The following is a 52140-nucleotide window of genomic DNA, read 5'->3' on the forward strand; positions in this document are numbered from 1 at the left end:
GGGGGACAGCAGGTGGGACATGGAGGGGGACAGGGGGACGCGCCTCCAGCACCTGGGCCAGGGCCAGCCGGAAGCCCTCGGCCAGGCCCGCGCCGTGCGCCTCGGCGCGGATGCGGGCATCGCGCTCCACGGCCAGGGCAGCGCGCAGGGCGTCGTTCTCGACGCGGGGGCACCCGCAGGGCGTAGGCGAGGCCTCCGGCGCCGTTGCGGGCTGCTCTTCGGCGTCCTGTGGGGCCTGACGGGCCAACCGCGGGGGCGGCAGCACCTGCGCGGCAAAGGACTCGGGGACAATGTCGCCGCCCCGGAGCCGCTGGTAGCCTGGAGCCACGGGTGCGGTGGTTTCGGGAATCATCAGGGCACTCCAGCGTCGGACGAGGTGGTGACGTGCGGCGCGAGCGCGCAGCACACGGGAGGCACTGGCCGGTTGCGGCAGTCGGCACGCCAGGGGTAGCCGTGCTGGCAGGTGGGCCACGGCCCCGGGTGGGCGGCGCGCGCGGCCTGGCCGGCGGCGGTGGCGCCATGCGGTGCCCAGCGGCCTTCCTCGGTGATTACGTCACCAAGCTGCACAGCGCCGCACTCAGCGCACCGGGTTGCACGCATTCGCTGGCAGGCGCTCACAGGGCGCCTCCCATCAGCGCGAGCATCGGCGGCTCCTGTTGCTCGGACGCCGCCTCCGGAGGCAACTCCTCCGGGTACTCACGCAGGAGGCGCACCCAGCGCGTCTTGGCCCCCAACGAGGGCGTCTCGCGGGGCCTCGCCGGGCAGTTCCATGCTCTGGACGCGACGGCCTCACGCACGCCCCACCAGCCGGCCGCACGGAGGCTCGCGCCGCTCTCCTCGTCCAGGGTGTAGGTGAGGACCGCGAAGTAGCCCAGTGCGTGGGCAGCACGGGCCGCGGCGGCGTACAACATGCTGCACGCGTTCCACGTGCCATCCGTGGCGAGGCGGGTCACCTCGACGACGCGCCGGTGGTCGAGACCACGCGCGACGGGGCGGCCGACCATCGCGACGCCGACGAGGCACGCGCGGCTTTCGTCCCAGACGGCATGGCTCCAGCGGTGACCGATGGACGGCGCGTGGTGCCGGTGGTGCGCGGCAACGAATGCCTGCGCCTGCGCCAGCGTGACAACTACGAGCCGCAGAGGGTGGTAGCGGTTGCTCATGGGCGCCCCGCCTTCTGCGCGCAGGTGTGTGGCGGGCATCCGGGGGCCGTGCAGCGGAACACCTTGCACGTCGGGCAAGGCTCCATGGCCCGGCGGCAGGAGCACTTCCGGATGCACTTCGCGCGGAGCCCCGGCGCGGGCTCCCGGACCAGCGCCTTCTCGCCGCGAGCGTGGTACTCCGCCCAGCGCGCCGCATCTGCGGCCTGGACGGTGGCGTACCCCGCGTGCACCGCGGCGAGGACGTCCGCGGGCAGCTCCCAGCAGTGCCCCACCTGACCGGGCTCGCAAGGCACCAGCTCCGGCAGGCGCACCACGTCCATCAGCCACAAACCCACCGGGCCGACGTACCAGCGCGATTCGCGGGGAGCCTGGTCCTCGTAGGACACCGAGGCCACCCGCCCCACCGCGAGAACCGCGTTGGATGGCACGTCCTCCGGGGAGAACGGGCGAATCCCGCCGTAGACGTCCATCCACTGGGCAATGCCCGCGTCGTACTCACCCGCGCACACCGCCACGTGGGCGCCTACGACGGTCGCCGCGGGCGGCACGGCGAGGTTGAGCACGGGCGCCGTGCCCAGCTCCACGCTGCGCGCGAGGGGCTGGGGCACCGTAACGGCGAGCAGTGGCGCGCGCGTGATGCAGGCGGTGCTCATGCCGCCTCCAGTACCTGGGCCTCGGCGCCCATGTTCGCGCGGACAACGGCCTCAGCGACCTCGGGGCACACGCTGTTGCCGATGAGTCTCACCTTCGCGGCCTTGCTCGTGGCCGCGCTCAGGTCGTAGCCCTCGGCGAAGCGGCCAAACTGGGCACGAAGGAGTTCCTCCGGCTCCAGCATGCGCATGCCGATGTCGACAATCTGGTGCTGGACGCCGGCGACCATCACCAGGCCCATCCGCGCCAGGGCGGTGATGGTGCGCATGGGCCGGTCCACACGCTGCCCCGTCGAGCCCTCGCCGTAGTAGGTGGTCAAGAAGGCCCGGACCTCGGCGACGTGGTTGCCCCCGGCCACGATGGTCGGCATCGGCGTCCGCACGTCCCAGCCCGCTGACTCCCCCTGCACCTTCAGGAGCGTGGCTGCGGCGAGCGAGTGGTGGTCCGTGGCGGTGATGGTGTCCATCGGCCGTCCGTCGAAGGGCACGCCCACGACGCCGCCGTAGTGCTTCGCGAGGAAGGACGTCACCAGCGCGTGTTTCTGGCCGTCCGCCACCACTGTCCCGAGCGGCTCGTGCAGGTCCAGGTAGCGCGCGCGCTGGCCAGGACGCTCGCCATAGCCCGTCTGCACGAGGGTGGGTGCGACGAGCGCGTGCCCGCGCCGAGCTGCCGTCACCGTGGACAGCGGCGCGTCGATGGGCTCGCCGCGGTCCGCCTGGCCGCCGTGGTTCACCTTGACGATGGACGGAACCACCAGCGCCCGGTCGTTCTTCGCGGTGATGGTGCCCACCGGGGCGCCCACAGGCGTCGGAGGCGTCTGCCCTGCCCTGCCTCCACAGCCGACAATGAACGGCTCCGGGTTCTCCAGGACGAAGCGGCGCAGGCCCTCCGCGATGCGCCAGAGCGTCTTCTCCGCAAGGGGGCGCTTGCGCTCGAAGATGCTGGGGCACGGGAGGCTCCAGTCGATGCACTCCGCCGCCGTCCGCAACGGCAGACGGCCAGGCCCGTGTGTCGGCTCCGGCCAGCGGATGGGCTGCCCGTCGCACCGGGCCACCAGGAAGAGGCGGCGGCGCTTCGTGGGGGCCCCGTACTGGCTGGCGTCCAGGACGCGGAAGTCCACTTGGTACCCCAGAATCTGGAGGGCCCCCAGCCACTGGTCGAACGTCTCGCCCATGCGCGCCTTGTCGGGGCGCCCGTCCGGCCCCAGCGGCCCCCAGGTGCGGAACTCGCTGACGTTCTCCAGGAAGATGCAGCGCGGCCGCACCTTCCGCGCCCAGTCCACCACCACCCACGCCAGGGAGCGGATGTTCTTCTCCCGCGGGGTGCCACCCTTCGCGACTGAAAAGTGGGTGCAGTCGGGAGAGGCCCAGAGCAGTCCAACCGGGTGACCGCGGGTAGCCTCGCGCGGTTCCACCTCCCAGACGTCGGTGACGTAGTGGCGCGCGTGGGGGAAGTTCTTTCGATGCGCGGCGATGGCCGTCTCATCGTGGTTGATGGCGACATGGACTCGGTGACCGGCGGCCTCGATGCCCTTGTCCGCCCCACCGAACCCCGCGAACAGGACGACGTTCTTCTCTCGCTTGCTGCGCTTCATGGAAGGCTCCGGTCGGAGGTGGCAACGAGCGTCGCGATGACGGCGAGGACGACGGCGCCGAACGCCGCGCAGGCGACGTCCTGGAGTTGCTGCTCGCTCAGCCGGGGCAGCACGAGCCCGGCGGCGGTGGCGCCCACGGCGAGGGCGCCGAGGGCGATGGCGGAGGCGCGCGGGTTCACCACCGGCCCTCCGAGAGCCGCGCAACCTTCGCGCGCTCGTCAGCGAGCTTCTTCGTCCAGATGCGCGCGAACGCGGTGCCGTCGCCGTGGTGGTTGGCGTCCAGCGCATCAGCCGCATCACCAAGCAGCTTCGTGCTGGGCTTCTTCACGACGTGGCCACAGGCCGCACAGGTGATGCGGACCTCCGGCTCCTCGCTGGAGTAGGAACTGCATTCGCAGTCGGGGCAGTCGTGGACGGGAGGGCGCTCGACATCGCGTGGGTAGAGGGCGCGCTGCTCGCACTTCGGGCACTCGGGGTACTCAGCCACGGAGCACCTCCAGAGCCGCCGATGCCTGGAACGCAGCCAGAAAGGCGGCCTTCGCAGCCTCGTGCTTCGCAGCCTCGTGAGCGCGAGCTTCGCGCCACAGGCGCCGGCAGCGCGGGTGCTGGCACGTGGCGACGGGCCGCTCATTCACCTCGCCGTGCACGTGCTTGCGGCTGCGCAGCCGCCAGCAAACGGCGCAGCGCACCTTCACCGCATCCCCGGCGACGGTGTCCCAGCGGTCGCCAGGCGTGGCCTCGTAGAGACGCCAGCGCAGCAGGCCCCGTTCTGCATCCGGGCACCGAGACACGAGCGCGGACACCTGTCGGCGGCGCTCCTCCGGCGTGGGCAGGCCGTCACCCATTGGCCACCTCACGCGTGTGCATCTCCTGCGCGACGAGGAACTCCCCCTCTGGCGTCAGCCGCGGGGAACGGGCCTTCCCTGCCTTCAGGCGAAGCAGTCCGCGACGCTCAAGCCGGCGGAGGACGTCTGCGGCGGCGTTCACCGAGGACCACTGGAAGTGGTCGCACAGCTCCTGGAGGCTGGGGACCTCGTCGGCGGTTGCCTTGCGCTCGGCCAGGTACAGAAGGACCGCGCGCTGGAGGGCCGTGGGCCCCTTCACGGCAGGGCCGTGCTCCGGTGGGGGGCGTGGAGAGCATGCCGTGGCCGTCATGCCGCCTCCACGGTGATGCCGTAGGTGGACAGGTCGACGGGGCGACCGCGCCGGGCCCGCGCGCAGGAGAGGCGCGTCAGGGCCGCCGTAGCGTCCTCCTCCGCAACGTCCCGCGTCCGGGCGTACACCTCGACCGCGGGCAGGCCGTCAGCGCGCGCGGTCACCCGCCAGCCAATCCGACAGGGCTCGGTGGTGTAGACCAGGAGGCCCGGAAGCGACTCGCTCGGGCAGCTCATCGGCCGCCCCCGTCGTCGCCACCACGGGACTGGGCATCCAGCGCTGCGGACCCAACACCCAGGGCCGCCTCCGCGAGGCTCTCCACCTGGAGCGCGAAGCCCTGGAGCACCGCGCCGGGGACGACCGCCCGGTTGCCCAGATAGTCGCACTGGGTGCGGGCGATGCCGGCGATAGCCGCGAGCTGCTCGCGGAGCTGGTCCAACTGCGCCCGGAGGGCCTTGGTGGCATCCTCAACGGGCCTGTGGGGCAGACTGGCAGCCGGGGCCCCGCTCCCAACAACCTTGGCCGAGGTAGCGACCGGTGTTGGGGCGGTGTTGGGCGTCCCCTTCCGGAGTTCCCGACGACGGCGCCACTTAGCGCGCGAAGCGTCGAGATTCTGGGGGGTTACTGGTGCGCGCTCGGAGGGACTTGAACCCCCAACCCCCGGGTTCGAAGCCCGGTGCTCTATCCAGTTGAGCTACGAACGCAATTTCGAGGGCGGGTAAAGAAGGGCGGCCAACCGGGATCGAACCGGCAACCTCCGGAGTCACAGTCCGGCGCTCTAACCAGTTGAGCTATGGCCGCCGTTACAGCTTTACCGCGAACGGCGTTTGAAGCGGCGGCTTCCCTACCTTGGAAACCAGGACCCTGACAAGGCCCAAATGCTACTTACGGCCAGGTTGGCGCCCCAGGCAGGGCTCGAACCTGCGACCCCCGGCTTAGAAGGCCGGTGCTCTATCCAGCTGAGCTACTGGAGCTGGCCGGGCCGCCTGCTTCCGATGCTGCACTTCAAGTCGGGGCGAGAGGATTCGAACCTCCGACCCCCTGCGCCCAAGGCAGGTGCGCTACCAGGCTGCGCTACGCCCCGAGAAGTTCGGCATTGTTGAACCATCCCGAACGGACGCGCAAGGCCGACGTGACTGACGGCCTCGCATTCCGGACGGCTACAAGCCCAGCAGGTGGGGCTTCATCTTCTGGAAGGCCTTCCCCCGGTGGGAGATGGCCGCCTTCTCCTCCGGCGTCAGCTCCGCCAGGGCACGGTCGCCGCCCGGAAGGATGAAGACGGGGTCATAGCCGAAACCATGGCTTCCCTTCGGGGCGTGGCCGATACGACCATTGCACTGCCCCACCTCCACCTTCGCCTCCCCTCCTCCGGGCCCCACCAGCGCCAGTGCGCAGCGGAAGGACGCGGTGCGCTGCGCGTCGGGCACACCGGCCAGTTCGGTCAGCAGCTTCTCGTAACGGGCCCGGTCATCCCCCGGGGCATAGCGCGCGGACTGCACACCGGGCCTGCCGCCCAGCGCGTCCACGCACAGCCCAGAGTCATCCGCCAGGGTGAGCATCCCCGTGGCGTCCGCATAGGCGCGGGCCTTCTTCACGGCGTTCTCCTCGAACGTGGCGCCGTCCTCCACGGGCTCGGGCACGGGAGGCAGGTCCGCCAGGGACACCACCTCCACCGAGTCTCCGACGAGGCCGCGCAGCTCGCGCAGCTTGCCCTTGTTGGACGTGGCGAAGAGCAGCCGGGGCTTCACCGTCATCCCAGCACCTGCGCCTGCGCGGCGGTCAGCTTCTGGATGGCGGCCAGCCCGCCGTCCACCATGGCGTCCAGGGCCTTGCGGTCGAAGAGCTGGTGCTCCGCCGTCCCCTGCAGCTCCACCATGCGGCCGTCCGCGGTGGCCACCAGGTTCAGGTCCACATCCGCGGTGGAGTCCTCGTCGTAGTCCAGATCCACCCGGACCTCGCCCTTGACGATGCCCACGGACACGGCCGCCAACGGCGTGAGCTTGGGCAGCTTGGAGATGGTTCCGGCCTTCTGCAGCGAGCGCAGCGCCAGCACCAGCGCCACGTAGGCCCCGGTGATGGAAGCGGTGCGGGTGCCGCCGTCCGCCTGGAGCACGTCACAGTCCAGCGTCAGGGTGCGAGGCCCCAGGGTGGACAGGTCCACCGCGGCGCGCAGGGAGCGGCCGATGAGCCGCTGGATTTCCATGGTGCGGCCCGTCTGCTTGCCCTTGGCGGACTCACGCTGGTTCCGCGAGTGCGTGGCGCGCGGCAGCATGCCGTACTCCGCCGTCACCCAGCCGGAGCCCTTGCCCATCAGGTGCGGCGGAACGCGCTCCTCCGTGGAGCAGGTGACGAGCACCTTGGTGTGGCCGAACTCCACCTGGACCGAGCCCTCCGCGTAGCGGGAGACACCGGGGGTGAGGACGACGGGGCGAAGGTCCAGCGCACCACGTTGAAAGGAACGCACAGCAGGCTCCTGGGAAATGAGGACGAGCGTCCCCTTCTCTACCAGAGCCACGCCGCGCGGGTGTCGATTGCCTTGGCGCCGTTGCACTCAGGGCGACACGGGGCCAGCCACCTCGGTCCCCCGGGCGGCGTCCCGGCGGCGCGTCTCCTTGAGGAAGGCCAGCACGCCCTCGGTAATCGCCTCGGCCAGCTTCTCCTGGTACTCCGGCCGGGCCAGCCGAGGGCCCTCCACGGGATGGGAGATGTAGCCCACCTCCACGAGGACCGCCGGACACTCCACGCCGGAGAGGACGAAGAAGGGCGCCTGCTGCACGCCCCGGTTCACCGCGCGGGTGCCGCGCACGAGGCGCGGGTGGATGGCGTAGGCCAGGCGCGAGGAATCCGCGTGCGCCTCCGTGCGCGCCAGGTCCTGGAGAATGAAGGCCAGCGTGGAGTCCGTCCGCGTGGCGCGCGACATGGGCGCCTCCGCGTTCTCCCGGTCCGCCACGGCGAGCGCGGCGTCACCGGAGGCGCTGGCGGACAGAAAGTACGTCTCCACGCCCTCGGTGCGCGCGCGCATCCGCTTCGTGGGCATGGAGTTGGCGTGGATGGAGATGAAGAGGTCGGGCGCGTGGTCATTGGTCCACGCCACGCGCTCCGTCAGCGACACCAGCGTGTCGTGCTCGCGCGTCAGGAACACGTCGCCCCCCGCGGCCTCGAGCTTGTCCCGGAGGCGGAGCGAAATCTGGAGCGCGACGTCCTTCTCCCGCAGCTTGCCGGGACCCTTGGCGCCTTCCTTCGCGCCACCGTGTCCCGGGTCGATGATGATGCGCGCGGGACGCTCCGCCGCCCCGGCGATGATGGGGACCAGCCAGAGCAACGACAGGAGGCCGAGGAGGGGGCGGCGCGGCGACGGCATGCTGGGCCCCATGCTAGCGGAGCCCGGCCGCCAGAGCGAAATCCGGGCCTCAGCCCACCACGTCGATGCCCGGCTTCCCCGCCTGGACTTCACCAATCAGCGCCGCGTCCACGCCGGCCGCCTCCAGCGCCTTGAGCGCCTTGAGCGCCTGACGTGCGGGGACGCTGGCCAGGAGGCCGCCGTTGGTCTGCGCGTCCGCGAGTACCCACTGGATGCACTCGGGCAGTCCTTCGGGGAAGCGGACCTTCTTGTGGACGTGGGCGAGGTTCGACTTCGTGCCGCCGGGCACCACGCCGTCCTCCGCCAGCGCGGGGACCTCGGCGATGAGCGGGATGCGCTCCAGGTCCAGCGTTGCGCGCACCTTCGCCGCGGTCATCATCTCCAGCAGGTGCCCCAACAGGCCGTAGCCCGTCACGTCCGTGAGGGCGTTCACCTTGAACTTCCCGGAGGCGAACACCTCGCCGGCGGCCCGGTTGAGCGTCGTCATCACCCCCAGGGCCCGCTTCGTGAGCTGCTTGGACGCCACGCCCCGCTTGATGGCGGTGGTCGCGATGCCCGAGCCCAGGGGCTTGGTGAGAAAGAGCACGTCCCCCGGCTTCGCGCCCGCGTTGGTGAGCACCTTCTTCGGGTGCACCACGCCGGTGACGGCCATGCCGAACTTCGGCTCGGGGTCACGGATGCTGTGGCCGCCCAGGATGGGGATGCCGGCCTCGTCCGCCTTGGACTGGCCGCCCGCCAGGATTTTCGACAGCACCTTCAGCGGCAGCTCGTCCGGGAAGCACACCAGGTTGAGCGCGAAGAGGGGCCGCGCGCCCATGGCGTAGATGTCCGACAGCGCGTTCGCCGCGGCAATGGCCCCGAACTGGAACGGGTCGTCCACCACCGGTGGAAAGAAGTCCACCGTCTCCACCACCGCCATGCCGGGCGCCAGCCGGTACACGGCCGCGTCGTCATGGGTGGAGAACCCCACCAGCGCCTGGGGGCCCTTCGTGGACCTCAGCCCCCCCAGCACCTGCGCCAGGTCCGAGGCCCGCAGCTTCGCCGCGCAGCCCGCGCAGTGGCTCAGCTCGGTGAGGCGCTTCACCTTGTCCGTCTTCTTTTCCGCCATGCCCGCTCCCCACGCCTCGCCGTCCCGGCACGGGCCCCGGAAAGGGCCCGGCCCGTTCACCGCTCAGGCCGCTCGGATGTAGTCCCGCTTGAGCAGTTGCACCACGGCCTCGGCGGTGACGACGTCATCCGCATCCGCGTGGTCCATCACCGCGTTCAGGGTGCCGTAGTTGTGCACCAGCTGCAGCACGTCCAGCAGCTCCGGCGCCAGCTCCTTGAGCGGCGGCGTCAGCGGCGAGGCCAGCGCCAGCGAGGCATCCGCCGTCGGGAGGCTCGGCTGCAGGCGCTTGATTTCGTCCAACTGGCGGAGCGCGTCCATGAGGAGCGCCTCGGTGGACGAGTCCAGCTCCACCATGAACTCCTGGTTCTCCGCCGGGCGCAGCTCGAAGTCGCCCTCTTCCCAGGTGATGATGCGGTTGAAGCTCTTCTGCGGCCCCAGGTTGTGGTTCTCGCCGATGACGGCGTAGTACACGCGGCCCTGGCGCAGGTAGATGCGCCCTTCCTGGTCGCTGCGCTGCACCACCAGCACGCCGTTCTTCTTGGACGTGTGGAACAGCTGGAGCAGGTCCGGGAGGGGAATCTCCTCAATCTTCCCCGTCATGGAGCTGGCCTTGTTGGTGGTCCGCGCGGCCTGGGCCGCGGCGGCCTCCTCCAGCTTCAGCCGGGCGGTGCCCTCGTCCACGCTGGCGCCTTCGGCGCCCTGGTGCACGAGCTTGAGGATGGAGGTCCCGATGAGGATGCGGTCCCCTTCCTTCAGGCGGGACTGCTTCACCTTCTCACCGTTGACGAAGGTGCCGTTGGTGGAGCCCAGGTCCTCGATGGTGATGCTCCCATCGGAGAAGCTGATGCGCGCGTGCTTGCGGGAGACCATGTCCTCCACGAGCACCATGTCCAGCTCACTGGAGCGGCCGATGACGATCTGCTTGTCCGCCTTCAGCGGGAATTCGCCGCCCTGGTACTTCCCTGAGATGAACTTGAGGGCGTAGGTCTTTTGGGTGTCCATGGTCGTCAGCCAGCCTGCTCCGCCTTGCCGGGGTCCTTCACCAGATTGAGGTACATCTGCGCGCTCTTGTTACCGGGGCTGCGCACCAGCACGTCCTCCCAGACCTGCACCGCCTCCGCCCGCCGCCCGGCCGAGTACAGCGCGACTCCATACTGGATGTGTCCCGGAATGAAAGCCGGGTTCTGGGCGATGACCTGCTCGTATTCGATGAGGGCCGCCGCGTTGTCCCCCGCGTCGCGCAGGGCGTTGCCCAGCTTGAGGCGGATGTCCACGAACTGAGGACACAGCGCGAGCGCGCGCCGGTACTCCTCAATGGCCTTGGCCCACACGCCGCTGGAGGCGAAGACGTCGCCAATCTCGCCGTACATGTTGGCGATCTTCTTCTCCACGTAGGGGTCCAGCTCATCCGGGCCGGATTTCTGCTGAGAGAGGGCGGCCTGGTAGACCTCCTTCGCCTCGGCGTACTTCCCCATGTCGTTGTAGATGACGGCCAGGTTGAGCGCCGCCTCGGTATAGGCGGGGTTGAGCTTCAGCGCGGATTCGAACGCGCGCTGCGCCCGGGCGAACTGCCCCTGGTCGTGGTAGATGATGCCGAGCATGTTGAATACGTCCGCGAACGTCGGATTCTGCTCGACGATCTTCGCGAGGTATTGCTCGGCCTGCGCGTACTGCTTCTTCTCGAAGTAGCCGCGCCCGAGGGTCAGTAGCTGCTTGAGGGGCTCGTCCATGAATCGGCCCGCCAGGGCCCTGCCTCCGAGACGACCAGCCTACATGAGGCTGGGAGAAAACAAGAATTCATCACCACTGAGCGACAACGAGAGTTGCCGCTGGCCCCGGGTGTCCACCGGCCGCGCCGGCAGCGCCCCCTGCAGGCGCCAATGCTCCGTCACCACCGCATCGTCCCGCTCCAGCCGGACGTACCACGCTTCCACCTGGTAACCCCGCGCCCGAACCTGGCGCAATTGCTCCCACTCCGGCCCGCCCACTCCGGGCGTGCCCGGTCCCGCCAGCCGCCCCAGGGACTCCGCGTCCGCCGCCTGGAGCGCCCTGCGGCGGGACTCCAGGGCCGTCACCACCGCCTGGAGCCGGGGCGCCGCCGTCGTCTCCGGCACCCAGGATCCGTTTCGCACCACGAAAGGTACCCGCTCCACGCCCGCCGTGCCCACCCGGGTGTCGCCCACGGCGCCCTCGAAGTCGAGCGTGGCCTGCGCCTCCGCCCGCTGACCTCCGGGTGCCACGTTGACGGTGATGCGGGCGAAGCGGTGCTGCCGGGACGTCAGGGGCCCCGGCGCGCCGGGGACGGGCAGCGACAGGCCACTGGACTCCGTCGCCTTGAGCGCGGTGATGATTTCCAGCTCGGGGCCGGCCGCGGCGCCCAGGAAGCGTGGAACGAACAAGGCCAGGGTGGCGCCCAGCGCCAGGATGACGATGATGCCGCCACCGAAGCGGCTCCAGTCCTGGGTCGTTCTCACGAGCCCAGCATACGCTGGGCGCGCTCCGCGGCGGGCGTGCCTGGCAGCCGACGCAGCACCTGGCGCAGCGTGTCCTGCGCCTTCTGCGTGTCATTCAGTTTCACGTACGCGTCGTGCAGGTCGAAGAGGGCCTCCTCCTCGTACTCCGTGCCCGGGTAGCGGCGCAGCAGCCCTTCCAGGCGCTGGGCCACGGCCTTCCAGCGCTCACGCTTCTGGTAGAACTGGGCCGCGTACAGCTCGTGCGAGGCGAGCCGGCGCCGAGCGTCCTCCCGGTGCGTCTTCGCCTCCGCCACGTACTGAGACTGGGGGTACTGGCGCAGGAACTCCTCCATGGCCACCAGCGCGGAGCGGATTTCGCCCTGGTCCTTCTCGCGGGATGGAGGCAGGGCGAAGAACTCGGAGGGGTAGGCCCGCACGTGGGTCATCGCGGAGCGGAAGGCGGCGTAGTCCACCTTGGCGTGCGTGGGGTGGAGCTTGATGAAGGACTGGTACTGCTCCTTGGCCTCGGGGAAGGCGTCGCGCTCGAAGTCCACGTCGGCCAGCTTCAGCTCGGCCTCGCGGGCGGCCTCCTGGTACGGGAACTTCGTCCGGACGTACTCGAAGTACTTCTGGGCGCGGAAGAAATCCTTGTTCTCCAGGGCCTCGGAGCCGAGCCGCAGGTTTTCATCGGCGACGGCAGCATAGTCAGGCTCACCGGCCTGGCCCTGCGTGAGGGACGCACACCCGGTACCGAACAGCAGGAAGGCGGACAGAAAGGCGACGGCGGAACGCATCCCCACCACGCTATTCCTCCGGCCCCGAGGGGTCCAGCGAAGCTTCTCCGAGCAACTGGTAGATGACGTCCTCCGAGAAGCCCCGGCTGTCCAGGAGCCGTCCTGCGCGGGCCCGCTCCTTGGCCCCCAGCGGGCGGCCGAGCAGTCCCCGCTTCTCCAGCACTGCCCGCGCCGTGGCCAGCGCGTCAAAGGACACCGCGTCGCTCGCCTCGGAGATGGCCTGCTGGGCCGCCCCATTCTCCAGCCCGTGCGCCCGCAGCCGGTGGGCCACCGCCTCCGGCCCCAGCCGGCCTCGGCCCAGGAGCAGGGTGGCCCGCTCGCGCGCGAAGCGTTCGTCGTCCAGGTAGCCCCAAGCCTTCACGCGGGCGAGCGCGGCCTCGCACACCGCTTCGGTGAAGCCCTTCCGGGCCAGGGCCTGCTCCAGCTCGCGGCGACTGCGCCCGCGCATGGACAGGAGCTTCAGGCACGCGTCCGTGGCACGGCGAACAGCGTCGAGCCCTTCGTCCTCCGGATGCATGGCGGGATACCTAGCATGTGGTAACAGGCCCGGCCATGCACCCCGTACTCGCCCGCTTCCTCGCCGCCGATGCCGCTCGGGAGACGCTCCTCAAGCAGCAGTCGGGCGGAGACCTCTCTGTGGAAGAGCAGGCCTTCACCGACGCCGCCTCCGCGAACCCGAAGCACAAGTCCGTGCTGATGGGCGTGGGCGGCCGCACCCTGTCCACCGATGCCCAGGCTTCGCTGGTGCTGCTGGCGGCCCACGCCGCGGTCCGCGCGCTGGACCAGGACGCCACCCTGGCGGAGCCCACGAAGAAGGCCCGCGAGGCCCTGGCCGAGGAAGGCGCCAGTCCGGAGGAGACGGACGCGTTCCTGGCCTCCATCCTCCTGGAGGAGGCCTTCGGCTACGAGCAGGACGTGGACGCGTTCGACAGCGAATACGTGAAGGAGGCGCTGGGCGAAGTGCCCGCGCTGGCCGCGCTCACCAAGGAGGCGGTGGACGCGCTCTTCCTCACGTTCGTGAAGGCCGCCGCCAACGACGCGGAGCGGAAGGTGCGCGAGGGCATGGCCCGCGCCCTCTTCGACATCGCGTGGTCGGAAGGGCCCGCGCCCATCAACCCCGAGCACATGGAGGCCGTGCTCGACGCGGAGGTGGTGGACCGGCCCGAGGAGGAGCAGGAAGCCAAGGTGCAGGCGACCGCGCAGTTGCTCCAGGCGCTGTCCAAGGAGGGCCTCGTCGGCCCCATCCGCTTGTCCCGCCTGCGCGCCCTGCTGGGTGAGGACGACGCGTAGCAGCCGTGCCACGGACGCCCTGCCCTTTCCGGGCGGGCGCCGCGAACCGCTAGAAGCGCTCGATCTGGAAGTCGTCGTCCCCACCTGCCGCGGCGGGTGCCGCCGGGGCGGGCGCTGGCGGGCGCGCGGCGGGAGACGCCATGGGACGCCCCACCGGCGCGCCGGCCGGAGCCCCTGGACGCATGGCCTGCGGCGGCGGCACCCCCGGGCGCATCTGCTGGGCCGCCGGAGCCGCCGGACGCATGGGCTGCGCCATGGGCGCCGGAGCAGGCGCGGCCTGCGGCGCCGCGACAGCCGTGGGCGCCCCCTTCTGAGCGAAGGCGGACGAGCCAGGAATGGGCCGCGACTCCCCGGGCTTCGAATCGAAGTTGTCCCACTTGGAGTCGGACGTGCCGCTGATGCCGGAGAAGCGCAGCGCGAAGTCGTCCGGGTTGGTGGCCTGCCGATGGGCCTCCTCGTAGGTGACGAGCCCCTGCCGCACCAGGCTCATCAGCGACTGGTCGAAGGTCTGCATCCCGTACGTGTCCGTGCCCTGGGCAATGGCGTCGTGGATCTCCTTCGTGCGGTCCTTGTCTTCGATCATCTCGCGGACACGCGCCGTGACGCGCAGCACTTCCACGGCGGCCACGCGGCCCTTGCCGTCCGCGCGCGGCACCAGACGCTGGGACACCACGGCCTTGAGCACACTGGCCAACTGGAGGCGCACCTGCTTCTGCTGATGCGGCGGGAAGGCGGAGACGATGCGGTTGATGGTCTCCGTCGCGTCCAGCGTGTGCAGCGTGGACATCACCAGGTGGCCCGTCTCCGCGGCGTGGAGCGCCGTTTCGATGGTTTCGTGGTCACGCATTTCGCCCACGAGGATGACGTCCGGGTCCTGGCGCAGCGCGCTCTTGAGCGCCTGCGCGAAGGTCATCGTGTCCACGCCCACCTCGCGCTGGTTCACGATGGAGCGCTTGTCGCGAATGAGGAACTCGATGGGGTCCTCAATCGTCATGATGTGGCTGGTCTCGTTGGCGTTGATGTGGTCGATCATCGCCGCCAGCGTGGTGGACTTGCCGGAGCCCGTGGTGCCCGTCACCAGCACCAGGCCGCGCTCCTCACCGCAAATCTTGGCGAGAATCTGGGGCAGCAACAGGTCCTGGATGGTCATCACCTTGAAGGGGATGACACGCAGCACGGCGCCCACGGTGCCACGCTGCTGGAAGACGTTCACGCGGAAGCGCCCGAGCCCCGGCACGCCGTAGGCCAGGTCCACCTCGTTGCTCCCCTTGAACTTCTCCTTCTGGAACTCGTTCATGATGCCGAAGGCCATGCGCGCCACCTCCTCGGGAGGGAGGCGGCGGCCGTCCTTCAGCGGAACCAGCGAACCGTCCACGCGGAACATGGGCGGCAGGCCTGCCTTGAGATGAATGTCGGAGGCACCGCCGCGCAGGGCGATCTGGAGGATCTCGTTGAGTTCCATGAGCGGCGCAAATCCTACCAGACGCTCGCGCACGCATGCGATGGGGCGTGATGGACCCCGAAAACACATCGGCGGAGGCCCTCGGATGAGGACCCCCGCCGTGTGAGGACAACCCAGCTGCTGAGCGAGTGGCTTAGCGCTTGGAGAACTGGAACCGGCGACGCGCGCCCGGCTGGCCGTACTTCTTGCGCTCGACCGCGCGAGCATCGCGGGTGAGGAAGCCGGCCTTCTTCAGCGCCGGACGGAACTCCGGGTTGAAGGAGCACAGCGCACGGGCGATGCCGTGACGGATGGCGCCGGCCTGGCCGGAGAGACCGCCACCCTTGACGTTGACCGTCACGTCAACCTTGCCCTTCTGCTCGAGGATCTCGAGGGGCTGGTTGAGGACCATCTTGGACGTCTCACGGCCGAAGTACTCGTTCAGCTCGCGGCCGTTGATGGTGACGAGGCCAGTGCCAGGACGAATCCAGACGCGGGCGGTGGCCTCCTTGCGGCGGCCGGTGGCGTAGAAACCGAGCTCATGGTTGATGGGCATGGACGTTATCTCCCTTACGCCTCGACCTCGAACGCGGCAGGCTTCTGGGCCGCGTGCGGGTGCGTGTCACCTGCGTAGACCTTCAGCTTCGTCATCATCTGGCGGCCCAGCGCGTTGCGCGGAAGCATGCGCCGCACGGCGTTGATGATGATGTCCTCGGGGTGACGCTGGCGGAGCTTCTCCAGGTTGGTGATCTTCAGGGCGCCCGGGAAACCCGCATTCGGGTGCCGGTAGTACATCTTGTCCTGCTCCTTCGTGCCCGTCACCTTCACCTTTTCGGCGTTGATGACGACCACGTGGTCGCCCGTGTCAATCGACGGCGTGTAGATGGCCTTGTGCTTGCCCTTCAGCAGGGTGGCAATCTGGCTCGCCGCGCGGCCCAGCACCTTGTCGGACACGTCGATGACGTGCCACTGGCGCTTGATGTCCCCAGCCTTCGCGCTGTAGGTCTTCTGCGACATTTCGTGCACTCCAGACTTCTCGCGGCCGCCGTGTGCATTCCAGGGACCGCTGCTCGTGCTTAATCAACCGCGGGTCGACCGTGAAAACTTCACGGAGGCCCGGAAAGGCCGACCGTCCTAGTGGGTGTGGCGGATCAAGTCAAGGTCACACCGCACCAGACGTCCGGATTCCCCGATCACCCCCGCCAGGACGCCCCCTTCAGGAGGCGGGCACCTACCTGGCTGCCCCCCCAGACGGCCCGGTGCCACCCGGAGGCGTTCCCGGAATCGCGGGTTTCTTGAAGCGCTCCTTCAAGTTGGCGAAGAAGTTCTTCTCCTCCGTGGTGGGAGGTCCCTGACGCGGTGCATCCATCTCCACTATCTCAATCACCTCCGGCGGCAGGTCCTCCAGGAAGCGCGAGGGCGTGCGGGGCACCTCCTTGCCGCGCTTCACGCGGGTGGCCGCGCGGGTGAGGTAGAGAACCTCCTTGGCGCGGGTGATGCCCACGTAGCAGAGGCGCCGCTCCTCCTCGAGGTTCTGCGCCTCGCCCTGCATGCCTCCGTGGGGCATCAGGTCCTCCTCCATGCCGATGAAGAAGACGAGCCGGTACTCCAGGCCCTTGGAGGCGTGCACCGTCATCAGGGTGACGCGGCGATTGGCGCCCGGTACCTCCTCTTCCTCCTGCCGGGTGTCCAGGCTCAGGCGGTTGAGGTACGTCGGCAGGCTGGCCTTGGGGCCCTCGCGCTTCTCGAAGTTCTCCAGCGAGTTGAGCACGCCGTCCACGCCCTTGAGCTTCTTGTCCGCGGCGGTGGCGCTGGTGGCGTGGGCGCGGGTGGCCTCGCGAAAGCCAATCTCCTCCAGGAGCTTGCGCGTCACGTTGGCCAGCTGGCCGTGCTCATACGCGGCGCGGTAGCGCTCCACCAGGTCCACGAAGTCCATCACCCGGGCCCCGGCCCCGGGCGGCAGGTCCTCGTAGTCGGTGGCCTTCTTCATCACCGTCCACAGCGTGACGCCCTCGCCCCGCGCGTGGACGTTCAGGCGCTCCATCGTCACGTCGCCAATGCCGCGCGAGGGCACGTTGACGATGCGCAGGAGCGAGATTTCGTCCAGCTTGTTCACGATGACCTTGAAGTACGCGATGACGTCCTTCACCTCGCGCCGGTCGAAGAACTCGCTGCCGCCCACCACCTCGTAGCCGATGTTCTTCTCCCGCAGCGTCTCCTCGATGGGGCGGGACTGGCCGTTGGTCCGGTAGAGCACGGCGATGTCGTCCGCGGAGATGCCCAGGGCCATGTGCTTCTGGATTTCGTGCGCGACGAAGCGGGCCTCCTCTTCGTCATTGGGACACGTCACCACCTTCACCTTCGTGCCCCCCGTGCGGTCGGTCCACATCTGCTTGGCCTTGCGCTCGGGGTTCTTCGCGATGACGGCGTTGGCCGCGTCCAGGACCGTCTGGACGGAGCGGTAGTTCTGCTCCAACCGGACCTCCTTCCCTCCCGGGAAGAGGCGGTCGAAGTCGAGGATGTTGCGTACCTCCGCGCCGCGCCACGAATAGATGCACTGGTCGTCGTCGCCCACCGCGCACACGTTGCGGGAGCGGCCCGCCAGCAGCTTCAGCAGCTCCAGCTGCGCGGTGTTGGTGTCCTGGAACTCGTCCACCAGCAGGTAGCGGAAGCGCTTGGTGTACTTCTCGTAGAGGTCCGGGTGCTCGCGCAGGAGCCGCGCGGGCAGCAGCAGCAGGTCGTCGAAATCCACCGACCCCTGCGCCTTCAGCGACAGCTGATAGTCCGGGTACACCATGTGGGTGATGAGGTCGTAATCATCCCCAATCCCCTCCGGCTTGGGCTCCGGCGCCTTGCCGGAGTTCTTCGCCTTGGAGATGAGGTTGAGCACCTTGCGCGCGTCGAACGAGCGGTCGTCGATTTTGTGCTCGCGCATGGCGCGCCGGATGTTGGCCAACTGGTCGCCCATGTCGGCGATGGCGAACTTCTTGGGCCACCCCAGCCGGTGGATGTCCTCGCGGAGCATCTCCGCGCCAAAGGCGTGGAAGGTGCACACCAGCACGCCCTGCGCCCGAGGTCCCGCCATGTGGACCAGGCGCTCCTTCATCTCCGTGGCGGCCTTGTTGGTGAAGGTCACCGCCAGGATGTTGCGGGCCATGATGAGGCCCGGCCGCTCGTTGAGCAGGTGGACGATGCGGTGGGTGATGACGCGAGTCTTGCCGCTGCCTGCGCCTGCCAGCACGAGGAGCGGTCCCTCCAGGGTCACCACGGCCTCGCGCTGCGGAGGATTGAGCTTCGAGAGGTCCATTGCGCGCGGGGCGGGGATACCCTTTGATTCGTTCGTGCGCGACTCTTTTTTCCCCAGGCGCTCTGGCGCTCTTCTCGCACTCGTCCTGGGCACGGGATGCATTGGCGAGTCCGGCTCGTCCCCGGAGGTGACACCCGTGGTGTCGGCGGCGAGCGCGCCCTGCGTGTACTTCAAGCAACTGGCGCCCTTCCTTCCAGAACGGCTGGACGGCTTCACCGTGGCGCACACCCAAGGCTCCACCGGGAAGTACGGCGAGGTGTCCGTCTCCGAGGCCGAGCGGCTCTACACCCGAGGTGAGGGACGCGAGGTGAAGGTGCGCATCGTGGACACCACCATGGGCGAGCGCATTGGCAAGGCCATCCAGGAGGCCGCCGACCGCTCCCGGGGCAAGGCGGCCAGTGACCCGTCCGCCCCCATCCACCTGGACGACGCCGTGGGCTTCGTGCGGTACGACGCGGAGGAGTCCGTGGCCGAAGCGAACCTCCTTGTGGGGGGGCGCTACGTGGTTGCCGTCACCAGCCGGGGATTTCCGGGTACGGTGGAGGTGCGCCGGGTGGCGCGCGGCATCGACCTTGCGGGACTGGCTCGCCTGAGGCCCGGTCCGAACTGATGAAGGAGTGTCCCAGGTGGTGAAGGACAAAGGAACGCGGCCCGATAAGGCGGACCTGGTCGCGCAGGAGAAGGCGGCGCGGGAGCTGGTGTCCTCTCTGGGCAAGCGGGAGTTCCTGGAGCAGTTCCAGAAGCTGGCCAAGAGCTTCGCGTCCGACCCGGGCAACCCCGGCTCCTACGCGTGCGAGGGCTGTCAGCGCTGCGCCAACTGCATGTTCTGCAAGGACTGCGACAGCTGCTTCTCGTGCACGCACTGCACCCGGTGCGAGCTGTGCAACAACTGCTCGCACTGCGTGGACTGCAAGAGCTGCAACGCCTGCGCGTACTGCGTCCAGAGCGAGAACTGCTCCACCAGCGCGTACCTGGTGCTGTGCCGCAACCTGCAGGACTGCAACTACTGCTTCGGCTGCGTGGGCCTGGCGAAGAAGGACTTCCACATCCTCAACGTCCCCTTCCCACGAACGGAGTACTTCAAAATCGTGGGCCGGCTGCGCAAGGAGCTGGGGATTCCATAGGCCCCAGCCCCTCCCCTCGCTAGAGGGCGCGCACGTAGAGGGCCTTCAGGTACTCCGTCTCCGGCAGCCCGGCCAGCACCGGGTGGTCCAACCCCGCGCCCCGCCGCTCCAGAATCTGCACCAGCCGCTTCGCATCCGCGGCGGCCGCCAGCACCATCTCCTCGAAGGCGGCGCGGTCCAGCTTGCCGGAGCAGGAGCAGGTGACGAGCAACCCGTCCGGCTTGAGGCAGCGGAAGGCGCGCAGGTTCAGCTCGTGGTAGGCGCGCAGCGCGGTGGCCAGGCCCTCGCGGCGCTTGGCCAGTCCGGGCGGGTCCAACACCACGGTGTCGAAGCGGCGCCCGCTGGTGTCGAAGCGGCGCAGCACGTCGAAGGCGTTGGCGTTCTCCACGGTGACGTTGGCGCGGCCGTTGGCCTCGGCGTTGGCCTTGGCGCGCGCGGCGGCCTTCTCGTCCTGCTCCACCGCCAGCACGGACGTGCAGCTGCGCGCCAGCGAGAGCGCGAAGCCGCCGTGGTAGCTGAAGAGGTCCAGCGCGTCGCCGCGGGCCAGCTCGCCGGCCCGCAGGTGATTGTCCACCTGGTCCAGGAAGGCGCCCGTCTTCATGTCGCCCTGGAGGTCGACCTCGAAGCGGTTCTCCCCCTCGTGGTAGGTGAAGCGCGCGGCGCCCTCACCGTGCAGCAGGCGCGCCTCGCGGGGCAGGCCCTCGAAGTCACGGCCGGAGGCGTCGTCCCGGCACATGACGTGGGTGGCGCCGGTGAGCTCCACCAGCATCTTCGCCAGCATCTCCTTGCGCGCGTCCATGCCCTCGGAGAGCGTCTGGAGCGTGAGGCCCTTTCCGTAGCGGTCCACGAAGAGGCCCGGGAGCTGGTCCGCCTCGCCGTGCACCAGCCGCAGCCCGTCACGGCCGGACAGGTACGCCCGGCGCGCCAGGGCGGCCTCCAGGCGGCGGCGGAAGAAGGCGTCGTCCACCGGCTCCTCGGCGGGCCCCTTGCGCGTCAGCAGGCGCAGCGCCAGGGGCGAGCGGCGAGCGTAGAGCGCCTGGCCAATGGGATTGCCCTGGGAGTCCACCACCAGCACCACGGCGCCGGCGCCCTTCACGTCGGGCGGGGCGGCGATTTCGGTGCGGTACACCCAGGGATTGAAGTGCCGCAGCGAGCGCGCCCCCTTGGGGGTGACGCGCGCGACGGGCAGGGCTGCATGGGGGGGCATCAGGCTCACTCCAGGCCGCGAGCGGCCAGTTCTTCGTCGTCCTCGCCGCGAAGGTGCCCGATTTCGTGCAGCAACGTCACGCGGATCTGCTCGCGAAGTTCATCGGGCGTCCGGGCGGCGCGCGCCAGGTTGCGGCGGTAGAGCACCACGGAGCGGCACGGCACCTCGGAGCCGTCACAGGGCTCGGCCAGCGGCGGGCCCCGGAAGAGCCCCAGAATCGTGGGCGACAGCGGCGGCTGGTTGGCCAGCAGGTCCGCGTCCGCGGGCAGCTCCTCCGCCGTGACGGGCACGCCGTCCAAGTCCCCGCGCATGTCCTTGGGCAGCTCGGCGACGGCCCTCACCACCTCGGCGCGGAAGTCCTCCTCCGCGGGCAGCGGCGGCTCGGGAAAGTCGTCCGGCGCCAGCGTGCGCGCCTTGTCGAAGTGGCCCTGCGCCTGCTTCCACTTGCCCTCGCGCTCCAACAGGAGCCCCAGGTGGTGATGGGCGTGCGCGGCCCGCTCCGGGTCGTCCACGAGGCTGGTGAAGGCGGTGCGGGCCTCGCGGAAGCGGCACAGCTCGAAGAGGGCCAGGGCGCGCTCGTAGAGGGCCTCGCGGCTGCCGGGGTTGCGCGCGAGCACGATGGCCGAGTGCGCCAGCGAGGACTCCGCCTGTCCCAAATCATTGAAGGCCATGGCGGCCACCAGCGCGAGGTGCGGAATCAGCTCCGGAGGTGTGTTGGGCTGGGACAGGCCGCGCTCGGCGTAGAGGGCGCCCAGTTCGTCCCGCTCCCGGGTGGAGGACAGCTGCACGGCGTACAGGTGCGCCGAGCCCAGAAGCGCGGACGGGTCCCCCGGGTCGATGGCGAGCGCCCGCGCGTAGGCGAGCTGCGCCTCTGTCTCGCGGCCCAGGGCGGCCAGCGCCACGCCGCGTTCCGCGTGGGCGGCGGCCAGGTCCGGCTCCAGCGCGGCGGCCTGGGCGGCGCAGGACAGTGCTTCCTCGAAGCGGCCTTCCTCGAAGTAGCGACGCGACGCATCCAACGGGGCCGCGCCGTCCGAGCGGCACACGGCCAGCGGCTGCATCCGGTGAGTGGCGTCCTCCGGGGGCGGTGCGGGACGCACGCTGGCGGTGGGCGCCCCGGCGCCAGGCGCGCTGAGGGCAGGCACGGCCGGACAGGCCGCGTCCGGCGCTACAGGGGCCGGAGGGCCGCGCTTGCAGGCAGCGATGAGGAGACAGAAGGCGAGCAGACCGCGCCGCGACATGGGCCGCCAGGGTACGGCATCACCCCGTGGCCGGGAAGCCGAGACGTGCACGCCCGCTTGCTGACGCGGCCGGCCCCCCACCCGCCCCGCCCTGCACTAGGTTGCCCGTCCCATGAGCGAATTGATTCTGGCCTCCACGTCGAGCGCCCGGCGAGCCCTGATGGATGGACTGAGGCTCCCCTACCGCGCCGAGGCCCCCGGCGTGGACGAGGTCGTCGCCCCACACCTGTCGGTGACGGAGGCCGTGCGGGAGCTCGCGTCACGCAAGGCTCGCGCGGTGCATCAGCGGCACCCGGAGGACTGGGTGCTGGGCGCGGACCAGCTCGTCGAGGTGGCGGGCGAAGTCCTCTCCAAGCCCGTCGACCGGAACGCGGCGCGCGAGCAACTGCGCAAGCTGGTGGGCCACACCCACGCCATCCACACCGGGGTGTGCCTGGTGGGCCCCGGGGGCAAGGTGCTCGATGCAGTGGAGACGGCCCGGCTGACCTTCTACCCGGTGAAGGAGGAGGAGCTGGAGCGCTACCTCGACCTGAACGAATGGGAGGGCTGCTGCGGTAGCTACCGCGTAGAGGACGCCGGACAAGCCCTGTTGGAGCGGCTCGACGGCGACCGCTCCAACGTTCAGGGGCTGCCCATGGTGACGGTGGTACGACTGCTGCGGGAGGCGGGCTTCCGGTTCTTCTGAGCGCCGCTGACGCCCGCGCCGTCACGCGTCGGAGGACAGCTCCGCCAGAATCTCCGCGTAGGCGGCGCGCGCCTTGTCGGCCTGGTCCGCCTTGAAGCTCACCGCGGCCACCACCGGGTGCCCGCCGCCGCCGTAGCGCCCGGCGATGGCGGACAAATCGTGCCGCCGCAGCTCCGGCTTCCACGGGTTGGAGCCGATGGACACCTTGGCCCGCGAGGCGCCCTTCCCCACCCACAGCGTGTAGCGCGCGTCCGGGTAGAGGGCATAGGCGATGAACTTGTTGAGGCTGTCCACGCCCTCGTCCACCAGGTCGAAGAAGACGACGCCGCGCTCGTAGCGCGCCCGGGCACGCACCAGCTCGATGTTCGACTGGTGGCGCGCCAGCAGCGGCGCCAACGGCGTGGCGATGAGCGGTGAGGCGGCGATGTCCGCCAGCGACTCGGACTGCATGCGGCGGATGACCTCGGGGATGAGGCCCGGGTCCTTGTTGGCCTCCAACACCGTCATGATGCGCAGCGCGGGCTCCTCCAGCGCCACCGCCATCTGCGGCGAGGGGAACTGGGCCCCATCGATGATTTCCGCCCAGTGGATGAGCTCCGCCAGGGGCGACGCATCCCAGCCGAAGCGCTCCCCGGCCACGTCCGCCAGGTACTTCGTGCAACTCTTGCGGTGCGCGTCGTGGAATTTGCGCCCGCTGGTGTCCGCGCGGAAGTGCGCCTCGTCCCCCGGCTGCTGGAAGGCGGAGGCGTGGTGGTCGAACCACCAGGTAAGCCGCGCGTCCTGGCTGTAGCGGAAGTCGACGATGACATTCTCCTCGCCGGAGAACACGGCCGGGTCGATGCCCTCGGCGCCCGGCTTGTGGTTCAGACCGAGGTACCGGAAGGCCGCGTCCGGACGGATGCGCTCCCGGTAGAAGCGGGAGAACACGGCCGCGCTCGCGGCGCCGTCGAAGCAGCTGTCGTGAAAGAGGACCTGAACGTTCATGGCGATGAGCCCTTACTGCAACGCGAGTCCCGCGCCCACCGTCGTGAAGGCCACCTCGTCCGCGCCGCCACTCGCCTGGGCGGCCACCACCGCCAGCCCCACGAGCCGCCCGTCCGCCAGCACCCCGCACGCCAGCGTGCCTTCCGCGCCACCCGGCGTGCGCAGCGGATGCACGGTGGCCTTGCTCCCCAACGCCGGAGGCGCGGGAAGTGACAGCGCCTCACCCAGCGCACCGCCCAGCGCCTGGAACAACCCCTTGCACCCCACGGCCGCAGCCTTGCCCGTGCCGCGCTCCACCCAGAGCAGGCCATAACGCCCCCGCGCCGTGTCGCCGAAGCCTACGCCGCCGCCCTGCAGGGTGGACGCGGGCAGCACCAGGTGCGGTGCGAGCTGCTCGCGCGTCAGCTGTCCCCACCCCGGGGGCAGCTCCAGCCGATACCCCAGCTCGCTGCCCACCAGGGACTGACGCACACCCGCGCCCGACGTCCCCGCGATGGGAAGCGCCAGCAACCCCGCCGAAGCGACCGCCGCTCCCAGGCCCAAACCCAGCCCCAGGTAGCGCCGCATGGGCCCCGGCTCGCCCACCACCATGACCAACGCGAGCACCCCGAGGATGAAGTAGGCCACGTGGACGGGGGCCAGCGGTGCCTCACGCGCCAACCATCCCGTGGCCAGCAGCTGCACCACCACGCCCACCTGCGCCATCCCCTTCGCGGGGCCGCGGTTGAGCACCAGCACCAGTGCGAGCACCGCGCCCAGGCACACCAGGCCGTACGTCCACGTGGGGTCCTCCAGCGAGCCCAACAGGCCCGCGGCGCGGACGAACCAGGCCGCGGCGCTCGCCAGCAACACCCCCGCCGCAGGGCCCGGATGGGCGGACACCGCGCTGGTGACAAGGTCCCCGCCGAACACCGTGGCGTCGTCGTCCGCCTCCACCATGGGCCGGTCCAACCGCATCCGGCCAACCTTCTTGTGGGACTGGAGATGGTCGAACGGCTCCCCGCACGAGGGGCACGCTCTGGCACCGCGCGGAATGGGGCTGTGGCCGCAGTTCGGACAGAGAGTCTGGGGCATGCCCCCGGCGTATACCGCACTGGCCGCGCCGCCCACGAGGCCGCGACATTCGTGTCAGGATGTTCTGGCTTTCCGCCCGGAAAGACGGACTTCTGCGGGAAGGCTCGACTCTGACATCGAGGTCAGATTGGACCTAGGTGCCAAGAATTGTAAGCCACGTGACGAAACGGGGCCGTTGAACGAAACGTCGAGATTGCGCTCAGAGTGAACGAAAACGCTCGATGAAACGATCCATACCCGGGGAGCACCGTGAACCCAGCGAGCCAACTGTCTGCTTAACCCCGCTTTCTGCCTGGGAAATGAGGGGCATTGTCCCACCGGACAGGTAGTCAGGCGGCTGGCACCTCAACTGCATGTGTCAGACCCACGGTGTACTCACCCGCGTAGCACGGTGCGGTGGGAGGAACCCATGGGCAAGCGGACGACTCGTAGAAGTGGCGCGGTTCCCAGGCAGGGCCGGCGGGTGATGCCCGCGCTCCGGCGAACGGCCCAGCGGGCCCGGGCGGCCGCGGGCAAGGTCCACCTGACGGTGGGTGAGGTCATCGCGGCGGCCTTCGAGACCTCCGGCGGAGAGTTGGTGGATGTGCTGGCCCAGCTCACCTCGCCGCAAATGACCCGGGCGCTGGGGCGTCGCATCGTCGTGGAGGGCTGAGCCCTCCGCCCCTGTCCCGGCCGGCGTGGACGTCAGTCTCCCGCCATCAGGATGCCGGCGGTGTAGTGCTGCCGCGTGGGTTCTCCCGCGAGCAGCTTCTCGAAGTCTGCCGCGTTGTTCGGGTGCACCAGGAAGCTGCCGGAGCGTGTCTCCAGGCGCACAGGCGCGGCCAGCGACTGTGGCTCCTCGGCCACGGTGCCACCACCGCCCTCGTCCAGGCTGTGAGACGGCACGGTGGCGCAGGCGGTGAAGAGCAGGAAGCCAGGGACAAGAAAGCGCCTCATGCGGGTCCTCCGGTGGACGGACCCAGGGGTGGGCCCGCGCGCCCCTCCCTATGCCGCATCTCGCGCGGAGACAAGGCGCCGCGCGCCATCCCGGAAACGACGAAGGCCCGCGTCCCCCTGGGGAGACGCGGGCCTGGGACTTCACGCCGTCAACAGCCTGGGGCTACCGGGGCTGCCAGCGCGGGCGGTGGTCATCGCCGCGCGACGTCTGGAGGGTGTACTCCCCCAGCGGGTGGACGATGGGGTCACCCACCTTCGCGCCCGCCGCCGGGTCAATCTGCTGGACGTAGAGCTGCCCCGCCTGGATGTAGGCCACGTAGTGGCCATCCGGAGAGAACGACGGAAGCGTGGCGCCCTCGGCGAAGCTGACCTCATCCCCCACCGGGGCGCCGTCCGCCGGGTTGATGCGGCGCAGGAAGATGATGTTGCCCGGGTCGCCGGTGCAGGGCGAGGTGCCGGCGCCGCAGAGCTCCGGCTCACCCGTGGTGGGGTTGAAGAAGTAGGCGCGCACGTACGCCACCCAGCTGCCATCCCGCGCCCAGGTGGGGTTGGCGATGTAGGAATCCACCGAGCCACCCTCGACGGCCGCCGTGCTGAACTCGGCAATTGTCTGCACGGCGGCGCCGCTCACGGGGACGATGTAGAGCGCGGTGTTCAGCCCCACCGGCCGCGCGTCATCCGGACGGAGGAACAGGAGCTGGTCATTGACGCGGTTGTAGTGCGGCTGCTCCGCCGTGGGGCCCGCGATGGCCAGCGGCTTGGGCGCGCCGCCACCCACGGTGTCCGTGGAGATGCCGACGGTGGCGGTGCTGAACGCGAACGTGTTGCCATTGCGCCAGGCCGGGGAGGAACCCAACGCGGTGACCTGCTCCACCGTGCCGCCCTCTGCCGGAACGCGGGAGATGCCGGAGATGCTGTCGCCATCGCGGCGCACGTACAGGAGAGAATTACCCGGCTCCCACTCCAGGTAGAGGAAGCCCTCGGTGCTGCCCGTGGTGCCGTTGGCGAGCATCGTGGGCGCGCCCGCCACCAGCGGCACGTCGCGCGCCACCAGCTCACCGGCCATGTTCCCCGTCGAGGTGCCCGTCTCGGTGGCGCCCTGGACGAAGGCAATCCGGCTGCCGGCCGGATTCCAGCGCGGGTAGCGGCTGTCCACCTCGGCGTCCGACAGCCGCGTGGGCTCCGGCTCATCGAAGCGCGTCACCACCGCAGCCATTTCGTCGGTGTCGTCCATGGCCGTGAAGGCCACGTGCAGCGCCTGACACGTCATGGCCTCGGTCGTGCCCTCACAGCGCAGGCCCGCGGCGCAGTCGGAGGACGCGGTGCAAGCCTCGCCCTTGGCCCCCGTGCCGATGACGACCACGCCACCGTCGTCGGCCGTGCCCGCGTCCGTGCCGGCGTCCACTTCAGTGCCCGCGTCCTGTTCGGTGCCGGCGTCCTCTTCCGTCCCAGCGTCCCCCTCGGGCGGCCGCTGGACATCGCGCAGCTCGCAGTTGCCCGAGCGGCACGTCCAATCCTTCCCCGCCGGAGGGGGCCCTTTGTCGCTGCGGCAGTCGAATACATCGACACACTCGTCACCGCACCCCGTCGACAGCACCAGCAGCACGCCACACAGCGCGCTGATAACGACACGCTTGGTCATGGAAACCCTCCGGAGAATAGAGGGCGCGTATACCGTCGGCCTTTCCGGGCGCGCGCACCCGGATGCGCAGGAGCACGCAGCGTGTTCCTGAATGAACGGCCCAAGGGAGCAGCCTGCTCGATGATAGACACCCACTGCCACCTGGATGCGTCCCGCTTCGACGCCGACAGGAATGAAGTCCTCTCGCGCGCCTGGGCCGCAGGCCTCCACGGCATCGTCATCCCTGGCGTGGGCCCGCATGACTGGGAGCCCTTGCTGGAGATGTCCCGCCAGGATGCCCGCCTTCAGGTGGGCCTGGGCATCCACCCGCAGCTCCTCCCCGACATGCCCCCGGAAGAGGACGACGCCGTGCTCGAGCACCTGGACGCGTTGCTCGCGAAGGGCGGCGCGGCGGCCGTGGGTGAGTGCGGATTGGACGGCCCCAGCCTTCCGGGCGCGCCGCTGGAACGGCAGGTGGCGGTGCTGAAGCGGCACCTCGCGCTGGCGCGCAAGTACGGCCTGCCCCTGCTGATGCACTGTCACCGGCTGCACCCAGCCCTCATCGAACTGCTGAAGGAGGAGCCCCTCCCCGAGGCCGGCGTGCTCATGCACAGCTACAGCGGCGGCGTGGAGCTGGCGCGCTTCTATCTCCAGAAGGGCTGCCACTTCTCCTTCGCGGGCCCCGTCACCTGGACGGAGGCCCGCAAGCCCCTGGACGCGCTCCGGGCCATCCCCCTGGACCGGCTGATGGCGGAGACGGACGCCCCGGACCAGGCCCCCACGCCCCACCGGGGGACGCGCTCCGAGCCGGGCTACCTCCCCCACATCCTGGAGGGCATGGCCCGCGTCCGGGGGGAGCCCGCCGAGGAGGTCGCCCGGCAGACGACCGAGAATGCCCGCCGCTTCTTCCGGGAAGCTTTCCCTGCACCTTCGCGGTAGGCGAGCGGTCGCGTTATAGAGGACCGCCATGAACCCGCAGCCGCTCCCCGCCCCGGACTCGCTCGCCCGTCCCTTCAAGCTCTCCCGGCGCTTCGACCGGACCGGTCGCCTGCTGGGCGACTCCGCGATGGAGCGGTTGGCCAACGCGCGCGTGGTGGTGTTCGGCCTGGGCGGCGTGGGCAGCTTCGCGGCGGAGGGCCTGGTGCGCAGCGGCATTGGCCACCTGACGCTGGTGGACCATGACGACGTGTGCGTCACCAACACCAACCGCCAGCTCCACGCGACGGTGAAGGCCGTGGGCAAGCCCAAGGCGGAGCTGATGGCGCAGCGCTGCCAGGAAATCAATCCGGCGGCGAAGGTGGAGGCGGTGCGCGAGTTCTACCGCGCGGACGTGGCCGAGCAGATGCTCCAGCCGGGCCAGTACGACTTCGTCGTGGACGCCATCGACAACGTGAAGGCGAAGCTGCACCTGCTGCACCGCTGCGTGACGCTGGGCGTGCCGGTGGTCAGCTCCATGGGCGCCGCGGGCCGGTTGGACCCCACCGCCATCCGCGTGGAGGACCTGTCCGAGACGCACATGGACCCCTTCGCCAAGGACATCCGCAAGCTGCTCAAGCGCAAGTACGCGGTGGAGACGGACAAGCACACGGGCATCACCGCCGTGTACTCCATCGAAGCGCGGCGGCTGCCGGTGACGCTCCAGTACGACGACGCCACCGACGGCTTCCTGTGCGTGTGCCCGCAGGACAACGAGTTCCACACCTGCGACCACCGCACGCAGATTGACGGCAGCGTGGCCTTCGTCACGTCCTGCTTCGGGATGAACGCGGCGGGCGTGGTGGTGCGGCGGCTCGCGGCGGCGCGATAGGCGCTCAGACCACCTGCTGCGGTTGGGACACTTCGGCCGCGGCGCCCTCGCGTCCGCAGGGACGGCGGAAGACACACCGCGCGCAGGACGTCAGCGACTCCGTGGGCGGAAACGCGGACGCGTCCAGCGGCGTGTTGGTGGCCGGGTCCTTCAGCAGCGAGCGCATCTTCGCCACGCTCTGCTCGAAATGCCGGTGGAAGGAGGCCATGGCCTCCGGGTCCACCATGACGTCCTGCTCCTTGCCCTCGTTGAGGTACACGAGCGAGGCGCGCACCTTCTCCACCGGGAAGCGGTAGCGCTGGGCCACGTAGAGCGCGTAACCGAGCACCTGCTCGTCGTACCCGTCACGCGACTTGCCCGTCTTCCAGTCCACCACCACCGGCGTGCCGTCCGCGTCCACGAAGGCCAGGTCGGGAATCGCGAAGACCTTGAGGCCGTCCATCGTGAAGTGGGCGAAGTCGAAGCCCGCGTCCACCTCCAGCCACTGCTCGGGCTTGAGGCTGTGCGCCAGGTCCTTCCAGCGCGAGGAGAAGAACCACGACAGCGCGGAGCGCACCGTCTCCCAGTTCTGCTTCCACGCCTCGTCCGGCACGGCTTCGGCGTACTCGTGCTCCACCAAGCCGGTGAACTGCTTGCGGTACTTCTGCGACCAGTAGTTCTTCGAGCGCGAGTGCCGGAAGTCGTCCTGCATCAGCTTGCGCGTGCGAGCCTCCACCGCCGCCGGGTCCACCTCGCGGCCCGCGCGCCAGTCCAACAGCACGTCCTTGATGCTCTCGTGCACCACGCTGCCGGCCCACGTGTAGCGGTTGCCCAGCTTCTTCAGCACGTAGAGCTCGCGTACGTCCTTGGGCGCGCTCGCCTCCCAGCCGCCCCAGGAGCGGTAGTAGTAGAGGTAGTACGCGCGAAGGCACTCGGAGAACTTCTCGTGGCGGCTCTTGGACCAGGAGAAGTCGTTGCTGAGAGGGGGGCGCCGCATGAAGGCGCGCATCCTAGGCGTTCGCCCGCTCCACCAGAAGGGGAACAGGCGGGGAAACAGGCCCCCGCTGGTCGCTGAAAGACAGTCCCCCCAGGCAACCGGGAAGGTATGGTGCGCGCTGGCATGAAGACCCAACCCTTCAAGGGCCGGGTGGTCCTCATCACGGGGGCTTCCGGAGGCATTGGCAGGGCGGCCGCGAGGGCCTACGCGGCCGCGGGCGCGGATGTCGTCCTGGCCGCGCGCCGGCTTCCCGAGCTCGAGGACGCGGCCCGTGAAGTGGCGTCACTGGGCGTGAGGGCACTGCCGGTGCGGTGCGACGTCACGGTGGGCGACGACGTGACGCGGCTGGTGCGCGAGACGGACGCCGCCTTCGGTGGGCTGGATGTGCTCGTCAACAACGCGGGCCAAGGTCTCTACGGACCGCTGGAGGGCGTTGGGGAGGAGCAACTCCGGCAGGTCTTCGAGCTGAACGTCTTCAGTCTGTGGCGGATGACGCGCGAGGCACTGCCGCTGTTGCGCAAGCGGCGTGGCGCTCAGGTGGTCAACGTCAGCTCCGTGCTGGGCCACCGGGGACTGCCGCTGCTGGGCGGTTACTGCGCGTCCAAGGCCGCGGTGAATGCGATGACGGAGTCGCTGCGCGCGGAACTGGCCACCGAGGGCATCCGGGTGCTGCTCGTGTCGCCCGGCTTCACCGAAAGCGACTTCCGGGAGAACCGCCTTCATGCGGAGGGCTGGCGACAGGACGCCATTCCGCTGAAGGCCATGTCCGCGGAAGAAGTCGCCGACGCAATGGTTCGTGCGAGCCGGAGTGGACGGCGCGACACCGTGCTCACGCTGCCCGGCCGGGTGATGGTGGTGGCCAACCGGTGGGTGCCTTCCCTGTTCGACCGTGTCGCCCGCCGCATGGCGCTTGCTTCGAAGAAGAAGGACGCATGAGTTCCCCATCCAAGGTAGCCCCCGCACGGAAGCCCCGCGCCGGGCGCCCCCCTTCCGCGCCGCTCGCGGCCACTGTCTCACCCGCGCAGGCGCACTTGGCCAGCGTGCGTGGGCCGCTGCTGGACTGGTACGACCGGAACAAGCGCGACCTGCCCTGGCGCCGCACCCGGGACCCGTATGCCATCTGGCTGAGCGAAGTCATGCTCCAGCAGACCCAGGTGTCGACGGTGATTCCCTACTGGGAGCGGTTCCTCGCGCGATTTCCCACGGCGCGCGCGTTGGCCTCGGCGCCGCTGGATGACGTGCTCGCGGGCTGGAAGGGCCTGGGCTACTACAGCCGTGCCCGCAACCTGCACCGCGCCGCACAGGAAGTCGTCGCGCGCTTCGGCGGCTCCCTGCCGTCCACCGCCGCGGAGCTGCTCGAACTGCCCGGCTTCGGCCGCTACACCGCAGGCGCGGTAGCCTCCATCGCATTTGGCGAAGAAGCGCCGCTGGTGGACGGCAACGTCGCGCGCGTCTTCTCTCGCATCTTCGAGGTCGAAGGCCTTCCAGGAGACCGCCAGCGAGAGGCCACACTGTGGGCACTCGCCACCGCGCTGGTGAAGGGCGAGCAGCCCGGTGACTTCAACCAGGCCCTCATGGAGCACGGCGCAACCACGTGCCGGCCAGAGAACCCGCTTTGCCTGCTGTGCCCCGTGCGCGGAGCCTGTGTCGCCTTCCGCAAGGGCCGCGTGGACGAGCTGCCCCCCGCCAAGGTGCGCGCCACGCCCAAGAAGCTGACGCTGGCCGTCGCCGTGTGGCCCCATGCCGGCACCCTTCTCTTCGCCCGCCGCGCGGACGCCGGGCTCTTCGGAGGCCTGTGGGAGCTGCCGGCCGCCGAAATCGCCGACGACGCACCGGACAGCGAAGCCCGTGCCCGGCTCTCCGCCGCGCTGGGCGTCGACGTGACCCTGGAAGGCGCGCTGGGCACCGTGAAGCGGCAGCTCACCCACCGAGACCTCTCGCTTCGGCTGCTGCGTGTCTCCGGCCCTCGCCGACCCGCGAGCACGCCCGCCTTCCAGGAGCTTCGCTGGTGTTCCCCTGATGACGCGGGGAACCTCGGCATGAGCACCGCGATGCAGCGAGCGCTCGACACCGCGCTGGGAGCGGGCGTGCTACCAGGCGGCTGAAGTCCTCCACGCCGACCCCGCACACGCCGCCTGTCCGTCGCTCGACACAGAGGCAGTCCTCCTGTCGCACTGACGACCCCGGCCCCCGCATGCCGGTTTCTTTCAGCATCGACGCGCCCCAATCTCCGCGGACTCTTTCCACCGGAGGAATCCGAGCATGGCACGCCACACCGCCAACAAGCAGACGGGGCCGTCTTCGAGCAAGCCGCCTGCCCCCTCGGCCCAAACCAGGCCTCGGGCTCCGGAGTCGCGCCCCGGCCCCACCAACGAGAAGATTGCCCGCCGGGCCTACGAAATCTTCCTGGCCCGAGGCGGTACACACGGCAGCTCCGAGCAGGACTGGTTCCAGGCCGAGCGCGAGCTTCGGCTCGGGCGTCAGTGACAGCCCGCGCTCACTCGGGCGCGCCGTCGCCAAGGTCAGGACGGAAGCGCACCGGGGGAGCGTCCGAGGCGTGCGCGGAGGCACGTGGGCCGTAGTAACGCCGCAGCCAGCGGCTGAGCCCGTCGAAGCCAGGGAAGAGCACGCGCTCGGTGATGTTGCTCTGGTCCAGTTTGTCTCGCACCTCCCACTTGAGCGCGGCGGGGATGATGAGCTTGCGCACGCCATCCACCTGGGCTTCGAGAAAGCTGTCCAGGCGAAGCTCGGGCCCGTTCATCACCGAGAAGAGCGCGAACTGATTCACGATGCGGGCGTCCAGCGACGGTGGCTCCAGGAAGAGCACGAACGGGTGCTTCGCGAGGTGGTCGAAGGTCGAAAGGTCCGACGCCGTCGTGGCCAGCATCTCCCCCGTGAAGACATCCGCGCCTTCTCGCTGGAGCAGCGTCTTCAACCGCCTGGGAAGGTGACGATTCGTCTGGCGGTAGTCCACACACCACACCACGCCGTCCTCTCCATACCGCTCCGGGTTCTCGGTGAGGAAATGGAGCGCCACATAGGGGCTGAAGGTCCAATCCAGCATCCGCGTGGGCAGCCCATGATGCTGGGCCAGGGCGAGCCAGTCCCAGACTGACTCCACGGGCTGCGGGCTGTAACTCCGCGCGTACTTACGGAAGGCCCTCAGCAGGTCCTTCTCCTTGCGCACGAACAGGCCCTTGCGATTGAGCGCCGTGGACAGGTCATTGGTCACCTGGGGCATGCCACGGAAGACAAAGGTGGACCGGTGACGCCCCAACACCTCGCTCCACGACCCGGCGAAGAGCGCGTCCTGCAGCTCCAACCATGTCCCGATACGCTGTTCCAACATGGCCCAGAACCCCCGCGACACAATAAGCATCGCGGAGGGACGGGCCCGCCCGGGGCCGTGGCCGCTCAGTGGGGATTCACGGTGTCAACGGAGGGACGCTCGGCGGAGAGCGCGCTCCGGAGCCGCCGCTGCGCCACCTTGAGTTCCTCCAGGATGCGCTCCGCGTCGATGACCGAACGCATCGCCAGCCCGCAGGCGGGCGTCAGCACCACCGTGGACACCACCTGCGCGAAGGTGAAGCCGGCGGGCAGCGCCGCCTTCAGCGTGGCCTCCACCGAGTCCACCAGCTCTCCCACCTCGTAGGTGGACGCCAGGTCCGTGGGGATGATGCCCAGGCTCAGCGTCGCGCCCGCGGCGAGGAAACGCTCCAGCGCGGCCCCCGCCTCCACCATCGCGTCCAGTGACAGCCGCACGTCCAGGGAGAGCAGGTCCGGCTGGACGTCCAGCAGCGCGGCCCAGTCCGTGTTGCCGCAGCAGTGCAGCCCCACCAGCGCGCCTTCGCGCTGCAAGGCCACCACCAGCAGCTTCAGCTCCTGCATGGCAATCAGGTGCCGGGGATTCGTGCGCTGGAGCGCGTAGAGCCCAGGCTCATCCAGATAGAACAGCGGCGTGGTGCCCGCGCGGCGCAGCGCCTTCACCATGGCCAGTGAGCGCGCCAGGGACAGCCGGTACATCGCTTCATCCAGGCCCGGCACCTCCAGCGCGGGCTGTCCGTCGGTGGTGCGCGCCACCGAGCGCACCGTGAAGGGACCCGCGAGCTGCGCCTTCGCGAAGGCCAACTTCCGCGTCTCCACTTCCCACAGGAAGGGCCGCCACGCCCGGCACGCCTCGGGTGAGGGCTCGAAGGCCTCGAACTGGCCGGACTGGAACGCCGCCTCCAGCCGCGCCTCGAAGGCAGCGCGCCCCGCCTGCCAGTCCGCGAGGTCCACCGTACACAGGCCTTCCTCATCAAAAGCCAGGCCCGGCAGCCCCTCCAGGGCCGCGGGAATCATCAACTCCGAGGGCTTGCCCACTGGCAACTGAGGCAGGAACGGAATGTCCAGGGCCAGCGCGGCCTGGAGCCCCAGCTCCACTTGCGTGTGCGGCAGGCTCCCGATTCCGGTGGTGGCACAGGCAGGCAGCAACTGGACGGCTCGGCGGATGTTCGGCGCGCTCATGGCGCGGACTCTATCCCCTCCCCGGCCTTCCGGTGTGGCTGCCCATCCCCGATGCGCCGGGTTCCCGACCTTCCCGTCCGGCAACAACGTTCCACCCGAGAACCGGGAAGCACCCCGGCGGACAAGGGAGGGAGCATTCATGAACAGGCGCTGTAGATGGGGGACGGGCACCCTGGCGGCGGCATTGCTCGCCAGTCCCGCCGTCGCGGAGACGCCCCGCGCCGTCAAGGCGCAGCCCGCCCCGGGCTTCGGGGCCTCCGGCCTGACGGTGCGCAGCGGCGTGACGACCTGGTCGGGCAACGTGGGTAGGGAGACAGGCGTGGGCGCGTTCCTGGCCCTGCTGGGGGAAGTCCCCATTGCCTCCGGCGTGGGCCTCGAGCTGGGCTACGAGGGCTCCGCCAACGGCTACGCGGAGCCCCGGCGCGGCACGCTGTGGCGGCACAACGGCGGCCTGCTGGCCAAGGTGGGCCCCACGCTCTTCTCGCAGTGGAAGCCCTTCGTCGGCGCGGGCGCGGGTGTCAGCTACTTCCACCCCACGCCCATGGACGTGGGCACCGCCTTCGAGAAGGGCTGGGGCGCGGAGGTGCCACTCGCCGCCGGGCTCGAGTACCGGTACAGCGGCGTCACCGCCGGCCTGCGCGCCACCTACCGCGTGCTCGTGGCGCGCGACTTCGCCCCAACCAGCGCGGACGTCGGAAACCTCTTCAGCGCCGACCTCAGCCTGGGCGCGCGCTTCTGAGCCGTCACCTCACGTCACGGAGAAGTACGACGCCTGCGGATGGTGGAAGACGATGGCGGACACCGAGGCCTCCGGCTCCATCATGGAGCCGTCCGTGAGCTGCACGCCGATGTCCTCCGGCCGCAGCGCCGCGAACAGCTTCGACTGGTCCTCCAGCCGGGGACAGGCCGGGTAGCCGAAGGAGTAGCGCTTGCCCACGTACTCCGCGCGGAAGCGCTCCAGCATCGTCATGTCCTGCCGGTCCGGCGTGCCCCACATGCTGCGCAGCTGCGTGTGCAGCAGCTCCGCGTAGCCCTCCGCCGTCTCCAGCGCCAGCGCCTGCACCGCGTGCATCTTCAGGAACTCGCCCTTCGCCTTCAGCTCCTCGGACAGCTCGCGGATGCCGGAGCCCGCGGTGACGACGAACATGGCCACGTTGTCTGTCGGCGCGCCGCCCTCCAGCGGGCGCAGGTAGTCCGCCAGGCACAGGCCGCCTTCGCGGTCCTGGCGCGGGAAGTCGAAGGACGCGGCCTCCTTGCCGGACGCGCCGTCGAAGAGCACCACCCGGTTGCCGTCACTGCCCGCCTTGTAGAACTGGAAAACCGCGCGCGCCTGCATGAGGCCGCCGCGCAGGAAGCCCTTCAGCTCCTCCACGGCCTCCTTGAGGGCCAGCGCCTTGCGCCCCTCCTCCGTCTTCGCCAGCTCCGCCTCGGCCGGCGTGCCCAGGACACGCGCTGAAGAGCGCAGGCCCAGGTGCCGCCCGTACAGCATCACCGGGTTGATGAACTTCCAGATGTGGTCCAGCGGCGTGTTGGTCAGCACGTGCCGCTCCCAGTCCGGCGCGGACGGCACGCTGTCCAGCACCTTCACCTCGGCGCTGCGCCCGCGTGACACCACCGCCACCGGGGCCGGCCGCTCCTTCACCTCGCGCGCCAGCTTCTCCCGGCGGACGGCCAGCTCGCCGCGCAACTTCTCGTGCGAGGACGGGTCGACAATCTGCTTGGCCAGCTCAAGCCCGTTCATCGCGTCCTGCGCGTAGGCCACCGTGCCGGCGCCATAGGCCGGGGCGATGTTGCGGTCCACGAAGTTGCGGCTGAGCGCGGCGCCGCCCACCAGAATCGGCACGTCCACGCCCGCCCGCTTCAGGTCCTCCGCGGTGGCCACCATCTGGTGCGCGCTCTTCACCAGCAGGCCCGACAGTCCCAGGATGTCCGGCTGGTGCTCGCGCACGGCCTGCACCAGCTGCTCGGGGGGCACCTTGATGCCCAGGTTCACGATGTGGAAGCCGTTGTTGGCCAGGATGATTTCCACCAGGTTCTTCCCGATGTCGTGCACGTCGCCCTTCACCGTGGCGAGCACCACCTTGCCGCGCATGGCCGCCTGGGCCTTGCTCATGTGCGGCTCCAGGAAGCTCACCGCCGCCTTCATGGACTCGGCGCTCTGGAGCACCTCCGCGACAATCAACTCGTTGGCGCCGAAGAGGCGGCCCACCTCGTCCATGCCCTTCATCAGCGGGCCGTTGATGATTTCCAGCGGCGTGTACTTCTGCATGGCCGCTTCCAGGTCCGCGGTGAGGCCGTCACGCGTGCCCTCGATGATGTAGCGCTGGAGCCGCTCCTCCAGTGGCAGCGTGCTCACCTGGACCCGCGCGGCCTTGCGCTCACGGAAGGCCGCCGCGAAGGGCGTCACCGGGTCCGCGCCGCGGTTGTAGAGCAGGTCCTCCGACAGCTTGCGCTCTTCCTCGGGGAGCGACGGGTAGCGCTCCAGCTTCTCCGAGTTGACCAGCGCCATGTCCAGGCCCGCCTGGACGTTGTGGTACAGGAAGACGGAGTTGAGCACCTCGCGGCCCGCGGCGGGCAAACCGAAGGACACGTTGGAGATGCCCAGCACCGTCTTGCTGCGCGGGAGGCGCTGCTTGATGAGGCGCACGCCTTCAATCGTCTCCACGCCGCTGCCGATGTACTGCGCGTCCCCCGTGGCACAGGGGAACACGAGCGGGTCGAAGTACAGGTCCTCCGGCTTCATGCCGTACTTCTTCGTCAGCAGCTCGTACGAGCGCTCCGCCACCTCCAGCTTGCGCTGGCGCGTGACGGCCATGCCCACCTCGTCGATGCAGCCCACCACCAGGGCCGCGCCGAAGCGGCGCGCCAGCGGCACCACCTTCTCGAAGCGCTCCTCGCCGTCCTCCAGGTTGACCGAATTGATGATGGCCTTGCCCTGGCTGTAGGTGAGCGCCATCTCGATGACGCGCTCGTCGGTGGAGTCAATCATCAAGGGCACGCGCACCTTCTTGATGACCGCCTCCAGGAAGTTGCGCATGTCCTCGAGTTCGTCGCGGTCCGGGTTGGCCAGGCAGATGTCGATGACCTGCGCGCCCCGCTTCACCTGCGCGCGCGCAATCTCCGACGCGTCGTCGAACTGGCCGGCGACGATGAGCTCCTTGAACTTCTTGCTGCCGATGACGTTGGTGCGCTCGCCCACGATGAGGGGGCGCTGCTCGTCCGTCACCTCCAGGTAGTCCACGCCCGACAGCGAGGCCCGGGGACGCGGCGAGCCCGCGCGCGGCTTCAGCCCCTGCACCGCCTTGGCCATCGTCTCGATGTGCCCCGCGTGCGTGCCACAGCACCCCCCCACCACGTTGAGCCAGCCCTGCTCACAGAAGCGCCGCACGGAGCGCGCCAGCATCTCCGGCGTCTCCAGGTAGTTGCCGTTCTCGTCCGGCAGGCCCGCGTTGGGCACACACGACACGGGGAACGCGCTCATCGACGCCAGCGAGCGCAGGTGGTCCGTCATGAAGTCCGGACCCGTGGCGCAGTTGAGGCCCAGGTACAGCAGGTCCGCGTGCTCCAGCGACGCGGCCAGGCTCTCCACGCTCTGCCCGGCCAGCATGGTGCCCATGGGCTCAATCGTGCCGGACACCGCCACCGGCAGCGCGTAGCCCAGCTTCTGGAACGCGCGCTCGGCGCCCAGCAGCGCCGCCTTCACGTTGCGGGTGTCCTGCGCCGTCTCAATCAGCAGGTAGTCCGAGCCCCCCAGCGCGAGCCCTTCGGCCTGCACCGCGAAGTTGTCCACCAACTCCTCGAAGGTAACGCCGCCGGTGACGCTGATGGCCTTGGTGGTGGGGCCAATGGAGCCCGCCACCCAGCGCATGCGGCCGTCCTTCGCCTCGGCGGCGGCGGCGGCGTTGCGCGCCAGCCGGGCGGAGACCTCGTTGATTTCGAGCGCCTTGTGGCCCAGGCCGAACTCCGCCAGCACCAGCGGCGTGCCGCCGAAGCTGTCCGTCTCCGTCACGTCCGCGCCGGCCGCGAAGTAGCGCGCATGGATGGACTCCACCAGCTCCGGGCGCGTGAGGACGAGGTGCTCGTTGCACCCCTCGTACTCCGGGCCGCCGAAGTCCGCCGCCTTGAGGTCCTCGTTCTGGAGCAGCGTGCCCATGGCGCCATCCAGCACCAGCACGCGCTCACGCATCGCGGCGCGCAGGGCCTCCACGCGACGGCCGTTCTCACCAGGAGGCAGCGGGAGGGCAGTGGGGACAGGGCTCGTCATGACGGTTTGACTCCAGTCAGCAGGAAGACACGAAAGGGGCTGGCCCCGTCCCGGGCGTGCGTCTCCCGGGTCAGGGACGTGAAGCCGGCCTCGCGCAGCGCGGCTTCGAGGGATTCAGGCGCGAAGCCCAGGTGCCGGTGGCCCAGCCGTTCCAGCACCCAGCGCTCCTCGTGCGGCATCAACTCCAACAGCACCAGCCGGCCGCCCGGCTTGAGCAGGCGGGCGGACTCGGCCAGCACCGACTGCGGCTCCTCCACGTGGTGGAGGCTCTGCGAAATCACCACCAGGTCCAGGCTGCCGGACGCGAGCGACAGCCGGTGCAGGTCCTCGCGGAGGAAGCGGATGTTCTCCAGGCCCTCGCGGCCCGCCCGCTCCCGCGCCTGTTCCAGCGCGTCCGCGTTCTGGTCAATGGCCCAGACGCGCCGCGCCCAGCGGGCAATGGCCACGCTCAGCACGCCGGTGCCGCAGCCGAAGTCGGCCACCTCCAGCGGCGGCAGCAACGACGCCAGTGCGCCTGCCCACAGGAACCACGACTGCCCCGGCTCCAGCAGCCGCTCGTTGAGGGCCTGCCGGTCCTCGCGCGCCCGCAGCAAATCCTTCAGCCGCGCCGAGTCCCCCGCCGCGTCCTCCGCCTGCCGCGCCATCTGGATGAGTGGCCAGCGTCCGTCCGCCTGCTCGAGGGCCAGCGAGTAGTAGCTGTAGCCCGCATGGCGCTCCTCGCGCAGCAGGCCCAGTCCCTTCAGCTTCCCCAGGTGGTGAGACACAGAGGACTGCGCCACGCCCACCAGGGACACCAGTTCCGTCACGTTCAACGGGGCCTCGGCCACCAACCGGAGGATGCGCAGCCGCGTCGGGTCTCCGAGCACCCGGAATGACTGGGAGAGCTCTTCCATATCGCCGCATCAACATATGTCGATGCCGAGCCCAAGGCCAGCATTCTCTAGACGCGACGCGTTGCCTGTGCCCCGCCAGTCGCGTACAGGGCGAAGCATGGCGACTCCCACCCACACCCCGACCCTTCACGAGCTGCTCGCCGGCAAGCGTTTCGGACTCGTCCTCTCCGCTGGATATTTCGGCTTCTACGGTCACGCGGGCTTCCTCAAGGGGCTGGCCGCCGCGGGCCTCAGTCCTCATGCGTACGCGGGCACGTCCGCGGGCGGCATGGTGGCGGCCTACGCCGCCGCGGGCACGCCGGTGCGTGACGTGGAGGAGCTGGTGCTGCGCCAGACGCGCGCCAACTTCTGGGACCCGGACCCCATTGGCGCGGTGCTCAACGCGGACGCGGCGGGGCACGGCCTGACGGGTCTGCTCAAGGGCGAGCGCTTCCGCAAGCTGCTGGATGCCACGCTACCGGTGCGCACCTTCGAGGAGCTGCCACACCCACTGCTGCTGGTGGGCGCCAACCTCACGCTGGGCAGCCACGACGTGTTCACCTCGGGCGAGCTGGCCCCGCGCGTCCACGCGACCTGTGCCTACCCCGGCCTGTTCCGCGCGGTGCCCCTGGAGGGCAGCCTGTACTGGGACGGTGGCCTGGTGGACAAGGCGCCCGCGCTGTCGCTGCACGAGAGCGCCGCGGGCGCGGAGCTGGACGCCATCCTCGTGCACTACCTGCCCAGCAAGACGCGCAAGGTGGTGGGCGGCCCCATGGCATACGCGCAGGGGCTGGCCGCGGGCTCGGCGGCGCTGCGCCAGGACCACTTCCGCCTCCAGCTCACCGTGCTGGAGCAGAAGCAGGTGCCCGTCTACGTCGTCGTCTCCAACCTGCCGCCCGTGTCTCCCACCACCATGGAGCGCGGCTTCGACGCGCTGGACCAGGCGAAGCTGGCCGCCGAGCGCGCCCTGGCGCGGCCTCCGGTGCCCTTCGCGCAGGCGGAGTGGTGAGCCTCAGCGCAGCCACACGATGAGCAGCGCGGGCGTGGCCGCCACGAGCACGCCCGCCCCGAAGGCCAGCAGCACCTGGAGGAAGAAGAGGTCCTCCAGCGTCTCCACCAGCGTCATCTCCACGCGCTCGATGCCCAGCGTCTCCAGGTTCCGCACCGCGGTGGCGGTGTCCGGCGCGGAGACGACGGCGCGCAGCGCCAGCACGCCCAGGACGCGGCGGGACTGCTCCATGAGGAAGCGCTCCACCTCCGCCATGCGAGAGGACGGCGCTTCACCCCGGGCCTGCTCGGCCTGCCGCAGATGCTCGCTCATCGACTCGTTCACGACGCGCGACAACTCCTCGCGCGACAGTGAGCCCGAGCCTTGGAGCCGCCGCGCCACCTGCATCGTGACGGGCTTGAGCACGGCATAGACGCGGGACACCACGCCGCGCTCCCGGGCTTCATCGGCCAGCCGCCCCGACACCGCCTGCAGCATGAACGCGTAGCCACCCGCCACCGACAAGGCCAGCGGCGGCAACACCGCGCTCAGGATGACCAGCCACGTGGGCGCGGGAGGAACGCCCATCCACCGGGGCAGCGCGTAGGTGGCCGCGCCCACGGCGAGCCCCACCAGACCGAAGAGCGCTCCGCCCTTCAGCGCCCCCCAAAGCCCCACGCCCATCAACCGGAAGGCGACCAGCAGCCCCCGCCCCAACGCGCCTGCGACCCGCATCGACCGACGCTCCCAGGACGGAAGACCGCCCTTGTCCCCCGCCGCGGCGAAAAGCCCGGTTCCAGGGTGGAGCCACGATTCCACGAGAGATGTCCCCGCGCCAGTGACGCACCCCGTCGACGCGGGCGCACGTCTCCTCCAACAGGACACGCCGATGTCGGCTTCCGGACGGACGCGGAGGCCGGCTCCCCATCTCACGACAGACCGGAAATGCAAGATGTCCATGTGAACCAGTCCACTGTGCAAGTGGACCCGGGCCACGGCCGTCCCCTCTTCCGATGTGGAGGCTGTCCATGCCGATGTCGTCGCCCCTGTCGATGCGCCCCCTGCGGTACGCGATGCTGTCCCTGTCGGTGCTCGCCTTCGCCCCCACGGCGGTGGCCGCTCCGCCCGCGAAGTCACTGAAGCCGCGCGCGCTTGTCGCCAAGCCCACCGGCCGCGAACTGGCCGCGGACACCTACGTGGAGCGCATCGTGGTGAAGTTCCACGAAGGCAGCCGGGTGCGCCTGCGCGACCAGCAGTTGGTGGCCCTGACGTCGGACCGGGACGCCGCGGAGCGCTCGCTGCTGGCCGGACGTGGGCTGGGCGACGCGCGCCTGGAGGCTGACCTGGGCCATGTGACGTCAGTGCTGGAGCGCGCGCCCCGCATTGGCGCCATTGCCCGCCTGTTCGACGACGCCGAGTCCACGTTGGAGGCGCGCAAGGCCTCCGGGGAGCGGCAGAGCGGTGAGCAGCTGGCGGACCTGAACCTGTACTTCGAAGTCCCCCTGATGCCGGGCACCACGTCCGAGCGCGTGGCCGACCTGGTCGCCGCGCTCAACGGCCTGGACGGTGTCGAGGTGGCCTACGCCGAGCCGCCCCCCGAGCCGGCCATGGTGAACTTCGGCATGGACGCGGCGGTGCGCAGCCTGCTGGCCGCGGCGGACCTCCCACCCGTCACACCGCTCTACGAGAGCAACCAGGGCTACCTCAACGCCGCGCCTGACGGCATCGACGCGAAGTACGCGTGGACGGTCCTTGGCGGCCAGGGGCAGAACGTGAAGGTGGTGGACATCGAGGGCGGGTGGCGCACCACGCACGAGGACATGCCCGACCTCTTCCACATGGGCGGCACCCAGTACACCGACCGGAGCTGGCGCGACCACGGCACGGCGGTGCTGGGTGAAATCGTGGGCGCGCGCAACGCCTATGGCGTGACGGGCATCGCGCACCAGGCCAAGGCGGGCTACGAGTCCATCGGGGCCCAGAGCACGGCGAGCGCCATCACCAAGGCGGCCACGGCCGCGGGTCTGGGTGGCATCGTCCTCATCGAACTGCACGCCCGCGGCCCCTCGGACGGCACGGCGTGCTCGTGCAACACCTCCCAGTGCGACTACATCGCGATGGAGTACTGGCAGGCCAACTACGACGCCATCAAGACGGCCACCGCCAACGGCGTCATCGTCGTGGAAGCGGCGGGCAACGGCAGCGCCGACCTGGATGCGTCCGCGTACGGGAGCGCGTTCAACCGCAACACCCGGGACTCGGGGGCCATCTTCGTGGGTGGCAGTACGGCCACCACGCGCTTGCCCATGTGCTGGACGAACTTCGGCAGCCGCGTGGACGTGCACGGCTGGGGTGAGCGCGTCTACAGCATGGGCTACGGCAACGTGTTCGGCGCCAGCCATGGCGAGGACCAGTTCTACACGTCCAGCTTCAGCGGCACCTCCAGCGCGTCCCCCATCGTGGTGGGCGCCGCCGCCAGCGCGCAGGGCGTGGCCCTGGCCAACGGGCGACGTCTGACCAGCACGCAGATGCGCTCGCTGCTGCGCGCCAACGGCACTCCGCAACCCGCGAACACGCGCCAGATTGGCCCGCTACCGGACCTGGCCAAGGTCCTGCCCAAGGTCATCGCGGGCGACTACTGAGCCGGATTCCCGGCACGCCCCCACCTTCCGCGTCAGGACGGGTGGGGGTGCGTTTCCTGGCGGCGAAGTGACTACCGCTCGCCGTAGCGGCGGTGGTCCACCATCAGGCAGCGGTCCTGCACCACCTGGATGCCCGCCTTCGCCAGCTTCTCCGCCGCGGCGTCGTTGCGGATGCCGGACTGGAACCACACCGCCTTCGGCTTCTTGGCGATGAGCTCGTCCACGTGCCCGTCGATGTCCTGCGGCCGGCGGAAGACGTCCACCAGGTCCAGGTCGCCGGGCACATCCGTCAGCCGCCGGAACACCGGCTTGCCCAGGATGTGCGTCACGTCCGGGTAGTAGACGGGCACGGGCACCACCTCCACGCCCGAGCGCGCCAGGTAGTCCGGCACGTAGTAGGCCGGCTGCCCTGACTGCTGCTCCGTCTTGATGCCCAGCACCGCCACCCGCCGGGCACCCTTCACCACGCGCTCCACACCCGCTTCGTCCTCGATGAGGTTCTGCTCCCAGCTCATCGCGCCTCCTCCTGGAGCCCCTCTGCCCGGGACTCCGTCGTGACAGTCCACGCTTCGCCCGCCACCGTCGCCCGCACCGTGAGTTGGCGGCTCACGGGCATGAAGCGCCCCCGGCCCACCAGCTGTTCTCCCTCGCAAGACACGCCCGGCGTCAGCTCCGGCCGGCCCGCCATCACCCACGCCTCCGACAGCGCGTCCGGCGCATCCTCCGGCACCGCGTCCAGGCAGCGCAGGCCCAGCACCACCGCGTCTCCCAGCGGCGTGTCCCGCGTGCCCTGGACCGTGCGCTCCAGCACGTAGGCCACCTGGCTGTCCCCCACGGGCACCAGGTCCACCACCCAGCTCTGCTGGCCCTCCACGAGGTTGCGCTGGAAGAGGCCGGCGAACTTCACCTCCCACTCACGCCGCGCCCGCGTCTCCAGGGCCTCGGGTTCGAAGAAGCGCTCCAGCGCGCCCGCCTCAGTGCCCGCGGGCGCCACCTGGCGGAGCGCCTCCTGCGCGGCTTCGGGGGCCACCAGCTTCACGAAGGTGCCATCCGCGGCCAGCCACGCCTGCAGCGTGAAGCGCGCCAGCACGTCCGCCACGCCGGTGGGTACCTCCTGACCATTGCGCGTCAGGCGCGAGCGCGGCACCGCCTGCGCCAGCAGCCAGCCCCCTTCGGAGGGCGTGAAGCGCGTCTGCGTGGTCAGCTCCACTTCCTCGCGAAGGGTGTCACCCCGCCGCTCCACCGAACGCACGCTGCGCTGCTTCTCCGTGAGCACGCGGTCCACGGGGGGCTGGAAGTCCAGTCGCACCGACGCCGGCCGCGGCTCCGAAGGCGACACGGAGAGCGGCGCCTTGTGGCTACAGGCGGTGGCGGTCAGTGACAGGAGAAGACTGGACGTCAAGGGGCCGGGACGCATGCGCGGTCGCACGCTGGCAGAAAGCGCCCGCGCCCGCGAGCGCTTCCACCAGGCCTCCCTCCCCCAACGCTCACCGGTTCACGGATGACGCGTCTGGCCGTCCGGTGCGTGCTCCACCCGGTCACGCCCGATGTTGCTGCGGTCCCGGTTCACCCCATCATCGTCGTCCCTCGAGTTCCCCATGGCGGAGCGCCGGGACGCCTCGGAGAGGTCGCGCTGCACGGCCTCGCGGGTGGCGTACTCGTCCCGCGGCAGGTTCTTGAAGAGGTTGATGATGTCGGGCGGGGCGCCCGCGTCGGCGGCCGCGGCCACCAGTTGCTCCCGCTCGACTGGGTACTCTACGGCGTCGAGATGCGGGGTGATGGAGCGCGCTGGATCCTCCGCGAGTCCATAAGCCATCGTGCGTCTGCCTTTCTGCCCGGGCGCCCTGGCCCTGGCCCCGGTGCGTTCGTGTGCAATGACAACGTGGGGATGGCCGGGGCGCGGGACCACCCGGGGCGCCCCCATCCCAGCCCCTGTCCAGCCAGGGGGACAGCCGCCCTGGCCCCTTCCCGGCTAAGGTGTCTTCCCGCGACGCCTTCCTCGCAGGAGTCCCACACCCCATGTCCGCCGCGCCCCTGCTGCTTGCCTGGCTCACGCTCGCCAGTACGCCCGCCGCCCCGCCGCCCGTCCATGATGTCTTCGCCCTGGACGAAGCGGCCTTCGTCGCCCAGGCCCAGACCGACCTCGCGCTGCTGGAGCGCAATGTCCGGGGCCTGCGCGGGCTGCAGGAGGCCGTGAAGCAGTCGCGCGCCGTGTACCTGCAGAAGCAGAGCGTGCCGTACACGCCGGACCAGAAGCAGCTGCTGCTCAGCACCTGGGCGGCCTTCTTCGACTACTTCGTGTCCGTGGAGGTCATCCGCCAGCGCTACTGGGACTTCGTGAAGGTGCCCGCCCACGCGCATCCGAAGAAGCACGCCTGGGGCTTCCTCCTCACCCATGGCGCGCTCACCACGGAGCTGGCCCACGGCCTCACCTACGCGGAGCTCACCCTGGGCAAGAAGCAGCTCGAGGTGCTGCTGGACGAGCCCGCGCCCGAGTACGGCCTGCCCGCGCGCGCCTTCGCCCGGTTCAAGGACAAGGCCATCCACGTCTCCACCAGCACGCAGCTGCTCACGGGGGATGGATACAAGGAACAGCTCCGCCCGCTGCTGGTGAAGGCCGGCGCACTGGACGCCCCGCGCGTGCCCTGGCTGCTGCAGGAGATGAAGCACAACAGCAAGGTGGCGAAGGGGCTGCTCACCCGGCGCGGCGCCACGCTCTTCGCCAAGGCCACGGTGGACCTGACGGCGGACACCGCGCAGCGCGCCTTCTTCCCCGTGCAGCGCGCGGTGGCAGCCTGGATGGGCGACACCCGCGTGCGCCGCGTGGGCCAACCGCTCATCTCCCGCGAGCAGGCCCTGTCCCTGCTGGAGAAGATGGAGCCCGGCGACATCGTGGTGGCCCGGCAGAACTGGTACCTCTCCAACATCGGCCTGCCAGGATTCTGGCCACACGCGGAGCTCTTCATCGGCACGCCCGCTCAGCTTGGCGCGTACTTCGACGAGGACTCGGACGTGAAGGCCTGGGTGGCTACCCTTCCCGGCGCACCGGGCTCGCTCACCCAGCACCTGGCGCGCGCCTTCCCCGCCAAGTGGGCCGAGTACACCGGCAACGACGCGCACGGCGACCCCCTGCGCATCATCGAATCCATCAGCGAAGGCGTGTCCTTCACCGGCATGGAGCACGGCATGCGAGTGGACTACCTGGGCGTCATGCGCCCGCGCCTGTCCCGCTTGGAGAAGGCCCGCGCCATCGTGCGTGCCTTCACCTTCCAGGGCCGCCCGTATGACTTCGACTTCGACTTCTTCTCCGACCGGACGCTCGTGTGCACGGAGCTGGTGTGGAAGTCCTACGCTCCCGCGGGCGACATGACGGGCCTGCGCATCCCCCTGGTCAGCGTGGCTGGCCGCCGCACCCTGCCCGCCAACGAGCTGGTCCGCCTCTTCGACGCGGAATACGGACGCGAGGACCGGCAGCTGGACTTCGTGGCCTTCCTGGATGGCCGGGAGGCGGAAGGCAACGCCAGGGAGGCGGACGCCACCGCTTTCCGTTACAGCTACCGCCGTGCCAAGTGGGACATCGCCCAGGAGTAGACACACGATGACGGAGCAGATGGCCGAAGAGATGCTGCAGCTGTCCACCCAGCTCTTCGAGAAGATGATTTCCCAGCAGCAGGCCAAGGTGCTGCGCCTGGCCCGCGAGGCCGTGCCCAACATCTCCCCGGAGGAGGTGCGCAATTCCCACGATTTCCCGGAACTCAAGGAACATCCTACATTTGAGTTCGAGGATGGAATCCTGTCCGGGCTGATTGCGGCCCAGATTGCCCTGCGGGCGGAAATCAAGGGACGGCTGCCGCTTGAACCTCCAGCATTCTGACGCTCGGCCGCCTGCCTTTGCCGTCTCGGCCCTCGTGGGTTACTGGTTCTCGCCGTGAGCATTCCTTCTGGATTCAGCCCACCGTTGGCGCGGGAGCGTCTGGTGTCGGCCCTGGCCGCGGAGCCCCCGCGGCTGGACCTGGCGGCGCTGGCCATCGCCACGCTGGACAAGCCCCTGCTGGACGCCCCGGGGTGCCTGCACATGCTGGACGTGCTCGCGTGCCGGGTGCAGGTGGAGGCGGAGCGGCTGAGCGAGAAGGGCGAAGTCCTGGCGCCGCTGCGGGCCTTGCGTCACGTGCTGGCGGACATCGAGGGCTTCCGCGGCAACGAGGACGACTACCACTCCCCGGAGAACAGCTTCCTGGACCAGGTGCTGGAACGGAAGCTGGGGCTGCCGATTACGTTGTCCGTCGTCTACCTGGAGGTGGCGCGCCGCGCGGGCATCTCCCTGTACGGCGTCCCCTTCCCCGGCCACTTCCTGGTGGCGCACGACGCGGGGGACCACAAGCTGCTCATGGACCCGTTCCATCAAGGGGACATCCTCACCGAGCACGGCTGCGAGGAGCTGCTCAAGCGCGTGGCGCCGCAGCTCAAGTTCGACCGCAACATGCTGGCGCCCGCGCCGGTGGAGCTCATTACGTACCGGATGCTGTCCAACCTGCGGCGCGTGTACCTGGGCAGAGAGGACTGTGAGCGCGGGCTGGCGGTGGTGGACCTGCTGCTGCTCCTGGCGCCGGACCACCCGGGCGAGCTGCGCACCCGTGCCGCGCTGCTCAGCAACCTGGGGGCCTACCGCGCGGCGCTGAGGGACGTGGAGCGCTGCCTGGAGCTTTCGCCCGAGGCCCCCGACCGCGACCGGCTGGAGATGACGGCCCGCGAGCTGCGGGAGCGCGCCGCGCTGCTCAACTGACAGGAAGGACTTTCACGTGGCTCGAGAGGTGAAGCCCTGGCGCCGGCTGCGGCGAGGGCTGGAGCATGACTTCAGCGTCGCCCGGGTGCGCGAGGACTGGTGGGCGGACCCGCGCACGGGCCACGAACACCCACGCGTGCGCGTCGACTGCGCGGACTGGGTGAACGTCATCGCGGTGACGCCGGACGCGCAGCTCGTGCTGGTGCGGCAGTTCCGCTTCGGCGTCGAGGCATCCACACTGGAGCTCCCTGGTGGAATCGTGGAGCCGGGCGAAGCGCCGGAGCGGGCCGCGGCGCGCGAGCTGGAAGAGGAGACGGGCTACGTGCCGGGCCGCCTGGTGCCGGTGGGCCAGGTGCACCCCAACCCCGCGTTCCAGGGCAACGTGTGCTTCAACTTCCTCGCGCTCGACTGTGTGAAGCGGCACGAGGGGCGGCAGGACGCGGGCGAGGACATCGCCGTGGAGCTGCACCCGCGCGCCGACCTGCCGCGCCTCATCCTGGAAGGACACATCTCCCACTCGCTGGTGGTGGCCGCCTTCTTCCAGGAGCGCCTGCTCAGCGAGTCGAAGTAGGCCCGTGCCTCAGGGACGCGAGCAGCCGCATGCGTCGCCTGTGCCCGCCAACGCACGGGCACCTCGGCTACGGGGGAGGCCTCGCTTCAGCGGGCCTTCTTCGCGCGCGTCCGACGTCGCGGCGCAGCCGCCTCAACCGGCGTGGCCTCCTCCCGCTGCCACGTGCCGGAGCGCCCGCCCGACTTGTGCTCCAACTGCACCGCGTCCAGCACCATGCCGCGGTCCACGCTCTTGCACATGTCATAGACGGTCAGCGCCGCCGCGCAGGCCGCGGTGAGCGCCTCCATCTCCACGCCGGTGCGGTCCACCGTCTTCACCTGCACGCGGACCCGAAGCCCCGCGGCCTCCGGCGCCAGCGTCACCTCCACGCCCGAGAGCGCGATGGGGTGACAGAGCGGAACGAAGTCCGGCGTGCGCTTGGCGGCCATGATGCCGGCGAGCCTCGCCGCGGCCAGCACGTCCCCCTTCTCCACCTTCCCCGCCAGGATGCGCTCGCGCGTGTCGGGCAACATCCGCAGCAGCGCGGTGGCCACGGCCACGCGGCCCGTCTTCGGCTTCTCCCCCACGTCCACCATCTTCATCGGCGCACCCCCTGGGCCACTGCGGCGAGCAGGTCATCCACGATGTCGTCCGGGTCCTCCAACCCCACGGAGACGCGGATGAGATTCTCCCGGATGCCCGCGGCCTCCCGCTCCTCCGGGGTGAACCGGCGCGCGCTGGCGCTGGCCGCGTGCATCACCAGCGTGCACACGTCCCCCAGTGAAGGACCGGGCCGCCCCACCTTCAACGCCTCCAGGAAGCGCATGCTCTCCGGCCGCCCCGCGCCCTTGATTTCAAAGGCCACCATGGGGCCGCCGCCCAGCAGCAGCTCCTGCGCGGTGGCGTGGTCCGGGTGCGAAGCCAGCCCCGGGTAGATGACCCGCTCCAGCAAAGGCGACTCCGCGAGGCGCCGCGCCACATGCGCCGCGTGCTCGACATGCGCCTTCATTCGCACCGGCAGCGTGCGCAGGCCGCGCAGGGTGAGCCACGCCTCGAAGGGCCCCAGCACGTCACCCGCCAGCACCCGCGCGGCGCGCAGTGGCGCCATCCGCTCACGCGAGGCGCTCACCGTGCCGCCCAGCGCGTCGCTGTGCCCGTTGAGCCACTTGCTGGTGGACTGCACCGCGTAGTCCGCGCCCAGCGCCAACGCGCGCTGTCCCACGGGCGACGGGAAGGTGCCATCCACCACGAACGTCGCGCCCACGTCCCGGCAGGCCCGCGCCAGCACGCGCAGGTCGGGCACGCGCAGCAGCGGATTGGAGATGCTCTCCGCCAGCACCATGCGCGGCTTCAGCGCTCGGATGCGCTCGGGCACCTCGGAGGCCGTCATCAGGAACGCGTGCAGCTCCACGCCCAGCGGGGCGCACAGGCTCTTGTACAGAGCGCGCGTGACGCCGTAGCCATCCGCCGGCATCACCAGCGTGTCCCCCGCCCGGAAGCCCTGAGCCTCGAAGACGGAGCGCAGCGCGGCCATGCCGCTGGCATAGGCCACACAGGCCTCGGCGCCTTCCAGCGCGGCCACCGCCTCCTCCAGCAACGTCGTGTTGGGCGCGCTGATTCGGGCGTAGGCATAGTCCTTCCCGTCCAGGGCGCTGTCCAGGTCATCGCTGCTGTCGAACCAGTTCACCGCCGCCGGGTAGATGGGCGGCGACACCGGCACCGCCTTGCTTCCAGCCAGCCGCGTCCCGGCGTGCACCGCCACCGTCTTCTGCTTCGAGCTCATGGGGATTGCTGCGTCCTTCGCGGGAATGGAAAGGCCGGCCCCGGGAAGGGGCCGGCCTGGGAATGCTCAGCGGAGCCGCGCGGGCGGGTGGACTACTCGCCGTGCTCGATGAGCCAGCGCTCCGCGTCGATGGCGGCCATGCAGCCCGTGCCCGCCGCGGTGATGGCCTGGCGGTAGTAGTGGTCCTGCACGTCACCGCAGGCGAACACGCCCTCGATGTTGGTGCGCGTGGAGCCCGGCACCGTCTTGAGGTAGCCGCCCTGGTGCGTCTCCAGCACGCCCTGGAACAGCTCCGTGTTGGGCGTGTGGCCAATGGCCACGAACAGGCCGGTCGCCTTCACCTGCTGGCTGTCACCCGTCTTCAGGTTGCGCACCACCGCGCCATTCATCCCCTTCGCGTCGCCGAGGACCTCCTCCACCGCGGAGTCCCACATGAAGGAGATTTTCGGATTCTGGCGGGCGCGCTCCTGCATCACCTTGGAGGCGCGCAGCGTGTCGCGGCGGTGGATGAGGGTGACGTGATTGACGATTTTCGCCAGGTACGTCGCCTCTTCCATCGCCGTGTCACCGCCGCCCACCACCAGCACGTCCTGCTTCTTGAAGAAGGCACCGTCGCAGGTTGCGCACGCGGAGACGCCGCGGTTCTTGTAGGTGTCCTCGCCCTTGACGCCCAGCCACTTGGCGGTGGCGCCGGTGGAGATGATGACCGTCTCCGAGCGGCAGCTGACGCTCTCCCCCTGGATGAGGAAGGGGCGCTGGGAGAAGTCCACCTTCACCACGTTCTCCATGTGGATGGCGGTGCCAAACCGCTCCGCCTGCTTTTGAAAACGCTCCATCAACTCCGGGCCGGTAATGGCCTCCGGAAAGCCCGGGTAGTTCTCCACGTCGGTGGTCACCATGAGCTGGCCACCCGGCACACGCTGCGGGTGCTCCAGGGTGGGGCCCCCGGCAAACACCACCGGCTGCAGGTTGGCGCGCGCGGCGTAGATGGCCGCGGTGTAGCCCGCGGGCCCCGAGCCGATGATGGTCACCTTGTTGATCTTCTCCTCCACCACGACTCCTCCCAAATCTCGTTGATGGCCCCAAGGTACCAGAGCGCCTCGGGCGCGTGATACGAAGCTGGCCTCATGGATGCCGCCGTCCTCAAGAAGGTTGCGCTGTTCGAGGGTTTGACCCAGGGACAGCTCGCCAAGGTCGCCCAGATTGGCCACTCCCGGACCTACCCGGCGGGCGCCTTTCTGTTCCGTGAGGGGGAAACCGGCCAGGAGATGTTCGTAATCGCCGAGGGCAAGGTCCGCATCTCCAAGTCCGTGCCCGGCATCGGCGAGGAGGCGCTCGCCATCCTGGAGCCCGGCCAGTATTTCGGTGAGATGGCGGTCATCGAGGATTCGCCGCGCTCGGCGGACGCCATCGCCCACGTGAGCTGCTCCGTCTGGGTCATCGAGCGCTCCCGGTTGGACCAGCTGATGTTCACCGACAAGGACCTGGCGTACGTGCTGCTCTGGACCTTCGTCCGCACGCTGAGCGAACGGCTCCGCGAGACGAACGAGAAGATCAAGGGCTTCTTCGCCCTCTCCCGCTTCTGACGGCCCGTCTCAGCGCCCGAGAAGCCAACTGGTGCAGGGATGTCCGTCCGGCATCCGAGCCCCTTCCCACGTGTCGGGACGGGTACGCACCCCACTCCCCAGGTAGCACAAGCAGGCACACGGGTTGCTTTGTCCCCGCCCCGTGGAGGGCGGCGGGATGGAGCAGGCGGCGGCGGGAGCGGCGTGGGCGGGCGAAG

At 69.9% G+C, this 52140-nt stretch carries 58 protein-coding genes, 4 tRNA genes and 1 pseudogene; 18 read left to right on the forward strand and 45 right to left on the reverse strand.

Annotation, left to right across the window (positions count from 1 at the left end; all coding sequences use genetic code 11):
- From F8M74_RS27290 to F8M74_RS27400, 23 genes and pseudogenes are all read right to left on the reverse strand, one after another.
- Positions 1-352: pseudogene (locus F8M74_RS27290) on the reverse strand (hypothetical protein); the annotation flags it as partial.
- Positions 353-614: 262 nt separating this feature from the next.
- A complete protein-coding gene (locus F8M74_RS38125) occupies positions 615-1163 on the reverse strand; it encodes an XF1762 family protein (RefSeq protein ID WP_141257408.1) in 549 nt (182 codons plus the stop codon).
- Positions 1160-1816 (reverse strand): hypothetical protein, encoded by a 657-nt coding sequence (locus F8M74_RS27300; protein ID WP_141257409.1) that lies wholly within the window; start codon positions 1814-1816, stop codon positions 1160-1162. The genes F8M74_RS38125 and F8M74_RS27300 overlap by 4 nt, the downstream gene beginning before the upstream one ends.
- Positions 1813-3408, reverse strand: coding sequence for a DNA cytosine methyltransferase (locus F8M74_RS27305; RefSeq protein WP_141257410.1), 1596 nt, complete (start codon positions 3406-3408; stop codon positions 1813-1815). The genes F8M74_RS27300 and F8M74_RS27305 overlap by 4 nt, the downstream gene beginning before the upstream one ends.
- Positions 3405-3587 (reverse strand): hypothetical protein, encoded by a 183-nt coding sequence (locus F8M74_RS27310; protein ID WP_141257411.1) that lies wholly within the window; start codon positions 3585-3587, stop codon positions 3405-3407. The genes F8M74_RS27305 and F8M74_RS27310 overlap by 4 nt, the downstream gene beginning before the upstream one ends.
- On the reverse strand, positions 3584-3895 hold the full coding sequence (locus F8M74_RS27315) for a hypothetical protein (RefSeq protein WP_141257412.1): 312 nt from the start codon (positions 3893-3895) through the stop codon (positions 3584-3586). The genes F8M74_RS27310 and F8M74_RS27315 overlap by 4 nt, the downstream gene beginning before the upstream one ends.
- Positions 3888-4265, reverse strand: coding sequence for a hypothetical protein (locus tag F8M74_RS27320; protein ID WP_141257413.1), 378 nt, complete (start codon positions 4263-4265; stop codon positions 3888-3890). Before F8M74_RS27320 ends, F8M74_RS27315 begins: the two co-directional genes overlap by 8 nt.
- A complete protein-coding gene (locus F8M74_RS27325; RefSeq protein ID WP_141257414.1) occupies positions 4246-4563 on the reverse strand; it encodes a hypothetical protein in 318 nt (105 codons plus the stop codon). The genes F8M74_RS27320 and F8M74_RS27325 overlap by 20 nt, the downstream gene beginning before the upstream one ends.
- Positions 4560-4799 (reverse strand): hypothetical protein, encoded by a 240-nt coding sequence (locus F8M74_RS27330; RefSeq protein WP_141257415.1) that lies wholly within the window; start codon positions 4797-4799, stop codon positions 4560-4562. The genes F8M74_RS27325 and F8M74_RS27330 overlap by 4 nt, the downstream gene beginning before the upstream one ends.
- The gene (locus F8M74_RS27335) at positions 4796-5002 is read right to left on the reverse strand and encodes a hypothetical protein (RefSeq protein ID WP_141257416.1); all 207 of its coding nucleotides are present in this window, start codon (positions 5000-5002) and stop codon (positions 4796-4798) included. The genes F8M74_RS27330 and F8M74_RS27335 overlap by 4 nt, the downstream gene beginning before the upstream one ends.
- 191 nt (positions 5003-5193) lie before the next feature.
- Positions 5194-5267 (reverse strand) — tRNA-Arg (locus tag F8M74_RS27340).
- 23 nt (positions 5268-5290) lie between these two features.
- Positions 5291-5364: transfer RNA gene (locus F8M74_RS27345), tRNA-His, on the reverse strand.
- 96 nt (positions 5365-5460) lie between these two features.
- Positions 5461-5537 (reverse strand) — tRNA-Arg (locus tag F8M74_RS27350).
- A gap of 36 nt (positions 5538-5573) precedes the next feature.
- Positions 5574-5647 (reverse strand) — tRNA-Pro (locus tag F8M74_RS27355).
- Positions 5648-5723: 76 nt separating this feature from the next.
- Positions 5724-6317, reverse strand: a complete 594-nt coding sequence (gene rdgB / locus F8M74_RS27360; protein ID WP_141257417.1) for an RdgB/HAM1 family non-canonical purine NTP pyrophosphatase — start codon at positions 6315-6317, stop codon at positions 5724-5726.
- Positions 6314-7027, reverse strand: coding sequence for a ribonuclease PH (gene rph, locus F8M74_RS27365; protein ID WP_011552094.1), 714 nt, complete (start codon positions 7025-7027; stop codon positions 6314-6316). Before rph ends, rdgB begins: the two co-directional genes overlap by 4 nt.
- A gap of 87 nt (positions 7028-7114) precedes the next feature.
- Complete coding sequence (locus F8M74_RS27370) at positions 7115-7924, reverse strand: N-acetylmuramoyl-L-alanine amidase (protein ID WP_141257418.1); 810 nt, start codon at positions 7922-7924, stop codon at positions 7115-7117.
- 49 nt (positions 7925-7973) lie between these two features.
- Positions 7974-9032, reverse strand: coding sequence for a selenide, water dikinase SelD (gene selD / locus F8M74_RS27375; RefSeq protein WP_141257419.1), 1059 nt, complete (start codon positions 9030-9032; stop codon positions 7974-7976).
- Positions 9033-9095: 63 nt separating this feature from the next.
- Complete coding sequence (locus F8M74_RS27380) at positions 9096-10034, reverse strand: DUF4388 domain-containing protein (RefSeq protein WP_141257420.1); 939 nt, start codon at positions 10032-10034, stop codon at positions 9096-9098.
- Positions 10035-10039: 5 nt separating this feature from the next.
- Entirely contained in the window at positions 10040-10762 is a 723-nt protein-coding gene (locus F8M74_RS27385) for a lipopolysaccharide assembly protein LapB (RefSeq protein WP_011552090.1), read from the reverse strand.
- A 39-nt stretch (positions 10763-10801) separates the two neighbouring features.
- Positions 10802-11506, reverse strand: a complete 705-nt coding sequence (locus F8M74_RS27390; RefSeq protein ID WP_141257421.1) for a hypothetical protein — start codon at positions 11504-11506, stop codon at positions 10802-10804.
- Positions 11503-12279: an outer membrane protein assembly factor BamD gene (locus F8M74_RS27395; RefSeq protein ID WP_171410502.1), complete on the reverse strand. Its 777-nt coding sequence runs from the start codon at positions 12277-12279 to the stop codon at positions 11503-11505. The genes F8M74_RS27390 and F8M74_RS27395 overlap by 4 nt, the downstream gene beginning before the upstream one ends.
- Before the next feature lie 10 nt (positions 12280-12289).
- A complete protein-coding gene (locus F8M74_RS27400; protein ID WP_141257423.1) occupies positions 12290-12796 on the reverse strand; it encodes a regulatory protein RecX in 507 nt (168 codons plus the stop codon).
- 35 nt (positions 12797-12831) lie between these two features.
- Between F8M74_RS27400 and F8M74_RS27405 the strand changes: the two genes are divergently transcribed.
- Positions 12832-13569: a hypothetical protein gene (locus tag F8M74_RS27405; RefSeq protein WP_171410503.1), complete on the forward strand. Its 738-nt coding sequence runs from the start codon at positions 12832-12834 to the stop codon at positions 13567-13569.
- A 49-nt stretch (positions 13570-13618) separates the two neighbouring features.
- Here the strand turns inward: F8M74_RS27405 and F8M74_RS27410 are convergent, their stop codons facing one another.
- The 4 genes from F8M74_RS27410 to F8M74_RS27425 all read right to left on the reverse strand — a co-directional run bounded on the left by F8M74_RS27410 (position 13619) and on the right by F8M74_RS27425 (position 18317).
- The gene (locus tag F8M74_RS27410; RefSeq protein ID WP_141257425.1) at positions 13619-15031 is read right to left on the reverse strand and encodes a type IV pilus twitching motility protein PilT; all 1413 of its coding nucleotides are present in this window, start codon (positions 15029-15031) and stop codon (positions 13619-13621) included.
- Positions 15032-15164: 133 nt separating this feature from the next.
- Positions 15165-15566, reverse strand: coding sequence for a 30S ribosomal protein S9 (gene rpsI / locus F8M74_RS27415; RefSeq protein ID WP_141257426.1), 402 nt, complete (start codon positions 15564-15566; stop codon positions 15165-15167).
- A gap of 14 nt (positions 15567-15580) precedes the next feature.
- On the reverse strand, positions 15581-16027 hold the full coding sequence (rplM, locus tag F8M74_RS27420; protein WP_140861505.1) for a 50S ribosomal protein L13: 447 nt from the start codon (positions 16025-16027) through the stop codon (positions 15581-15583).
- Positions 16028-16241: 214 nt separating this feature from the next.
- Entirely contained in the window at positions 16242-18317 is a 2076-nt protein-coding gene (locus F8M74_RS27425; protein WP_141257427.1) for an ATP-dependent helicase, read from the reverse strand.
- A gap of 127 nt (positions 18318-18444) precedes the next feature.
- Between F8M74_RS27425 and F8M74_RS27430 the strand changes: the two genes are divergently transcribed.
- Both F8M74_RS27430 and F8M74_RS27435 read left to right on the forward strand, forming a co-directional pair.
- Positions 18445-18927, forward strand: a complete 483-nt coding sequence (locus tag F8M74_RS27430) for a hypothetical protein (RefSeq protein WP_141257436.1) — start codon at positions 18445-18447, stop codon at positions 18925-18927.
- Positions 18928-18946: 19 nt separating this feature from the next.
- Entirely contained in the window at positions 18947-19441 is a 495-nt protein-coding gene (locus tag F8M74_RS27435) for a hypothetical protein (protein ID WP_026114189.1), read from the forward strand.
- Between the two features lie 19 nt (positions 19442-19460).
- Here F8M74_RS27435 and F8M74_RS27440 read toward each other — a convergent pair whose 3' ends face one another.
- Both F8M74_RS27440 and F8M74_RS27445 read right to left on the reverse strand, forming a co-directional pair.
- Positions 19461-20648 carry a class I SAM-dependent rRNA methyltransferase gene (locus tag F8M74_RS27440; protein WP_141257428.1) on the reverse strand — a complete coding sequence of 396 codons (1188 nt, stop codon included), beginning with the start codon at positions 20646-20648 and terminating at the stop codon, positions 19461-19463.
- A 5-nt stretch (positions 20649-20653) separates the two neighbouring features.
- Positions 20654-21886, reverse strand: coding sequence for a metallopeptidase family protein (locus F8M74_RS27445; protein WP_163973337.1), 1233 nt, complete (start codon positions 21884-21886; stop codon positions 20654-20656).
- 112 nt (positions 21887-21998) lie between these two features.
- On the opposite strand from F8M74_RS27445, the gene F8M74_RS27450 reads away from it, so the two are divergent.
- Positions 21999-22571 (forward strand): nucleoside triphosphate pyrophosphatase, encoded by a 573-nt coding sequence (locus tag F8M74_RS27450; RefSeq protein WP_141257430.1) that lies wholly within the window; start codon positions 21999-22001, stop codon positions 22569-22571.
- A 21-nt stretch (positions 22572-22592) separates the two neighbouring features.
- Here F8M74_RS27450 and F8M74_RS27455 read toward each other — a convergent pair whose 3' ends face one another.
- On the reverse strand, positions 22593-23555 hold the full coding sequence (locus F8M74_RS27455; RefSeq protein ID WP_141257431.1) for a hypothetical protein: 963 nt from the start codon (positions 23553-23555) through the stop codon (positions 22593-22595).
- Positions 23556-23567: 12 nt separating this feature from the next.
- Positions 23568-24512 carry a zinc ribbon domain-containing protein gene (locus F8M74_RS27460; protein ID WP_228560695.1) on the reverse strand — a complete coding sequence of 315 codons (945 nt, stop codon included), beginning with the start codon at positions 24510-24512 and terminating at the stop codon, positions 23568-23570.
- A gap of 526 nt (positions 24513-25038) precedes the next feature.
- Between F8M74_RS27460 and F8M74_RS27465 the strand changes: the two genes are divergently transcribed.
- Positions 25039-25281 (forward strand): hypothetical protein, encoded by a 243-nt coding sequence (locus F8M74_RS27465; protein WP_043612925.1) that lies wholly within the window; start codon positions 25039-25041, stop codon positions 25279-25281.
- Positions 25282-25313: 32 nt separating this feature from the next.
- On the opposite strand, the gene F8M74_RS27470 is transcribed toward F8M74_RS27465, so the two are convergent.
- On the reverse strand, positions 25314-25565 hold the full coding sequence (locus F8M74_RS27470; RefSeq protein ID WP_141257433.1) for a hypothetical protein: 252 nt from the start codon (positions 25563-25565) through the stop codon (positions 25314-25316).
- A 163-nt stretch (positions 25566-25728) separates the two neighbouring features.
- On the reverse strand, positions 25729-27207 hold the full coding sequence (locus tag F8M74_RS27475; RefSeq protein ID WP_141257434.1) for a hypothetical protein: 1479 nt from the start codon (positions 27205-27207) through the stop codon (positions 25729-25731).
- Between the two features lie 120 nt (positions 27208-27327).
- Here F8M74_RS27475 and F8M74_RS27480 point away from each other — a divergent pair, with 120 nt between their 5' ends.
- Positions 27328-28125, forward strand: a complete 798-nt coding sequence (locus tag F8M74_RS27480; protein WP_141257435.1) for a TatD family hydrolase — start codon at positions 27328-27330, stop codon at positions 28123-28125.
- A 28-nt stretch (positions 28126-28153) separates the two neighbouring features.
- Complete coding sequence (locus F8M74_RS27485) at positions 28154-28993, forward strand: ThiF family adenylyltransferase (RefSeq protein ID WP_163884586.1); 840 nt, start codon at positions 28154-28156, stop codon at positions 28991-28993.
- A 4-nt stretch (positions 28994-28997) separates the two neighbouring features.
- On the opposite strand, the gene F8M74_RS27490 is transcribed toward F8M74_RS27485, so the two are convergent.
- Positions 28998-29981, reverse strand: a complete 984-nt coding sequence (locus F8M74_RS27490; RefSeq protein ID WP_141257789.1) for a PD-(D/E)XK nuclease family protein — start codon at positions 29979-29981, stop codon at positions 28998-29000.
- A 96-nt stretch (positions 29982-30077) separates the two neighbouring features.
- Between F8M74_RS27490 and F8M74_RS27495 the strand changes: the two genes are divergently transcribed.
- The 3 genes from F8M74_RS27495 (at position 30078) to F8M74_RS27505 (ending at position 32456) form a co-directional block, all read left to right on the forward strand.
- Positions 30078-30905 carry an SDR family oxidoreductase gene (locus F8M74_RS27495; RefSeq protein ID WP_141257790.1) on the forward strand — a complete coding sequence of 276 codons (828 nt, stop codon included), beginning with the start codon at positions 30078-30080 and terminating at the stop codon, positions 30903-30905.
- Positions 30902-32074, forward strand: a complete 1173-nt coding sequence (mutY, locus tag F8M74_RS27500) for an A/G-specific adenine glycosylase (RefSeq protein ID WP_141257791.1) — start codon at positions 30902-30904, stop codon at positions 32072-32074. Before F8M74_RS27495 ends, mutY begins: the two co-directional genes overlap by 4 nt.
- A gap of 157 nt (positions 32075-32231) precedes the next feature.
- Positions 32232-32456 (forward strand): DUF2934 domain-containing protein, encoded by a 225-nt coding sequence (locus F8M74_RS27505; protein ID WP_141257792.1) that lies wholly within the window; start codon positions 32232-32234, stop codon positions 32454-32456.
- Between the two features lie 10 nt (positions 32457-32466).
- Here the strand turns inward: F8M74_RS27505 and F8M74_RS27510 are convergent, their stop codons facing one another.
- Both F8M74_RS27510 and F8M74_RS27515 read right to left on the reverse strand, forming a co-directional pair.
- A complete protein-coding gene (locus tag F8M74_RS27510) occupies positions 32467-33318 on the reverse strand; it encodes an FRG domain-containing protein (protein WP_171410486.1) in 852 nt (283 codons plus the stop codon).
- A gap of 65 nt (positions 33319-33383) precedes the next feature.
- The gene (locus F8M74_RS27515) at positions 33384-34475 is read right to left on the reverse strand and encodes a hypothetical protein (RefSeq protein WP_141257794.1); all 1092 of its coding nucleotides are present in this window, start codon (positions 34473-34475) and stop codon (positions 33384-33386) included.
- A 139-nt stretch (positions 34476-34614) separates the two neighbouring features.
- Here F8M74_RS27515 and F8M74_RS27520 point away from each other — a divergent pair, with 139 nt between their 5' ends.
- Complete coding sequence (locus F8M74_RS27520) at positions 34615-35214, forward strand: hypothetical protein (RefSeq protein WP_228560691.1); 600 nt, start codon at positions 34615-34617, stop codon at positions 35212-35214.
- Positions 35215-35223: 9 nt separating this feature from the next.
- On the opposite strand, the gene metH is transcribed toward F8M74_RS27520, so the two are convergent.
- Positions 35224-38739, reverse strand: coding sequence for a methionine synthase (metH, locus tag F8M74_RS27525; protein ID WP_141257796.1), 3516 nt, complete (start codon positions 38737-38739; stop codon positions 35224-35226).
- On the reverse strand, positions 38736-39632 hold the full coding sequence (locus F8M74_RS27530; RefSeq protein ID WP_141257797.1) for a metalloregulator ArsR/SmtB family transcription factor: 897 nt from the start codon (positions 39630-39632) through the stop codon (positions 38736-38738). The genes metH and F8M74_RS27530 overlap by 4 nt, the downstream gene beginning before the upstream one ends.
- 97 nt (positions 39633-39729) lie before the next feature.
- On the opposite strand from F8M74_RS27530, the gene F8M74_RS27535 reads away from it, so the two are divergent.
- Positions 39730-40620 (forward strand): patatin-like phospholipase family protein, encoded by an 891-nt coding sequence (locus F8M74_RS27535; RefSeq protein WP_171410487.1) that lies wholly within the window; start codon positions 39730-39732, stop codon positions 40618-40620.
- A 3-nt stretch (positions 40621-40623) separates the two neighbouring features.
- Here the strand turns inward: F8M74_RS27535 and F8M74_RS27540 are convergent, their stop codons facing one another.
- Positions 40624-41334: a hypothetical protein gene (locus tag F8M74_RS27540; RefSeq protein WP_141257799.1), complete on the reverse strand. Its 711-nt coding sequence runs from the start codon at positions 41332-41334 to the stop codon at positions 40624-40626.
- A gap of 293 nt (positions 41335-41627) precedes the next feature.
- On the opposite strand from F8M74_RS27540, the gene F8M74_RS27545 reads away from it, so the two are divergent.
- On the forward strand, positions 41628-43241 hold the full coding sequence (locus tag F8M74_RS27545) for a S8 family peptidase (RefSeq protein WP_228560689.1): 1614 nt from the start codon (positions 41628-41630) through the stop codon (positions 43239-43241).
- Positions 43242-43312: 71 nt separating this feature from the next.
- Here the strand turns inward: F8M74_RS27545 and F8M74_RS27550 are convergent, their stop codons facing one another.
- The 3 genes from F8M74_RS27550 to F8M74_RS27560 all read right to left on the reverse strand — a co-directional run bounded on the left by F8M74_RS27550 (position 43313) and on the right by F8M74_RS27560 (position 45057).
- On the reverse strand, positions 43313-43756 hold the full coding sequence (locus F8M74_RS27550; protein WP_141257801.1) for a CoA-binding protein: 444 nt from the start codon (positions 43754-43756) through the stop codon (positions 43313-43315).
- Positions 43753-44658 carry a hypothetical protein gene (locus F8M74_RS27555; RefSeq protein ID WP_141257802.1) on the reverse strand — a complete coding sequence of 302 codons (906 nt, stop codon included), beginning with the start codon at positions 44656-44658 and terminating at the stop codon, positions 43753-43755. The genes F8M74_RS27550 and F8M74_RS27555 overlap by 4 nt, the downstream gene beginning before the upstream one ends.
- A 78-nt stretch (positions 44659-44736) precedes the next feature.
- Complete coding sequence (locus F8M74_RS27560; RefSeq protein ID WP_171410488.1) at positions 44737-45057, reverse strand: DUF2795 domain-containing protein; 321 nt, start codon at positions 45055-45057, stop codon at positions 44737-44739.
- Between the two features lie 203 nt (positions 45058-45260).
- Between F8M74_RS27560 and F8M74_RS27565 the strand changes: the two genes are divergently transcribed.
- From F8M74_RS27565 to F8M74_RS27580, 4 genes are all read left to right on the forward strand, one after another.
- On the forward strand, positions 45261-46832 hold the full coding sequence (locus tag F8M74_RS27565) for a YiiX/YebB-like N1pC/P60 family cysteine hydrolase (RefSeq protein WP_171410489.1): 1572 nt from the start codon (positions 45261-45263) through the stop codon (positions 46830-46832).
- 7 nt (positions 46833-46839) lie between these two features.
- Positions 46840-47115 (forward strand): hypothetical protein, encoded by a 276-nt coding sequence (locus F8M74_RS27570; RefSeq protein ID WP_090491927.1) that lies wholly within the window; start codon positions 46840-46842, stop codon positions 47113-47115.
- Positions 47116-47199: 84 nt separating this feature from the next.
- The gene (locus F8M74_RS27575) at positions 47200-48024 is read left to right on the forward strand and encodes a SirB1 family protein (protein WP_141257809.1); all 825 of its coding nucleotides are present in this window, start codon (positions 47200-47202) and stop codon (positions 48022-48024) included.
- A gap of 16 nt (positions 48025-48040) precedes the next feature.
- A complete protein-coding gene (locus F8M74_RS27580) occupies positions 48041-48595 on the forward strand; it encodes an NUDIX hydrolase (protein ID WP_090491926.1) in 555 nt (184 codons plus the stop codon).
- 86 nt (positions 48596-48681) lie between these two features.
- On the opposite strand, the gene moaC is transcribed toward F8M74_RS27580, so the two are convergent.
- The 3 genes from moaC to trxB form a co-directional block, all read right to left on the reverse strand.
- Positions 48682-49176 carry a cyclic pyranopterin monophosphate synthase MoaC gene (gene moaC, locus F8M74_RS27585; RefSeq protein ID WP_141257805.1) on the reverse strand — a complete coding sequence of 165 codons (495 nt, stop codon included), beginning with the start codon at positions 49174-49176 and terminating at the stop codon, positions 48682-48684.
- On the reverse strand, positions 49173-50357 hold the full coding sequence (locus F8M74_RS27590) for a PLP-dependent aspartate aminotransferase family protein (protein ID WP_141257806.1): 1185 nt from the start codon (positions 50355-50357) through the stop codon (positions 49173-49175). Before F8M74_RS27590 ends, moaC begins: the two co-directional genes overlap by 4 nt.
- Before the next feature lie 92 nt (positions 50358-50449).
- Positions 50450-51412: a thioredoxin-disulfide reductase gene (trxB, locus tag F8M74_RS27595; protein ID WP_141257807.1), complete on the reverse strand. Its 963-nt coding sequence runs from the start codon at positions 51410-51412 to the stop codon at positions 50450-50452.
- A gap of 72 nt (positions 51413-51484) precedes the next feature.
- Here trxB and F8M74_RS27600 point away from each other — a divergent pair, with 72 nt between their 5' ends.
- Entirely contained in the window at positions 51485-51943 is a 459-nt protein-coding gene (locus tag F8M74_RS27600) for a Crp/Fnr family transcriptional regulator (RefSeq protein ID WP_011552046.1), read from the forward strand.
- Positions 51944-52140 lie beyond the last annotated feature (197 nt).

The sequence above is a fragment of the Myxococcus sp. CA023 genome (genome assembly GCF_010998615.1).
In the GTDB taxonomy this organism is placed as follows: domain Bacteria; phylum Myxococcota; class Myxococcia; order Myxococcales; family Myxococcaceae; genus Myxococcus.

Bases quoted from the DNA above. Each gene is read 5' to 3' on its own strand.
- F8M74_RS38125 (WP_141257408.1), bottom strand. From the start codon at position 1,163: ATGAGCAACCGCTACCACCCTCTGCGGCTCGTAGTTGTCACGCTGGCG.
- F8M74_RS27300 (WP_141257409.1), bottom strand. From the start codon at position 1,816: ATGAGCACCGCCTGCATCACGCGCGCGCCACTGCTCGCCGTTACGGTG.
- F8M74_RS27305 (WP_141257410.1), bottom strand. From the start codon at position 3,408: ATGAAGCGCAGCAAGCGAGAGAAGAACGTCGTCCTGTTCGCGGGGTTC.
- F8M74_RS27325 (WP_141257414.1), bottom strand. From the start codon at position 4,563: ATGACGGCCACGGCATGCTCTCCACGCCCCCCACCGGAGCACGGCCCT.
- F8M74_RS27330 (WP_141257415.1), bottom strand. From the start codon at position 4,799: ATGAGCTGCCCGAGCGAGTCGCTTCCGGGCCTCCTGGTCTACACCACC.
- rdgB (WP_141257417.1), bottom strand. From the start codon at position 6,317: ATGACGGTGAAGCCCCGGCTGCTCTTCGCCACGTCCAACAAGGGCAAG.
- F8M74_RS27370 (WP_141257418.1), bottom strand. From the start codon at position 7,924: ATGCCGTCGCCGCGCCGCCCCCTCCTCGGCCTCCTGTCGTTGCTCTGG.
- selD (WP_141257419.1), bottom strand. From the start codon at position 9,032: ATGGCGGAAAAGAAGACGGACAAGGTGAAGCGCCTCACCGAGCTGAGC.
- F8M74_RS27380 (WP_141257420.1), bottom strand. From the start codon at position 10,034: ATGGACACCCAAAAGACCTACGCCCTCAAGTTCATCTCAGGGAAGTAC.
- F8M74_RS27385 (WP_011552090.1), bottom strand. From the start codon at position 10,762: ATGGACGAGCCCCTCAAGCAGCTACTGACCCTCGGGCGCGGCTACTTC.
- F8M74_RS27395 (WP_171410502.1), bottom strand. From the start codon at position 12,279: ATGCGTTCCGCCGTCGCCTTTCTGTCCGCCTTCCTGCTGTTCGGTACC.
- F8M74_RS27400 (WP_141257423.1), bottom strand. From the start codon at position 12,796: ATGCATCCGGAGGACGAAGGGCTCGACGCTGTTCGCCGTGCCACGGAC.
- F8M74_RS27405 (WP_171410503.1), top strand. From the start codon at position 12,832: ATGCACCCCGTACTCGCCCGCTTCCTCGCCGCCGATGCCGCTCGGGAG.
- F8M74_RS27410 (WP_141257425.1), bottom strand. From the start codon at position 15,031: ATGGAACTCAACGAGATCCTCCAGATCGCCCTGCGCGGCGGTGCCTCC.
- rpsI (WP_141257426.1), bottom strand. From the start codon at position 15,566: ATGCCCATCAACCATGAGCTCGGTTTCTACGCCACCGGCCGCCGCAAG.
- rplM (WP_140861505.1), bottom strand. From the start codon at position 16,027: ATGTCGCAGAAGACCTACAGCGCGAAGGCTGGGGACATCAAGCGCCAG.
- F8M74_RS27425 (WP_141257427.1), bottom strand. From the start codon at position 18,317: ATGGACCTCTCGAAGCTCAATCCTCCGCAGCGCGAGGCCGTGGTGACC.
- F8M74_RS27440 (WP_141257428.1), bottom strand. From the start codon at position 20,648: ATGCCCCCCCATGCAGCCCTGCCCGTCGCGCGCGTCACCCCCAAGGGG.
- F8M74_RS27445 (WP_163973337.1), bottom strand. From the start codon at position 21,886: ATGTCGCGGCGCGGTCTGCTCGCCTTCTGTCTCCTCATCGCTGCCTGC.
- F8M74_RS27450 (WP_141257430.1), top strand. From the start codon at position 21,999: ATGAGCGAATTGATTCTGGCCTCCACGTCGAGCGCCCGGCGAGCCCTG.
- F8M74_RS27455 (WP_141257431.1), bottom strand. From the start codon at position 23,555: ATGAACGTTCAGGTCCTCTTTCACGACAGCTGCTTCGACGGCGCCGCG.
- F8M74_RS27460 (WP_228560695.1), bottom strand. From the start codon at position 24,512: ATGCGGTTGGACCGGCCCATGGTGGAGGCGGACGACGACGCCACGGTG.
- F8M74_RS27465 (WP_043612925.1), top strand. From the start codon at position 25,039: ATGGGCAAGCGGACGACTCGTAGAAGTGGCGCGGTTCCCAGGCAGGGC.
- F8M74_RS27470 (WP_141257433.1), bottom strand. From the start codon at position 25,565: ATGAGGCGCTTTCTTGTCCCTGGCTTCCTGCTCTTCACCGCCTGCGCC.
- F8M74_RS27475 (WP_141257434.1), bottom strand. From the start codon at position 27,207: ATGACCAAGCGTGTCGTTATCAGCGCGCTGTGTGGCGTGCTGCTGGTG.
- F8M74_RS27480 (WP_141257435.1), top strand. From the start codon at position 27,328: ATGATAGACACCCACTGCCACCTGGATGCGTCCCGCTTCGACGCCGAC.
- F8M74_RS27485 (WP_163884586.1), top strand. From the start codon at position 28,154: ATGAACCCGCAGCCGCTCCCCGCCCCGGACTCGCTCGCCCGTCCCTTC.
- F8M74_RS27490 (WP_141257789.1), bottom strand. From the start codon at position 29,981: ATGCGCGCCTTCATGCGGCGCCCCCCTCTCAGCAACGACTTCTCCTGG.
- F8M74_RS27495 (WP_141257790.1), top strand. From the start codon at position 30,078: ATGGTGCGCGCTGGCATGAAGACCCAACCCTTCAAGGGCCGGGTGGTC.
- mutY (WP_141257791.1), top strand. From the start codon at position 30,902: ATGAGTTCCCCATCCAAGGTAGCCCCCGCACGGAAGCCCCGCGCCGGG.
- F8M74_RS27505 (WP_141257792.1), top strand. From the start codon at position 32,232: ATGGCACGCCACACCGCCAACAAGCAGACGGGGCCGTCTTCGAGCAAG.
- F8M74_RS27510 (WP_171410486.1), bottom strand. From the start codon at position 33,318: ATGTTGGAACAGCGTATCGGGACATGGTTGGAGCTGCAGGACGCGCTC.
- F8M74_RS27515 (WP_141257794.1), bottom strand. From the start codon at position 34,475: ATGAGCGCGCCGAACATCCGCCGAGCCGTCCAGTTGCTGCCTGCCTGT.
- F8M74_RS27520 (WP_228560691.1), top strand. From the start codon at position 34,615: ATGAACAGGCGCTGTAGATGGGGGACGGGCACCCTGGCGGCGGCATTG.
- metH (WP_141257796.1), bottom strand. From the start codon at position 38,739: ATGACGAGCCCTGTCCCCACTGCCCTCCCGCTGCCTCCTGGTGAGAAC.
- F8M74_RS27530 (WP_141257797.1), bottom strand. From the start codon at position 39,632: ATGGAAGAGCTCTCCCAGTCATTCCGGGTGCTCGGAGACCCGACGCGG.
- F8M74_RS27535 (WP_171410487.1), top strand. From the start codon at position 39,730: ATGGCGACTCCCACCCACACCCCGACCCTTCACGAGCTGCTCGCCGGC.
- F8M74_RS27540 (WP_141257799.1), bottom strand. From the start codon at position 41,334: ATGCGGGTCGCAGGCGCGTTGGGGCGGGGGCTGCTGGTCGCCTTCCGG.
- F8M74_RS27545 (WP_228560689.1), top strand. From the start codon at position 41,628: ATGCCGATGTCGTCGCCCCTGTCGATGCGCCCCCTGCGGTACGCGATG.
- F8M74_RS27550 (WP_141257801.1), bottom strand. From the start codon at position 43,756: ATGAGCTGGGAGCAGAACCTCATCGAGGACGAAGCGGGTGTGGAGCGC.
- F8M74_RS27555 (WP_141257802.1), bottom strand. From the start codon at position 44,658: ATGCGTCCCGGCCCCTTGACGTCCAGTCTTCTCCTGTCACTGACCGCC.
- F8M74_RS27560 (WP_171410488.1), bottom strand. From the start codon at position 45,057: ATGGCTTATGGACTCGCGGAGGATCCAGCGCGCTCCATCACCCCGCAT.
- F8M74_RS27565 (WP_171410489.1), top strand. From the start codon at position 45,261: ATGTCCGCCGCGCCCCTGCTGCTTGCCTGGCTCACGCTCGCCAGTACG.
- F8M74_RS27570 (WP_090491927.1), top strand. From the start codon at position 46,840: ATGACGGAGCAGATGGCCGAAGAGATGCTGCAGCTGTCCACCCAGCTC.
- moaC (WP_141257805.1), bottom strand. From the start codon at position 49,176: ATGAAGATGGTGGACGTGGGGGAGAAGCCGAAGACGGGCCGCGTGGCC.
- F8M74_RS27590 (WP_141257806.1), bottom strand. From the start codon at position 50,357: ATGAGCTCGAAGCAGAAGACGGTGGCGGTGCACGCCGGGACGCGGCTG.
- F8M74_RS27600 (WP_011552046.1), top strand. From the start codon at position 51,485: ATGGATGCCGCCGTCCTCAAGAAGGTTGCGCTGTTCGAGGGTTTGACC.